Raw genomic sequence first — 55206 nt, 5'->3', positions numbered from 1 at the left:
GACGACGGCAGCGTGCAGCTGCTGGGCAAGACGCCGACCGACAACGGCGACGAGGACCGCATCAGCCTGGACCTGCTCGCCGTCCCCCAGGACGTCGTCCGGATCGTGGTGGCCGCCAGCCAGTACAGCGGGACCCCGTTCGGGGAACTCGACGACCTGCGGATGACGGTCGCGGACCGGTCCGGGGAACCGCTCGTCGGGTTCTCCATCGTGGACGCGAGCGTGGAGACGGCCTTCATCTTCGGAGAGCTCTACCGGCGAGGCGAGGAGTGGAAGTTCCGCGCGGTGGGGCAGGGGTACGAGACCGGCCTGGCCGGGCTCGCCACAGACTTCGGGATCGCCGTCATGGAGGAATCCGACGAGGGCGGCCCCGGCCTCGGAGGGGACACAGCCCAGGACGGAGAGAGCACCGGGGCCGGGGCCGCTGACGAGCCGGAGGCATCGGCCGTGGCCGTCGTACCCGTCACGGCAGCGCCTGTCGCCCCGCCCGCCGCCGAACCGGCCGCGGCGAGCGTGCCCGCCCAGGCCCGGGGGCGCGCCCCGCGGACGACCCGGAAGAAGGTCACGCTGCCCAAGGTGGCCAAGAAGTCCCTCGCCGAGAACGACTCCTGGCGGACGGCGCGGCTCTTCCCCGTTCCCTCGCTCAAGAGCGACCGGGAACGGGAGGTGCGCGCGACGTCCGTACTGCTGTCCGTCATGGCCCAGGTACCGGAGTTCGGCCGCCGCCTCACCGTGGCGTTCGGCGCTCCGGCGGGCCGGATGGAGACCTTCACCGAGGTGTCCCTCCCGCACGGCGACTCCCCGAGGCGGCCCGACGGCGTGATCCGGGTGGAGCGCGCGGGCAAGCTGTGGACGGCGCTCGTGGAGACGAAGACGAACGGCAACCCGCTCAAGGACGAGCAGGTGCAGCAGTACATGGACATCGCCTCGCGCCGCGGCTACGAGAGCGTGATCACGCTCTCCAACGACGTGGAGCTCGAAGGCGCCGCCGTAGTGGACGTCAAGACCGACGGGCGCCGCAAGCACAAGGTGACCCACCGCCACCTGTCGTGGGCGGAAGTGGCCCATCACGCCCAGATGCTGATCCGGCACGAAGGGGTCGGCAACCCGGCACACGCCTGGCTGCTCCAGGAACTGCTGGCGTACCTCCAGCACGAGAACTCGGGCTGTCACGGATTCCAGAACATGGGTGCCGACTGGGTGCCCGTGCGCAAGGGGATCGAGGACGAGACCATCGTCGTCGGCGACCCCCGCGCCGTCAGGGTGCTGGGGAGCTGGGAGAAACTCATCCGCCAGGTGTGCCTGCGCCTCGGCGGGGAGTTGGGTCAGCAGGTGCTGCCGGTGCAGCGGGCCAAGCGCGGCAGTGACCCCCGGTCGCGGCGGATCGCGGCGGCCGAGAAACTGTGCGCGGACGGCAGGCTCACGGCCGAGGTGCGCATCGACGGCACCGGCCGGGTCGTCACGGTCACCGCCGATCTGCGGACGGGGAAGGTCCGCACCTCCGTCGAGGTGCCGGCGCCCACGGGCTCGTACCCGCTGCCCACGGTGAAGCGCCTGGTGCGGCTGCTCGCCGAGGCGCCGGCCGACCTCCACGTGGAGACCCTCGTCGACGGCGGCAACGGGCCGCGCGGCACCCTGGAGCGGCTGCGTCCCGAGCCGGGCGATCTGCTGCCGAAGGACGGCGCGCCGCTCACCGGCTTCCGGCTGTCTCTGATCAAGGGTTTGGGCAACACCCGCGGCGTCGCGGAGTCCGGCTTCATCCGGAGCGTCGACGAGGCCGTGGAGCGCTTCCACCACGCGGTGGTGGCGCATCTGGGCGCCGTCGAGGGCCGGCCCGCCCGCAGGAGCTGAGCGCGTCCGCGGCCGCCGGGGCGGGCGGCCGCGGGCGGGTGGGTCGGGCGGGCGGGCGGGCGGGTCAGACGTCCGTGACGCGGAGGCCCGCGTGGGACTTGTAGCGGCGGTTCGTGGAGATCAGGTTCGCGACGAGGGCTTCGACCTGGTGGGCGTTGCGGAGGCGGCCGGCGAAGACGCCGCGCATGCCCGGGATGCGGGCCGCGAGGGCCTGGACGATGTCGGTGTCCGCGCGGACCTCGCCGAGGACCATCACATCGGTGTCGATCTCCTCGACCGACTCGTCCTGGAGCAGCACGGCCGAGAGGTGGTGGAAGGCCGCGGTGACCCGGGAGTCCGGGAGCAGGGCCGCGGCCTGCTGGGCCGCGCTGCCCTCCTCGACCTGGAGGGCGTACGCGCCCTGCTTGTCGAAGCCGAGCGGGTTGACGCAGTCCACCACGAGCTTGCCCGCGAGGTCCTCGCGCAGCGCTTCGAGCGTCTTGGCGTGCCCTTCCCACGGCACCGCGATGATCACGATGTCGCTGCGGCGCGCGCACTCCGCGTTGTCCGCGCCCTCCACGCCGAGGCCCAGCTCGTCGGCGGCGGTCTGCGCGCGGTCGGCGGCGCGGGAGCCGATGATCACCTTCTGGCCGGCCCGGGCGAGCCGGTAGGCGAGGCCCCGGCCCTGGTCACCGGTGCCGCCGAGGACGCCGACGACGAGGCCGGAGACGTCCGGGAGCTCCCACGGGTCCTTGACCGGCCGCTTCTGCGTCTGCTGTGCCTGTGCCTGTGCCTGTGCCTTTGCCTGCGTGCTGTCTGTGGAAGTCATGCCGGCGAGCGTACTGCCGAGTACGCGAAACCCGAATGGCCCCGGTCGGGCGACGGCAACCGGCCCCCGCATGTCCCTTGCATGGTGCAGGAGCCGTCATGGCGAGCGGCCGACGAAGGTTACGGCGCCCCTTCCTCCTCCTCGCGGGACTTGTCGTTCCACTTGGGGTCGTTCTGCCATTCGAGGTTCCGCTCCTGCGCGGTCTCCATCGCGCGGTTCGCCTCCTCGGGGGTGGAGTACGGCCCGAACCGGTCCTTGGCCGGGCACTCCGGACCTTCCTCGACCTTCTGGTGGACCAGGCAGTAGTACCACTCGCCCGGCTTGCCCACCTGGCGCTTCTTGAACAGGGCCATCGTCTTCAGGCTCCTCTCGTTACCGCTCTCTGCCGCCATGCTGCCCCATCCCCCCTGGATACACTCGCTTGTATGTCTGGCCAGTCGCTGCTCGTACCAGGGGAGCTCTCTCCCGCCCGTCCCGTTCCCGGCAACATCCGCCGGCCCGAGTACGTGGGCAAGCCCGCGCCCACTCCGTACACCGGACCGGAGGTGCAGTCGGCCGAGACCATCGAGGCCATGCGCATCGCCGGCCGGATCGCCGCCCAGGCGATGGAAGAGGCCGCCAAGCTCATCGCGCCGGGGGTGACCACCGATGAGCTGGACCGGGTCGCCCACGCGTTCATGTGCGACCACGGCGCCTACCCCTCGACGCTGGGGTACCGGGGCTACCCGAAGTCCCTGTGTTCCTCGGTCAACGAGGTCATCTGCCACGGCATCCCCGACTCGACCGTCCTGCGGGACGGCGACATCGTGAACCTCGACGTGACCGCGTACATCGGCGGGGTGCACGGCGACAACAACGCCACCTACCTGTGCGGCGAGGTGGACGAGGAGTCCCGGCTGCTGGTGGAGCGCACCCGCGAGGCCCTGAACCGGGCCATCAAGGCCGTGAAGCCGGGCCGCCAGATCAACATCATCGGCCGGGTCATCGAGTCGTACGCGAAGCGCTTCGGTTACGGCGTGGTCCGGGACTTCACCGGCCACGGCATCAACTCGTCCTTCCACTCCGGCCTGATCGTCCCGCACTACGACAGCCCGCACGCCACCACCACGATCGAGCCCGGCATGACCTTCACCATCGAGCCGATGCTGACGCTCGGCACGCACGAGTACGACATGTGGGACGACGGCTGGACGGTGGTCACGAAGGACCGCAAGCGCACCGCGCAGTTCGAGCACACCCTCGTGGTGACCGATTCGGGGGCGGAGATCCTGACCCTGCCGTAGCGGGGGGAGTAGAATTTTTTTACCGACAGGGCGTCGGGAACACATTGACTTAGGTAAGCCTAAGCAGGAGGATCGGGTGTTGGCGACGGGTGTCGCCACGCCTGTCCTTCCTTCCTCGGACTCTCCGGAGGTACGCCTTGGACGCCTTTTCGACGGCCATCCGCGTCGCGTCGCACGAGCAGCACACCGAGGCGGAGACCTCGACGTTCATGAGCGACCTCCTGGGAGGCAGGCTCGGCGTGGACGCCTACACCCGCTACACCGAGCAGCTGTGGTTCGTGTACCGGGCGCTGGAGGACGCGGCCGACTCCCTCAAGGACGACCCGGTGGCCGGCCCCTTCATCCAGCCGGAGCTGATGCGCGTCGCCGAGATCGAGCGGGACCTGGCGCACCTGCGCGGCCCCGGGTGGCGCGAGACGCTGGTGGCGCTGCCGGCCACCGAGGCGTACGCGGCCCGCGTGGCCGAATGCGCGGCGACCTGGCCGGGCGGGTACGTCGCCCACCACTACACCCGGTATCTGGGAGACCTCTCCGGCGGGCAGATCATCCGGGACAAGGCCGAGCGCACCTGGGGCTTCGCGCGCAAGGGCGACGGCGTCCGGTTCTACGTCTTCGCCGGCATCTCCAACCCGGCGGCCTTCAAGCGGACCTACCGCGAGCTGCTGGACGCGATCGCCGCCGACGACCTGGAGAAGCAGCGCATCATCGACGAGTGCAAGCGCGCCTTCGCGTACAACGGCGCGGTCTTCCAGCAGCTCGGCGAGCAGTTCCCGCTGAGCGCGTAGTCCCCGCGGGGGCCGTCAGTCGCCCTGGATCAGCCAGAGGGCGATGACGACGACGCACAGCACCGCCTCGGCGGCCTTGGCGTAGAAGAGGGCGAGGGCGCACCCGAGGCCGCCCAGGGCGATGCGGTTCGCGCGCTGGTCCGGCGTCCGCGGCCGGCGCCAGGTGGCGGCGGCCAGGGCCAGGGGGATCAGGTACGGGACCGACAGCCACAGCGGGGCCTCGGGCAGGTACGAGGCCGAGTAGCTCAGGCCGGCGGCCAGCAGCGTCAGCGCCGTGACGAGCGCGGGCACCAGGAGCCACGGCCGGGTGCCGACGGGCCGCTGGGCGGTCGCGTACGAGGTGCCGGGCGAGGTCGAGGTCGCGGCCGAGGGCGCGGTCGTGTTCATGCCTCCATTGCAGCGCCCGGCGGGGCTCCGGGCGCAGGGCGTTCGTACTCAACCGCGCCTGCGCGCGTACTCAGTTCCCGACGGAGGCGAAGCGGACGCGGCCGCCGATCTCGACCGTGCCGTCCGGGCCGGGGGCGGTGAGGATCTGCGATCCGGCGCCCTGGGTGATGTTGAGGGCGCGGTTCAGCTGCGCCGTCAACAGGATCGCCGCCGAGCCGGTGGCCTCGTCCTCGACGATGACCCCGTCGGCGCGGCGCGGGAAGCCGCGGGCCCGGACGCGGCCGGCGGTCTCGTCCTCCCAGGCCCAGGCGTACAGCCAGCCCTCGCCCGGCGGCGGGGCGGGCAGCGCCTCGACCGCGGCGGCGTTCGGGTACTGCTCGGTGCGCTTGCCCTCGACCCACTCGGGACGGGCGGTGATCCAGGTGAACTCCCCGTCGTCGCGGGCCCACACGGACCCGGCGGGCGGCTGGAGCTCCTCGATGTCCAGCAGCCACGCGACGCCGACGAGCGGGTGCCCCGCGAACGTCATCCGCGTGCCGGGCGTGCGGATGTCGACGACCCCGCGCTCGGGGTCGTCGACGAACACCGTCTCGCTGTAGCCGAGTTCGGCGGCGAGCGCCTGCCGGGAGGCGTCGTCCGGGCAGGTCCGGCCGTCGCGGACGACTCCGAGCAGGTTGCCGTACCGGCCGTCACCCGCGCAGAAGACCTTGATCACGTCGAGATCGTTCACACGGGAAATTCAAACACGGCTCAGTTTCCGGCGGTGCGCCGCCTGCGCGCGAGGTACACCGCGCCGGCCCCGGCGGCGACCACCGCGCCGGAGGTGGCGAGCAGGGCGCCGGCCGGGAGTTCGGCGCCGGTGGCGGCCAGGTTTCCGCCGACGGAGCCGCCACTGCCGCCGCCGACCGTGCCGCCGCCGCCCACGGTGCCGGTCGTTCCGGTGGCCGGGCGCGTCGTCGGCGTGGCGGTCGGCGTGTTGGTCGGCAGGGCCGCGTCCTTCTCCACGGCCACGGCGAGATCGACGTCGTCGACCCGGTCGCCCGCCTTGTACATGGAGCCGGTGGTGTCATTGGCGAAGGCGGCCGCACCCTCGGCCGTCAGGGCGGTCCGGACGCCCTGGAGGGCGAGCAGGCCGGCTTTGGTCTTGTAGTCGGCCTTCGCCAGGTCGAGGGTGGCGAAGGGAATGTCCGCCTTGGTGCCGGCGGCGGTCTTCACGTCCAGGACGAGGGTTCCCTTGGCGCCCTCGGCGTTGATCCGGATGTTGCCGAAGGTCATGTCGATGCCGTGGGCGGCGTACTGGAAGCGCAGATTGCCCTGGAAGGCGGCGTTCAGCTTCTGCTTCTTGACGTCGAGTTCGCCCTTGCCGGTGGCGAAGGAGAAGGAGAAGGTGTCGCCGCTCCCGGCCGCCCCGCCCGCCGGGGTCACGGTGCCGCCGGCGCCCTGGACGTACCTGCGGAAGGATTCCTTGACGCCCCAGGTCAGCCGGCCGCTCTGGATCGGCCGCGGGCCTTCGGCCGCCGGGGAGCCGGTGGTCTTCGACGGCGTCGGGAGGGTGGACGCGGGCGTGGAGGCGGGCGTGGACGGGGACACGGACGCGGACGGGGTGGGGCCGGGCTTCGCGAACTCCAGCACGGCCGTCAGCGGGTCGCCCTCCTTGCCCGCGTAGTGGGGGGCGCCGAGCTGCTCGGCGGCCTCCTTGGTGAGCGTGGTGGCCAGCTTGGTCATCGCCGGGCCGGCGAAGGCCACGCCGGCCAGGGGGACGTCCTTGGTGAGGACGCCGTTCTTGGTGATGTCGGCGGTCAGTTTCTTCGTACCCGTATCGATGCGGACGTGGCCCAGCTTCACCGTGAAGCCGTGCGCGGGCGCGTCGAAGACCACGCTGCCGGTGAAGGCGGCGGTCACGACGTGGCCGCCGTCCTTGTCATAGCCGCCGGTGGCCGAAGTGAAGCGGAAGGTTCCGTCCGCGTTCCTCGTGGCGCCGTCCGTGGTGGTGATCGTGCCCTTGGCGATCTTCTCGACATAGGTGCGGTAGCTCTCCAGCACACCCCAGTCGAGAGTGCCGTTCACGATCGGTATCGGTGCGGCGGCCACGACGGCGGCGGACGCGCCGGAACCCACCGCCGTCGCGGGCACGACGAAGGCGGTGAGGCCGAGCGCGGTGGCGGCGACGGCGGCCGCGGCGGCGGTCTGGCGGCGGTGGGACGACATGGCTGAGGACTCCGGAGGGGTGAGAGCGGAAGGGAGTAAAGGGAGGAGGTGTCAGTGCTGCTGTGCATCGGTGGGTTCGGCCGCCGCTGCGGCCCGGGCGGCCGTACGGCGCCTGCGGACCAGCAGGAACGCGGCGCCGCCGGCCAGGACGAGCGCGGCCACGGCGAGCGCGGCCACGGCGAGGCCGGGACGCGTCCCGGTGTCCGATGGCCCCTCCCCCGCCTCCTGGGCCGGGCGCGGCGCGGCGGACGACGACGACGGCGCCGGCGAGGCCGTGGAGCCCAGGTCCGGCAGGGCCGGGAGCCGTGCGCCGGGGTCCAGGGCGACGGCGAGCGAGACGGGGTCCATCTCGGTGCCGGCTCTGTACATGGAGTTGAAGGCCTGGGAGCCGCCCTCGGTGAGAGTGGCCGGGGCCTCGGTGAGGGTGGCGAGTCCGCCTTCCGTCCTCAGGCCCTCGGCGTCGAACTCGACGAGCGGGACGGCGTTCCTCGTCTCGCCGCCCGTGGTGACGTCGGCGCTCAGCACCCCCTTGCCCTCCTGGACCTTGACGGTCATCCTGGCGAGCTTCAGGTCCAGGTGGGCTCCGGTGAAGTGGACGGCCCCGGCGAAGGCGGCGTCCAGGGTGCCCTTCTCGCCGTCGTACGCGCCCCTGCCCTGGCCGAAGCGGAACAGCGCGCCGCCGTCCTGGGCGCCTTCGGAGAGGGTCCACTTGCCCCGGCCGATGGACCCGGTGACGTACTCGCGGAAGGTGCGCCGTACACCCCAGTCGACGGCGGCGTCGGCGAAGGCCCCCGGGGGCCGTGCGCCCTGCGGGGTACCGGTGCCGGTGCCGGCGCCGGTGCCGGTTCCGGTCCCGCTCCCGGTCCCGGGCGCTTCGCTCGGGAGCGCGCTCGGCGACCCGGCCGGGGCGGAAGTGACGTCGGCGGACAGCGAGATCGGGTCGAGCCGCGCGCCGGCGGTGTAGTACCCGGCGAAGGCCTCGGCCCCCTGGTCGGTGAGGGTGAGCGGGATGCCGGTCAGGACGAGCGGGCTGCCGCCGCCCTTCATATCGATGCCGCCGAGGCCGAGCGAGGCGAACGGCACCTGGGAGCGGGTGCTGACCGCCCCGGTGTCCTTGGCCCTGCTGGACACGTCCACGTACAGGGTGCCGCTGCCGCCGTTGATCCTGACGGTGGGCCGGCTGACGCTGAGGTCCAGCTCGTACGCGCCGTCGGGCTTCTGGTGGCCCTGGAACTGGACTCCGCCGGTGAAGGAGGCCTCGAAGGCGCCGGAGTCGGGATCGTAGGAGCCGGTGGCCGAGTGGAAGCGGAACAGGCTGCCGCCGACCGTGGCGGCCCCGCCTTTCAGCTTGAAACCGCCTTTCGCGACCGGGCCGGTGACATAACTCTGGAAGGACGACTTGATGCCCCAGTCGAGCCGGCCGCCCTGGACGGGCCGGCTCGCCGCATGGGCGGCGGTGGCCGGGACCAGGACCCCCAGCTGGGCCGCCAACAGAGCTGCCCACAGGGCGACTGCGAACGCGCGGGCGGGTCTTGCGGCCATGGCTGTCCCCTCCGAGGGCTGGCGAAGTGAGGTTAGGCTAACCTAAGCTAACCCCCGCCGGAACCCCGCGATTTCAGCCGGACGATCAGGACGGTGCCCTCGTGCCCACACCCGCCGCGCCCCACCGTTTTCCCCGTCTCGCCGTCGCCGTGTCGGCGCTCGCGCTGGCGCTGGCCGTGACGGGCTGCGGAGGCGCGGCCACCACCGCCCCGGAGCCCCCCGCCCGCGCCGCCCCGGCCGGCGCGGCTGTCCCGGACCGGGTGGAACCGCTCTCCCCGGCGCCCCGGCCCGCCCTGCCGGTGACCGTGCCCTCGGCGGACGGCGCCACGGTGACCGTCACGTCCGCCGATCGCGTCGTCCCGCTCACCGGCAGCCTGAACGAGATCGTCCACACCCTCGGCCTCGGCCCGCGGGTCGTCGCCCGCGACATCACCGCCACCTTCGAACAGGCCGCGCCGCTACCGGTGGTGACGCGGGGACACGAGGTGTCCGCCGAGAGCGTGTTGTCGCTCCGCCCGACGCTCGTGCTCGCCGAGACCACCTCCGGTCCCGCCGAGGCGATCCGGCAGATCCGCGACGCGGGCATACCGCTGCTGATCGTGGCCCCCGCCAAGTCGCTGGACGACGTACCGAAGCGGATCGACGCCGTCGCCGGAGCGCTGGGCGTCGAGGACGCCGGGACGCGGCTGAACCAGCGCACGGCCGAGCGGATCGCCGCCGCCCGCAAGGGCATTCCGGCCGCCGCCGCCGCAGCGAAGAAGCCCCGGGTGGCCTTCCTCTACCTGCGCGGCACCGCCTCCGTGTACCTGATGGGCGGCTCCGACTCGGGCGCGGCCTCGCTGCTCGAAGCGGCGGGCGCCGTCGACACCGGCACGGAGTCCGGGCTCGGCAAGGACTTCACACCGATCACCAGCGAGGCCCTGGCCGCCGCCGCGCCCGACGCCCTCCTCGTCATGTCCAAGGGCCTGGACTCCGTCGGCGGCGTGAGCGGCCTGGTGAAGATCCCGGGCGTGGCCCAGACCCCGGCCGGCATGGACCGCCGGGTGGTCACGGTGGACGACGGCGTCCTCCTCAACTACGGCCCGCGCACGGACCAGGTGCTGGCCTCCCTGATCACCCAGCTCTACGGCAAGGGCTGACGTGCCCCTCTCCTACGAGCCCGACCGCACCGCCCCGGCCGCCCCGGACACCCCAGCCGCCCCGCCCGCCTCGGTACGCAGCCCCGAGGCGAGGCGGCGTACCGCCCTGCCGCTCACCGTCGGTCTCGTCGCCGCCCTGGCCGTCCTCGCCCTGGCCTCCGCCGGGGTGGGCGCGTACACCATCCCCGCAGGGGACGTACTCGCCTCCGTCCAGCACCGCATGGGCCTCGGCGGGGCCGCCCTCGACCGGGTCGGGGAGAGCGTGCTGTGGAACGTACGGCTGCCGCGCGTGGTGCTCGCGCTGCTCGTCGGGGCGAGCCTCGGCTGCGCGGGCGCCCTGATGCAGGGGGTGTTCGGAAATCCACTCGCCGAGCCGGGAGTCATCGGCATCTCGGCGGGCGCGGCCGTCGGCGCCGTCGCCGCCATCGCGTTCGGCCTCGGCTTCCTCGGCAACTGGACCGTCACCGCCTGCGCGTTCGTCTCCGGCCTGGTCACGGTCGGGTCCGTCTACCTCCTCTCCCGCAGCGGCGGCAGGACGGAGGTCGTCACCCTCATCCTCACCGGCATCGCCGTGAACGCCTTCGCCGGCGCCCTGATCGGCCTGTTCGTGTTCTTCGCGGACAGCGGCCAGGTCAACCAGATCACCTTCTGGCAGCTCGGCTCCCTCGCCCAGGCCACGTGGCCCAAGGTCCTCGCCGTCCTGCCCTGCGCCCTCGCGGGGCTGCTGGTCGCGCCCTTCCACGCCCGCCGGCTCGACCTCCTGTCCCTGGGCGAGCGCCCCGCCCGCCATCTCGGAATCGACGTCGAGCGGCTGCGGCTCGCCCTGATCCTCGTCGTCGCGCTGCTCACCGCCGCCGCCGTCGCCGTGGCCGGGGTGATCACCTTCGTCGGGCTGCTCGTCCCGCACCTGCTGCGGATGGCCAACGGCCCCGGGCACCGCTTCCTGGTGCCCGGCAGCGCCCTCGCCGGCGCTCTCGTCCTGCTCGCGGGCGATCTGGCCGCCCGGACGATCGCCCGGCCGGCCGAGCTGCCGCTGGGGGTGCTGACCGCCCTGATCGGCAGTCCCTTCTTCTTCTGGCTGCTGCGCCGGACCCGCCGCAAACAAGGAGGCTGGGCGTGAGCGTCCTGTTCAGGCGGCACAAGCGGACGGTCCCGGCCCGCCCCGCCCCCGGCGCGCCCTTCGCGCAGGCCGCGGATCTCCACGTACGGCTCGGCGGGCGCGAGGTCCTGGCCGGGGTCGAACTGACCGCCCGGGCGGGCGAGGTGCTGGCCCTGGTCGGGCCGAACGGCGCGGGCAAGTCCACCCTGCTGGCCGCGCTCGCGGCGGATCTTCCGGCGGCCTCCGGGGTCGTACGGATCGACGGGCGCCCGGTCGGCGACTGGCCGGCCCCCGATCTCGCCCTGCGCCGTTCGGTGCTTCCGCAGTCGGCCGCGCTGTCGTTCCCCTTTCCCGTGGAGGAGGTCGTACGGATGGGCCGCGCGCCCTGGGCGGGCACCCCGCTCGCCGGTTCCGACGAGGCGGCGGTTGCCGCCGCGATGGCCGCGACCGAGGTGACAGGCTTCTCCGGCCGCCCGTTCTCCGCGCTCTCCGGCGGCGAGCGGGCCCGAGTCGCACTGGCCCGGGTCCTCGCCCAGGGGGCCCCGCTGCTGCTGCTCGACGAGCCCACCGCCGCGCTCGACCTGCGTCACCAGGAACTCGTCCTGCGTATCTGCCGGGAGCGGGCGGCGGCCGGGGACGCGGTGGTCGTCGTCCTCCACGACCTGGGTCTCGCGGCCGCGTACGCGGACCGGGCCGCCGTCCTGCACGACGGACGGATCGCGGCGGACGGCCCGCCGGCCGAGGTGTTCGAGGACGGGCTGCTGAGCCGGGTGTACCGGCAGCCGGTGGAGGTGCTCGCGCACCCCCGGACGGGCGCACCGCTGGTGGTGCCGGTCCGGGCGCGCACGGAGGAGTCACCGGGGTTTGACCCTCTCTTGACCGTGCCGAGAGGTCGCCATGGGGGCTCCGTGACGGCGTCGTGTCCGCCGCCCACGGGTGTGCGCCAAATCACTGGACGGGTGGGTATAGGTCAGGTAAGCCTCGGTTAAGTTAGGTCCGCCTCACCGGCCTCTCCCCACCGGGACGGCCCTCCGTCCGAAGCCCAGGAGCCCCTATGCGCCCCGCCCGACTTTCCGTCCTCACCGCGGCTGCCGTGGCGGCCGCGCTCACCGCCGTCACCGGGTGCGCCGAGAAGGGCGACTCCGCCGGCGGCGACGGCGCGATCCACGTGACCGCCACGGACACCGCGTGCGAGGTCTCCAAGAAGGAGTTCCCGGCGGGCAAGGCGACGATCGAGGTCGAGAACAAGGGCTCCAAGGTCACCGAGGTCTACGTCCTGTTCCCGGACGGCCGCATCGTCACCGAGCGCGAGAACATCGGCCCCGGCACCAAGGCCTCCATCACCGCCGAGATCAAGGCGGGCGACTACGAGATCGCCTGCAAGCCCGGCATGAAGGGCGACGGCATCAAGCAGCAGGTCAAGGCCAGCGGCCAGGGCGCCACCGAGAAGCGCAGCCCCGAGCTGGACGCCGCGGTCGCCGCCTACCGCCAGTACGTGAACGCGCAGGCCGAGGAGACCCTCCCCAAGGCGCAGGCCTTCGTGGACGCGGTCAAGGCCGGCGACGTCGAGGCCGCCAAGAAGGCGTACGCCCCCTCCCGCATCGGCTGGGAGCGCACCGAGCCGGTCGCCGAGTCCTTCGGTGACATCGACCCGAAGGTGGACGTCCGCGAGGACGGCCTTGAGGCCGGCCAGGACCCGGCGAAGGACTGGACCGGCTGGCACCGCCTGGAGAAGGCCCTGTGGGCCGACAACAAGATCGGCGACGAGGAGAAGAAGCTCGCCGACACCCTGATGGCCGACCTCACCGACTGGCAGAAGAAGGTCGGCCAGGCGGAGATCACCCCCACCTCGATGGCGAACGGCGCCAAGGAGCTCCTCGACGAGGTGGCCAGCGGCAAGGTCACCGGTGAGGAAGAGCGCTACAGCCACACCGACCTGGTCGACTTCAAGGCCAACGTCGAGGGCGCGCAGAAGGCGTACGAGCTGCTCAAGCCGGTCGCCGCGAAGAACGACCCGACTCTGGCCACCGAGCTGGACAAGCAGTTCGCGGCGATGGACGCGCTGCTCGACAAGTACCGCGCCGACAAGTCCGGCTACGAGTTCCAGTCGTACGAGTCGGTCGGCCAGGAACAGCGCAAGGAGCTCTCCGACGCCGTGAGCGCCCTCGGGGAGCCGCTGTCCAAGCTCGCCGCCGCCGTCGTCAAGTAAGCCGTCGTCAAGTAACACGTAACAGGGGGGGAACAGGGTGTCCGCCATGCCTGAGGAAACCAGCGGCACGACCGCCGCCGCCGCCGATGACGCCGACGCCGTCGGCGGCGGCGAGGCCGGCTCCGGCGCGCCGTCCCGCCGGTCCGTGCTCGGCTGGGGTGGTGCCGGGCTCGCGCTCGGCGCCGCCGCGGCGGGCGGCACCGTCGCCGCGCTCACCAGTACCCACGACGCCGTTCCGGCCGCGCTGACCGGCGCCGCGGTGCCGTTCCACGGCAAGTACCAGGCCGGTATCGCCAGCGCCGTCCAGGACCGGCTGCACTTCGCGGCGTTCGACGTGAAGACGAAGGACCGCGCCGAACTCGTCCAGCTCCTCAAGGAGTGGACCCGGGCGGCCGAGCGGATGACCGCCGGCCTCCCGGTCGGCGAGGGCGCAGTCGGCGGCCTCCCCGAGGCCCCGCCGGACGACACCGGCGAGGCCCTCGGCCTCAAGCCCAGCCGGCTCACGCTGACCATCGGCTTCGGCGCCTCGCTCTTCGCCAAGGGCCGGTTCGGCCTGGAGGACAAGCGCCCCGAGGCCCTGATCGACCTGGAGCTGTTCCCCGGCGACAACCTGGACGCGGCGCGCAGCGGCGGCGACATCTGTGTGCAGGCCTGCGCGGACGACCCGCAGGTCGCGGTGCACGCGATCCGCCAGCTCGCCCGGATCGGCTTCGGCAAGACGGCGGTGCGCTGGTCGCAGCTGGGCTTCGGCAAGACCTCCTCGACCACCCCCGAGGAACAGACCCCGCGCAACATGATGGGCTTCAAGGACGGCACCCGGAACATCTCGGGCACCGACACCGCCGCCCTGGAGAAGCACGTGTGGGTGTCCGCCAAGGACGCCCCGGGCGCCTCGTCGTGGCTGGTGGACGGCTCGTACCTGGTCGCCCGCCGGATCCGCATGAACATCGAGATCTGGGACCGCACTCCGCTCCAGGAGCAGGAGGACATCTTCGGCCGGGACAAGGCCGAGGGCGCGCCGGTCGGCAAGTCCAAGGAGCGCGACGAGCCGTTCCTGAAGGCGATGAAGCCGGAGGCGCACGTCCGCCTCGCGCACCCGGACACCAACGACGGCGCCACGATCCTGCGCCGCGGCTACTCCTTCACGGACGGTACGGACGGACTGGGGCGGCTCGACGCGGGCCTGTTCTTCCTCGCCTACCAGCGTGACGTCCGCAAGGGCTTCGTGCCGATCCAGCGCAGCCTGGCGAAGTCCGACGTACTCAACGAATACATCCAGCACGTGGGTTCGGCCGTCTTCGCCGTCCCGCCGGGCGTCCGCGACAAGGACGACTGGTGGGGCCGGGCGCTGTTCTCGTAGCACTCGTAGCACTCGTAGCAGCGGACAAGGGACAAGGGGACAAGGGGAACCACGTGTTCAGCAACTATCTGATCGGTCTGCGAGAGGGACTGGAGGCCAGCCTCGTCGTCTGCATCCTCGTCGCGTACCTGGTCAAGACCGGGCACAAGGACAAGCTGGCCCCGCTGTGGGTCGGTGTGGGCCTGGCGGCGGCGGTGAGCCTGGGCTTCGGCGCGGCGCTCGAATTCGGCACGCAGGAGCTCACGTTCCAGGCGCAGGAGGCGATCGGCGGCTCGCTGTCGATCATCGCCGTGGGCCTGGTGACCTGGATGGTCTTCTGGATGAAGCGCACGGCGCGGCATCTGAAGGCCGAACTGCACGGGAAGCTGGACGCGGCGCTCGCGATGGGCACGGGCGCGCTGGTCACCACCGCGTTCCTGGCCGTCGGCCGGGAGGGGTTGGAGACCTCGCTGTTCGTGTGGCGCTCGGTGAAGGCGGCCGGTGACGGGGCGGGACCGCTGACGGGTGTGCTGCTGGGCATCGCCTCGTCGGTCCTGCTGGGCTGGCTGTTCTACCGCGGCGCGTTGAAGATCAACCTGGCCGAGTTCTTCAAGTGGACCGGTGGCATGCTGGTCGTGGTCGCGGCGGGCGTGCTCGCGTACGGGGTCCACGACCTCCAGGAGGCGGACTTCGTGCCCGGGCTGGGGTCCAGGGCGTTCGACATCAGCTCCACGATTCCGCCGGACAGCTGGTACGGAACCCTGCTGAAGGGGACGTTCAACTTCCAGCCGGATCCGACCTGGCTCCAGGTCGCGGTGTGGGCGGCCTACCTGATCCCCACGCTGTTCCTCTTCTTCGGCCCGCGGCTGACGGGGCGCGCGCCGGCCCCGACGGCCGCCCCGGCCGGTGTCGCCGTGGAGGCGGAGAACCAGGCGTAGGCCGTCTCTTTCGGTTACGCCGACGGGGCCCGGATCTTCGCGATCCGGGCCCCGTCGGCGTATCCGGTGGTACGGACGCGCCCGTCACCACAGGCGGTCGATGAGCCCCGAATACAGCGCGATCCGCGTCCCCGCGAAGGCCGCCGCGCCGGGCTCGACGGCCTGGCCGAGGAAGTCCGCCAGGACCTCCTTGTCGAACCCGGGCTCGTCCGTGGACAGCGGTTCCTCGGGCGTCCCGCCCACGAGCACGGCCCCCGGCAGCCGGGTGAAGCCGGCGCTCTCGTAGAACGGCGCCAGCGGCCGGTCGCAGCTGAACAGCACCAGGTCCAGCCCCGGTACGGCGGCCAGCTCGCGGCGCGCGGCCGCGACGAGCCGCGCCCCGCACCCCCGGCCCCGCGACGCGGTCCGGGTCACGACCGCACTGAGCCCGGCCGCGCGGTACGTGCGCCCCTGGTGCCGGATGTCTTTGAACAGCAGCGCCAGCGAGGCGGCCACCGCGCCGTCCCCGTCCAGGAGCAGCAAGGCCCGCGGGCTGAGCGCCGGGTCGTGCCCCGGGCTGGCACCGGGCCAGGCCTCAGCCTCCAACGCCGCGACCTGCTCGGCGAGCGCCGCCGGCAGCTCGGCCTCGGCGTATCCCACAACCCTCACCGGAGCCGCCCTTCCCCGGCCGCGCCGCTCCTCGGCGCCGGGCTCGGGGTCATGCGATGCTCGTGCCCGCGCCGGCTACGCGGACTCGGGGGTCTCCGGGCCGGAGTTCCACGGTCAGGATCCCGGGGCGGCCCATGTCCTCGCCCTGGTGGAGGGTGAGCACCGCGTCCGCCGGGACCAGGCCGGCCTCCCGGGCGTACGCCCCGAAGGCGGCCGCGGCGGCCCCGGTGGCGGGGTCCTCGACGACGCCGCCGACCGGGAAGGGGTCCCGTACGTGGAAGAGCGCCGGGCCCTCCCGGTACACCAGCTGGACGGTGGTCAGGTCCAGGCGCCGCATCAGCGCCTCCAGCCGGGTGAAGTCGTACGCGAGGTCCGCGAGCCGGGCCCGGGTGCCGGCGCCGATGATCAGGTGGCGGGCTCCGGCATAGGCGATCCGGGGCTGGATCGCCGGGTCCAGGTCGGCCGCCGGCCAGTCCAGCGCGGCCAGCGCCTCGGCGAGGTCCTGCGGGGAGACCTCCTCGACGTGCGGCTCCACGCTGGTCAGCGTGGCCCGCGGCGAACCGCCGGCCGTCTCGACCGATACCGGCACCGTCCCCGCCCGGGTCTCGAAGAGCAGCTCGCCCGGACCGATCCGCTCGGCCAGCGCCACGGCGGCGGCCACGGTGGCGTGCCCGCAGAACGGGACCTCGGCCTGCGGGCTGAAGTACCGCACGGTGAAGGCCCGTCCCGACTCCCCCGCCAGGCCTTCCGGCGGCGCGGTCAGGAACGCCGTCTCGCTGTAGCCCAGCTCGGCGGCGATCCCGAGCATGGCGGCCTCGTCCAACCCGCTCGCGTCGAGCACGACCCCGGCGGGGTTGCCGCCCTCCGGGTCGTCGGAGAAGGCGGTGTATCGCAGTACCTCAGTCGTCATGATCGCCTCAACTTGACCACGCCTCCCGGCATTCCCGGCCGGCCCGGGCGCCCGCCCAGCCTGCGCCCAGCCCGCCCGCCCAGCCCGCACCCGGCCCGCGCCTAGCCCCGCCCGATGTACGGCATCGCCGTCGCCATCACCGTCGCGAACTGCACGTTCGCCTCCAGCGGCAGCTCCGCCATGTGCAGCACCATCCGCGCCACGTCGGCCGCGTCCATCACCGGCTCCACCGCCAGCTGTCCGTTGGCCTGGAGGATGCCGGTCCGCATCTGCTCGGTCATCTCGGTCGCCGCGTTGCCGATGTCGATCTGCCCGCACGCGATCCGGTACGGCCGCCCGTCCAGCGACAGCGACTTCGTCAGGCCCGTCATCGCGTGCTTGGTCGCCGTGTAGGCGATCGAGTGCGGGCGCGGCACGTGCGCCGAGATCGAACCGTTGTTGATGATGCGGCCGCCCTGCGGATCCTGCGCCTTCATCACCCGGAAGGCCGCCTGGGCGCAGAGGAATGCCCCGGTCAGGTTGACGTCCACGACCGAGCGCCACGCCTCGTACGTGATGTCCTCCAGCGGGACTCCCGCCGGACCGAAGGTGCCCGCGTTGTTGAAGAGCAGGTCGAGCCGCCCGTACCGCTCCCGCACCGCCCCGAAGAGCGCGGCCACGTCCTGCGGATCGCTCACGTCCGCCCGTACGCACAGCAGGTCCGCGCCGTCGCCGGCCGCCTCGGCGGTCTCCTCCAGCGGCTCCGTCCGGCGGCCGGCCACGGCCACCGCCCAGCCCGCGGCGGCCAGGGTCAGGGCTACGGAGCGCCCGATTCCGGAGCCTGCCCCGGTGACTACGGCGATCTTCTTCCCACGTTCGTCCATGGGGCCGCAGGGTACGTCACACCGGGCAGCCGGCCCGGAACGTTCCGCCAGCTGAGAGCATGGGTCGGTCAGGGGTGCGCAAAGACGACGAGAGTGGAGTGCCGTATGTCGGAGAGAGCCCCCGCGCCGGCGTCACCGCCGCCGTCGCCCGAGACGCCCTCTGCCCCCATATCCGCCACCGCCACCGCCCCTCTCGCGAAGGCGCGCCGCACCGGGCTGCTCGTCACCTTCGTGCTCGGCGGGCTCAGCGCCCTCCCCCCGCTGTCCATGGACATGTACCTGCCGGCCCTGCCGGAGGTCACCACGGTCCTGCGCAGCCCGGCCGCGACCGTCCAGCTCACCCTCACCGCCTGCCTGGCCGGCATGGCGCTGGGCCAGCTGGTCATCGGCCCCATGAGCGACAAGTGGGGCCGCCGCAGGCCGCTGCTGACCGGCATGGTCCTCTACGTCCTCGCCACCGCCCTCTGCGCCCTCGCTCCGACCGCCGAGCTGCTGATCGCGTTCCGGCTGCTCCAGGGCCTGGCGGGGGCGGCCGCGATCGTCATAGCCCGGGCCGTCGTACGCGACCTGTACGACGGGGTCGAGATGGCCCGGTTCTTCTCCACACTGATGCTCATATCCGGGGCCGCCCCGATCATCGCCCCCCTCATCGGCGGCCAGGTGCTCCGCTTCTCCGACTGGCGCGGGGTCTTCGCAGTCCTCACCGCCGTCGGCCTCGCGCTCACCCTGCTGGTGTGGCGCGGGCTCGGCGAGACCCTGCCGGCCGAGCGCCGCCAGACCGGCGGCGTGGGGGCCGCGCTGCGCACCATGCGCGGGCTGCTCGCCGACCGGGTGTTCGCCGGGTACATGCTGGCCGGCGGCTTCGCGTTCGCGGTGCTCTTCTCGTACATCTCCGCCTCCCCCTTCGTGGTGCAGGAGATCTACGGTGCGTCCCCGCAGGCGTTCAGCCTGCTGTTCGGCCTCAACTCGGTCGGCCTGATCACCGTCGGCCAGATCAACGGCAAGCTGCTGGTCGGCCGGGTCAGCCTGGACAAGGCCCTGGCCACCGGGCTCGGCGTCATCACGGTCGCCTCGGTGGCGCTGCTGCTGATGTCCACCGGGGTGTTCGGCGAGGTCGGGCTGGTGCCGATCGCCGCCGCGCTGTTCGTCCTGATGTCGGCGATGGGCCTGGTGCTGCCGAACACCAACGCGCAGGCGCTGATGCGCACCCCGCACGCGGCCGGGTCGGCCTCGGCGCTGCTGGGCACCTCGTCGTTCCTGGTCGGGGCGGTCGCCTCGCCGCTCGTCGGGATCGCCGGTGAGGACACGGCCGTGCCCATGGCCGTGGTCCAGCTGGCCTGCTCGCTGCTGTCCGTGGGCTGCTTCCTCGGGATGTGCAGGCCGTGGCGGCAGCACCATCAGGACCAGTCGGGCCAGGATCGGGACCAGGATCGGCGCGGGCAGCGGCCGGACGTGGAATCCGGCGCGCCGCTCGCGCCGTAAACTTTCGAGGTGAACGCCGCCGACTACGCTTCCCCCTCCGCCACCACCGCCGAGACCCTCCGCAGCGCGCTGGGCGGACTGCTCGACGGGCTTCCGCCGAAGCAGGCCTCGGCCGCCGTCGAGCGGCTCATCGCGAACTACCGGGGCACCACCCCGACCGACGCGCCCGTGCTGCGCGACCACTCCGACGTGGCGGCTTACGCGGCGTACCGGATGCCGGCCACCTTCGAGGCCGTACGGTCCGCCCTGGCCGGGCTGGCCGAGGCGGCCCCGCGATGGGCGCCCCGCTCGCACGTGGACGTCGGCGGCGGCACCGGTGCCGCGACCTGGGCGGTCGACGCCACCTGGGACGGGCCGCGCGAGACCACCGTGCTGGACTGGGCGGAGCCGGCCCTGGCCCTGGGCAGGGAACTCGCGGCGGCCTCCGCCTCGCGGGTACTGCGCGGCGCCGAGTGGCGGCGGGCCGTCATCGGCTCCGGCCTGGTGCTCCCCGAGGCCGAGCTGGTGACCGTGTCGTACGTACTGGGCGAGCTGACGCCGGAGGCCCGCCGGGCCGTGGTCGCCGAGGCGGCGCGCGCCGGGCAGGCGGTGGTGCTGATCGAGCCGGGCACGCCCGAGGGGTACCTGCGGATCCGCGAGGCCCGCGACCAGCTGATCGAGGCCGGGTTGCGGGTCGCCGCGCCCTGCCCGCACGACGGGACCTGCCCGATCGAGGTCGGGCAGGACTGGTGCCACTTCTCGGCCCGGGTCAGCCGGTCGTCGCTGCACCGGCAGGTCAAGGGCGGCTCCCTCCCGTACGAGGACGAGAAGTTCAGCTACGTGGCCGCGACCCGCTTCCCGGTGGAGCCGGTCGCCTTCCGGGTCACGCGGAGGCCGCAGATCCGCAAGGGGCTCGTCCTGCTGGACCTGTGCGGTCCCGAGGAAGGACCGTCGGCGGGGCTGACCCGGGCCACCGTGACCAAGCGCCACGGTGGCCTGTACAAGGCGGCGAGGAACGCCGACTGGGGCCAGGAATGGCCCCCGGCCGGCTCCGAGACCGCTTAGGGCCGCAGCTCCTGGGTGCAGCACTTCACGCTGCCGCCGCCCTTGAGGAGTTCCCCGAGGTCCATGGGGATCGGCTCGAACCCCCGGTCCCGCAACGGCGCCAGCAGTCCCGTCGCCGCCTGCGGGAGCAGGACGTGCCGGCCGTCCGAGACGGCGTTGAGCCCGAGGGCGGCCGCGTCCTTGCCCTCGGCGATGAGGGCGTCGGGGAAGAGCCGTCGGAGCACGGCCCGGCTGCCGTGCGAGAAGGCCGGCGGGTAGTACATGAGGTCGTCGCCGTCGAGGACGCAGAGCGCCGTGTCGAGGTGGTAGTAGCGCGGGTCCACCAGGTCGAGCCCGATGACCGGCCGGCCGAAGAACTCCTGGGCCTCGTCGTGCGAGAGCGGGCTGGAGCGGAAGCCCCGGCCGGCCAGGATGTAGCTGGCGGTGACGGCGAAATCGCCCTCGCCCTCGTTGACGTGGGACGGCTCGTGGATGTCCTGGAAGCCGTGGCTACGGAACCAGTCGAGGTGGATCTCCGCCTCGGCGGCGCGCTCCGGGTAGGCGAACCGGGCGCCGAGCACCCGGCCGTCGACGACGAGGGCGCCGTTCGCGGCGAAGACCATGTCCGGCAGCCCGGGGTCGGGTGTGAGGGTCTCGACGGTGTGGCCGAGGGAGCGGTAGCGGTCCCTCAGTTCCTCCCACTGGGCGTTCGCGAGGGGCAGGTCCACCGGTTTCGTGGGATCCATCCACGGGTTGATGGAGTACGTGACCTTGAAATGTGCGGGTGAGCACATCAGGTAGCGCCGGGGTGTGGCGTCTCTGCGCAAAGAAGGCTCCTCACGACTCGCGAAGATGTGAACAGAATCGTCTCTCCTCAAGGGGGGCGGCGCAGTGAACTATCCGGGTGTTTTAAGGAATGGCTCAGAGACGAGACGTCTCGGGTTGGTAGTAGCTTGGTGGGATGAGCACCAAGCCGACGAGCGCCAAGCCTCCGAGCGCCAAGCCCGCGAGCACCAAGTCCTCGCCCGCGAAGATCCCCGACGCCAGCCGCCGCAGCGACCGCTCCCGGCGCGCGATCCTCGACGCGGCGCTCGCGCTGGTCGGGGAGGTCGGCTACAACAAGCTGACGATCGAGGCCATCGCGGCCCGCGCGGGGGTCGGGAAGCAGACCATCTACCGCTGGTGGCCCTCGAAGGCGGCGGTCCTGCTGGACGCCTCGCTGGCGCTCGCCGGGGACGCGGAGACCGAGGGCGGCTGGGCCGGCTTCCCCGACACCGGTGATCTGGCGGCCGACCTGAAGTTCGTCCTGCGGGCGACGGTGGACGAGTTCAACGACGAGAAGTACGAGGCCCCTACGCGCGCCCTGACAGCGGCCGGGGCCACGGATCCCGACCTCGGAGCGCGGTTCAACGAGCAGCTGCTCGAACCCCAGCTCGCCCTCTACGAGGCCCGGTTGCGCTCGGCCCGGGAGGCCGGGCAGCTCGCGAAGGACACGGATCTGCGGCTGACGGTCGAGATGCTGCTCGGGCCGCTGACGTACCGTTGGCTGCTGCGGACGGCGCCGCTCACGCACGCCTTCACGGACGCGCTGGTGGACCGGGTGCTGGGCGGCGTGGGGAAAGTCACCGACTGACGGTTGGCGCGCATGGCCGAGAAAATATGGCCGGTTCATGGCGCTTTGCGGGGATTGCGGGGCGGCGGTCCGCGGGCCCCCGGTGGAGGAGTGCGGTCATCCGGGGCTCAGGATGGTGGGACGATGTCAGGGTCTGCCGGGGCCAACGTTCAGGTGAGGGGATAGATGGGGTCTGAGTCGGGCCGCGTCAAACGCGGCGAGCAGAGCAGGATTTCGCAGTGGCTGCGCCGACGGTCGAAGCCCCAGGCTGCCGAAGACCCCGGACGAGAGCGCGAGGCGCTCCTCCTGGCCGTGGCCGCCGCGGGACTACCACTCGCCCCCGCCGCACATCCGGCCGGCTACCGATGTTCGTGCGACCGCATCGGCTGCCCCACTCCCGCGCGGCACCCCGTCTCCTTCGCCTGGCAGACCCAGTCGACGACCGACCGCGCGCAGGTCGAACGCTGGGCCCGCAACCAGCCGCAGGCCAACTTCATCACCGCGACCGGCATGGTCCACGACGTCCTCGACGTCCCGCTGGAGGCCGGCCGCAGCGCGCTGGACCGCCTGCTGGCCGCCGGCGTCGAGGTGGGACCCGTCGCCGAGTCCGCCGGTACGGGCGACCAGGCCCGGATGCTCTTCTTCACCGCGACGCGCGGAACCCCCGAGGACGAGGACGAGTGGTGGCCGTGTGCGCTGGACTGCCACCCCGAGACCATGGACGAGCACCCCGGCCTGCGCTGGCACTGCCGCGGCAGCTACGTCCTGGTGCCCCCGGCCGCCCTCCCGGGTGACCACGCGGTGACCTGGATCCGCGGCATGGAGCACCCCCTCCCGGACCCGCTGACCCTCCTGGAAACCCTCACCGACGCCTGCGCCACGTACGCCGGCTCCGCCGACCAGACCCCGGCCACCGTCGCCTGGCCCCTGGGCCGTTAGCCCGGCCGGCTGTCGAACCGGGGCCGGGGCAGGGCCGCCGGGCGGCGGGCGGCAGGCAGCGGAGAAGGCAAGGGCGCGGGGATCCCCCGGACCGGGTCCGGGTCCGGGGCCGCGCCGACACCGGCGCCGGGATCGGCCGACGGTCCGAGCCCGGGGCCCATGCCCACCGCGTGCGGCGCGGGCCGTCAGTGGATCTGGGTCACGACCACGTCCAGGGACCACGCCTTGGCCGGCTTCGCGGGGGCCTCGGCCTCCACCGCGTACCCCAGGTCCCGCAGCGCCGTCACCAGCTCCGCCGGCGAGGCGGGAACGGCCCCGGCCACCAGCAGGTCCCGTACCAGCCGGCCCTTCGTCGCCTTGTTGAAGTGGCTCACCACCGAACGCTTCTCCACCCCGTCCACCATCTGGGAGTGCAGCACCCGCACGGTGGCGGTGCGCCCGGCCGGCTCCCCCTTGGGCTTCCACGCCGACGCGTACGCCGACGACCGCAGGTCCAGCACCAGCCCGTCCCCCGACGCCTCCGGCAGCACCGAAGCCATCGGGCCCCGCCAGTACGCGCCCAGCGCCCCCAGCGCCGGCAGCTTGACGCCCATCGAGCACCGGTACGAAGGAATCCGGTCAGTCACCCGCACCGCGCCCCACAGCCCGGAGAACACCAGCAGCGACTCCTCGGCCAGGGCGCGGGCCGCCGCGGGAAGGGAAGCCAGGCCGAGCGCGTCGTAGAGCACGCCCGTGTAGACCTCCCCCGCCGGCCGCGCCACCGCGTCCCGCAGCCCGGCGTTCTTGGCGACCTCGCCGCGCAGCCCCTCGCTCAGCCCCAGCACCTCACGCGCCTTGAGCTCGTCGCCCGCGCACAGCTCGACCAGCTCCTCCAGCACCGCCGCCCGCGCCCCGGCCAGCCCCGGCAGCGACAGGGACTCCGGCTTCAGCGGCGCGCCGGAACCGCCGGCGGCCTTTCCCTCGGAAGGCGGCAGCAGCACGAGCACAATCGTTCTCCTTCAACTCCAAACACAGCGCGGGGGATGCGGCCCCCGAGCCAGGGTAGACGCCCCCGCGTGCCCCGCTCACCGTGCCGCCCGGCCCTTGCCGACCTACGCTCGACCCATGCCACGCCGTCCTATGCACATGACCGGCGCAGACGGGGCTGCCCTGCGGGCCGCGCTGCGTGATCTGCGGACGAAGCTGCACGTGCCGGGGGAGTTCCCGGCCGCCGTACTCGCCGAGGCCGAGCAGGCGGTCCGGGAGCCGCGGCTCCCGGACGTCGACGCCACCGACATCCCCCTGTTCACCATCGACCCGCCGGCCTCCCGCGACCTCGACCAGGCCATGCACCTGGCGAAGCGCCCGGCCGGCGGCTACCGGGTGCACTACGCCATCGCCGACGTCGCCGCCTTCGTCACCCCCGGCGGCGCCCTCGACGCCGAGGCCCGCCGCCGCGTCACCACCCTCTACTTCCCCGACGTGAAGGTCCCCGTCCATCCGGCCGTGCTCTCCGAGGGCGCGGCCAGCCTGCTGCCCGGCCAGACCTGCCCGGCGCTGCTGTGGCGGTTCGATCTGGACTCCGCCGGCCGGGTGGAGAGCACCGAGGTCCGCCGGGCCCTGGTCCGCAGCCGGGCCAAGCTCGACTACGAGGGCGTCCAGCAGGCCATCGACTCCGGGACCGCCGAGGAGTCCCTCGCCCTCCTCAAGGACATCGGCCGGCTGCGCGAAGCCCTGGAACGGGAACGCGGCGGCGTCTCCCTGAACGTCCCCGACCAGGAGATCGTCGCGCGGAACGGCTCGTTCACCCTCGTGTACCGGGCGCCGCTCCCGGTGGACGGCTGGAACGCCCAGATCTCCCTCATGACCGGCATGGCCGCCGCCGAGCTGATGCTCGCCTCCGGTACGGGCATCCTGCGCACCCTCCCCAGCGCCCCCGACGGGGCGGTCGCCCGGCTCCGGCTCACCGCGAAGGCCCTACGGATCGACTGGCCGCACCACATGGCGTACGCCGAGCTCGTGCGCTCCCTCGACCCGCACCTCCCCGCCCACGCGGCGTTCCTCCAGGAGTGCACCACCCTGCTGCGCAACGCCACGTACACGGTCTTCACCGGCGGCCACCTCCCCTCCCCCGCCGTCCACGCCGCGGTGGCGGCCCCGTACACGCACTGCACCGCCCCGCTGCGCAGGCTCGTCGACCGGTACACCGGCGAGCTGTGCGTGGCGGCGGTGGCGAACGCCGAGCCCCCGCAGTGGGTGGTGTCGGCGCTGGAGACGGTCCGGGGCCGGATGGCGGAAGGGAGCAGGCTGGCCAACAAGGCCGAGCGGGAATGCGTGGACCTCGTGGAGGCGGCGCTGCTCAAGGACCGCGTCGGGGAGACCTTCGACGCGACGGTGATCGACATCGAGGACAACGCGCCGCTGGTCGGCACGGTCCACCTGGAGGAGCCGGCGGTGGTCGGCCGCGTGACGTCGCGGTCCGAGAAGCTGCCGCTGGGCGAGCGGATCCCGGTCCGGCTGACGGCGGCGAACCCGGGCGTCGCGAAGGTCCTCTTCGCCCGGGCCTGACCCCCCGTCACGGGGAGGCGGGTTGCCGCAGTGCGGCGACCAGGGCGCGCGGGTCGTCGGCGTGGAAGCGGACGGTACGGGCCGCCGCGCGGGCGCCGAGCGGCCGGGTGAAGGGGAGTGGGTGGGTCAGCTCCAGGGTCACCGTCGTCTGGCTGCCCACGATCAGGTCGAGCACCCCGTCGTCGGACAGGGTCACGAGCCGGCCCTCCGGATAGCGGCGGTCGACCCGGGCCGAGGCCACCGCCTCCGGCGGGACGGTGAGGTCGAACAGCGCCCCGTACCGGATGCGCAGGGAGCCGTCCGGCCCGACGACATGCGGCCGGGTGACGCAGGCGGCGTGCATCGCCAGCACGATCAGGATCCCGTACACGTCGAGGACCAGGACCACCCGGTGCACGGCGGGCCAGGGGATCAGCACGGCCAGCGCGGCGGTCTCGATCACGGACACGAAGAGCAGCCCGTACATCATGGCGGTCTGCGGTCCGGTGTACCCGGCGGCGAGATCCCCGGCGCGGACCCCGTGCGGCGGCCTGCGCAGGAGCCACCGCCCCAGGGCGGCGCAGGCCCGCAGCTCGTGCAGCACCAGCCGGCGCACGGGCGCGGGCACCGTCTGCCGGACCGCCGCCCGCCAGGCCTCCCCCGGCCGCGCACCCCGGGCGCGGGCGGCGGCGTACAGCGAGCGCAGCACCCACGCCTCCAGCAGCAGCACGCCGAGCACCAGCGCCTCGACGAGGGCGAGCGCCCAGCCGGGCGGCCGCACCCCGGCCGCCCCGCAGACGACCAGCGCCAGTTCCGCCGGGATGACGGAGACCACCGCCGCGCGGGCCACCCGTACACCGTTCGCCCTCTTCATCCCCGGCTTCATCCCCGACCCCTCTCCATGAACGCCGCCATGACCCGGCGGACGACCTCCGCCTGCGCGGGGGCGTACTCCGCGAGCAGGGCCTCCTTGAACCCCTCGACGACCGTCCCGCCCGCCGGGATCGCCGCGAACACCTCGTCGGGGACGGCCGCCACCAGCTCGGCGGCGAGCGCCGGGATCCGGGGGTCGTCCACCGGGGCGTCGGCGAGCGCGTCGAGGCGCTCGTACAGCGCGAGGACGGCCGGATCGGCGGCCAGCGGGCCGAGGGCGGCGTAGACCGCCTCGCCGCCCGCGCCGGTCGCGTCGAGCAGCGTCAGGTGCTCGCGGTCCATCGCGGCGGCCGGCGAGGCCGTGTGCGGCGCCTTCGCCAGGAGCGCGGCGAGCGCGGGGGACAGTGGTTCGGTCTCTCCCGGCTCGGCGGCCAGCAGCACGGCGAGCCGGCGCCTGCGCTCCCCGATCTCCGCCTCCTGGCGGGCGAGGTCGGCGTCCAGTTCCTCCAGTACGTCGGCCAGGTCGCGCCCGGCGTCGTCGGCGAGGACGTCGCGCACCTCGTCCAGACTCAGCCCGAGCTCGGTGAGCCGGCGCACCCGGGCGAGCAGGACGGCGTCGCGCACGGTGTAGGCCCGATAGCCGTTGGGTCGCCGCTCCGGTTCCGGGAGCAGTCCGACATGGTGGTAGTGCCGGATGGCCCGGGTGGTGACCCCGACCAGCGCGGCGATCTCTCCGATCCGCATGTCCCCCAGTAGAAACCCTGCCGCTGCGTCAAGGTCAAGCGGCAAGGTCAAGTGGCGACGGCACAGCCGGTAGCATGGTCGCCACGGCAGACGAGTCGGCCGGGCGGCCGCGTCGGGATCGCGAGATCCCGCCGAGGAACGTCCGGGCTCCACAGGGCAGGGTGGTGGGTAACGCCCACCCGGGGTGACCCGCGGGACAGTGCCACAGAAAACAGACCGCCGGGGGCTTCGGCCCTCGGTAAGGGTGAAACGGTGGTGTAAGAGACCACCAGCGCCTGAGGTGACTCAGGCGGCTAGGTAAACCCCACCCGGAGCAAGGTCAAGAGGGGTTGGTCGTCTTCGGACGCCGGCCCTGCGCGAACGCTTGAGGGCTGCCCGCCCGAGTTCGCGGGTAGACCGCACGAGGCCGGTGGCAACACCGGTCCTAGATGGATGGCCGTCTCCCCGGCGACCGCGAGGTCTCCGGGCGACAGAACCCGGCGTACAGGCCGGCTCGTCTGCCACACCCCTCCTGACCTGGGAAACCCCGGGCCGGGGCGGGTTTCCCCATGCCGGGCGGTCGGCCGGTCCACTATCGACAAGGCCAAGCAGAGGGCCAAGGCCGCCGCCAAGACGGCGAAGGATTGACCTTCCCCTCCCAACGCAACAGCGCCCCACAGTCGTGTTGCCGGGGCTCAGCGGCTGTTGTGCCAGGTGCGGGCTGCGGTGAGCATGTCGAGTGTCCAGGGCTCGGGGTCGTGCTGGGTGATCTCTTCCCAGACGCTGACGGTGGCAGCGGCGAAGGCGTCGACTGCCGGTCGGGGGGCGCTCGTCCATGCGGGGACGCGGGCCGCCCACTGCTCGGCCTGCGCGGGGGTGTGGCCGGAGCGGATGAGCCACACCGTCCATAGGGCAGCGTCGATCCAGGCCGCGCCCCGGGACGCCCACGCCCAGTCAACGACTCGAACGCGGTCCTCGTGGATCAGGACGTTCGTCGGGAACCAGTCCGTATGCAGCAGGGCCGCGCCGTCGAACAGGTCAGGGTCGGGGGTGTGGTTGCGCATCCGGTCCGGCATCGTCCGCACGGTGACGTCCTCGGGGGCGGTGATGGTGGACAGGTGGGCGAGGGTGTCGGCGATCAGGGGCAGGTCCGGAGATCCGGGGGTGTAGTCGGCGTGGCGGCCGTCGGCGTCCTCGAAGGCGATCAGGTCCCAGCCGCCGGCTTCGGCGCGCCACAGCAGGGCGGGGGCGATGCCGCGCACGTGCGGGTTGATGTCCGCTTCGCGCTTCTGCGTCCATGCCCGCGGGTGGCCGCTGCGCAGGCCCTTGACGAAGGCCGTGGTGTCGGCGGTGTGGATGCGTGCGGCGATCTCCGAGTTCAGGCCGCCGCCGACGGTCTCGTACTTGATGACGGGCCCGGTGCGTTCGGTGATGAGGGCGAGGGCATCGGCGGGGAGTTCGGTGAGGCGCTCGGTCGGCATGGGTTCAGGCTTCCAGATGGATGGGGGCCCTGGCGCAGTTTCGCGCCAGGGCCCCCGGATCGGACGACAGCTAGTTGTAGGGGTTGTCGTCGCCGCAGCCCTGCGCGGTCGGGGCGGTGTAGGCGTCGATGTTGTCGATGATCTGAATGTCCTCGCCGTCCTGGGGCTCGATGGTGCGGGTGGGGGCGAGTTCGAGCATGACCGGGCTGGTCTCCTTCGGTTGTCCGTGCTGGCAGTAGTTGATCAGTGGTGCCTTCGCCTCCTGGAAGAGTCGTGCCATCGGGCGGCAGACCCGGCAGGTGCCGGAGAGCGTGCAGCCCTCGCATCCTCCGGTGCGAAGCATGAGGGAATCGGCGATGGAGCCGAGTCGGGCCAGACCTTCGACGCCTTCGGCGACCAGGTCCACGGACGGGTCACGGCCCACCTTGCAGATGGAGGCTTTGCCGTGGGGGTCGACGTGGAAGAAGGTGTGACCGGCGGGGCAGCCGGTGAAGGGTGCCCGCTGGGTGAGGTGCTCGGGGGACTGTGACGGCAGGGTCTCGGCGCCGCCGTGGATCGTGGGCGACATGTTGGCGTACTCGCGCCACGGCAGGCCGTGACGCTCGGCGAAGGCCCGCATGGCGGTCTGCTCGTGGGCGTTGCGGCGGGTGATGATCAGGCTGACGTCGATGTTCAGCCCGGCCTCGATTGCGCCGTCCAGGCCGCGGACGAACTTGTTGAACCCTCCGCGTCGGCCGGTGAGCCCGTCGTACGTCTCGGCGGTCGCCCCGTACAGGGACAGCGTCAGCTTCGCCGGCCGCCACGTCGTGAACAATTCGAGGATCCCGGGGTGCCAAAGGCGGGAGCCGTTGGAAAGGATCTCCACCACCATGCCCAGCTCGTTCGCGAGGCGGTAGGCGGCCGGGAAATCGGGGTCGATCAGCGGCTCACCGCCGGTGATCTGAAACCAGATCACCCCGGCGTCGCGGACCTGGTGCAGAAGCCGTTCCTTACCCGCCCAGTCCAGGCCCTCGAACCGCTTCTCGCCGAGGTAGCACATCTCGCAGTCGTAGTCACAGCCCAGATTGATCTCCCAGGTGCCCCGGTTGTACCGGAAGCGGCTCCGGGGCCGTACGAGGACGGCCCCGGCGACGGGGCGGCCGGTCAGGTCGAATCCCCACGCCCGGCGGGCGACGTCGGCCAGCCATCCGGGCACCGGATCGGCGGCCGCCATCGCACGCTGAAGCTCGGCGTACTTGGCATAGGGGATCTTCACCGCGCGGGGGCTGTCCGGCCGTAAGAGCAGGTGCTCGTCCTCGTAGGGGGCTGCGATCAGATCGTGCACGTCATCCTCCGAAGGGTCAGGGGTGCTCGGCGCGGAGCTGCGCCCTGGTCTTGATCACGCGCAGGTCGTCGGGGTGCTCGGCGGCCTTCTCGTAGGTGCCGGCGCCGTACACGGGGCGCAGGATGGGCACCCCCTGGCGCCGGTCGGTGTAGATCCAGCGGCCGCCGCCGGGGCCGTCCTCCACGAGGTCGCCGATCTGGGCGGCGCTCACTGGGCACCGCCGACGGGGCTGATGTTGGAGGCGGCGGTGGTCCACTCGATTCCTCCGCCGGTGGAGCGGATGTGGGCGATCTCCAGCAGACGGCCGGCGTGGTGCTCTGCGGTGACGCAGGTCAGGGTGCCGGTGAGGCCGTTGGCGATGTCGCGGACGTGCTCGCCGGTCAGGGGGTGGTCGATGGTGTGCCACTCGCCGCCGGCCATCGGGCCGGGTACGGGGCGGCCGGTCACCGGGTCCACTCCTGGATGCGTGCGGCGCTGATCTCCATGGGGTGCGCCAGTCTCAGGTATTCCGGGGTGGCGATCCACTCGCGGCCGCCGCCGAGGGGGCGGACGTAGCCGTAGCCGGGGAAGGCGTCGGTGAGGATGCCGTATCGGGCGAGGACGCCTACGGCCAGGTGCTCGGGGGCTTCCATGGCGCGGACGATCGTGCCGGGCGCCGGCCAGAGGCGGCGGGGCAGTGTGATGGCGCGCGGGAGGTGGCGCTGGTGGTCCTGTAGCTGCGTCGTCATCGCCGCCGCCTCGGTCGTAGTCGGTAGTGGTGGCGGGTGGCCGTCTCTGGGCTGTGGCAAAAGGGGAGAGACGGCCGCCGCGCACCGGGGCCGGGAAGGGGGAAAGTGCGGCCCTTGGAGGGGGTGGTGCTGATGACCAGTCAACGCGGAACGGCGCCCCACAACTGGCACAGGTTGTGACAGTTGCAGGACGCCGTGTGACAGTTGTGGCGGGTGTGGCTGGTGGGGCTACAGGTTGGCGCCGCACCAGGACGCGTACCCGATCAATGTGTCCGGGGTGCGGCGTGCTGCGTGCACGAGGCCGCTGACGGTCTCCCGCACGCTCGGGTGGTATTTGGCCTGTTGAGGGGCGATGGATCGTGCCTTGAGGAGGGAGGACAGGGCGGCGTCGGTCTTCCCGGTCGACAGTTGTGCGCGGGCGGTGTCGATCCAGAAGTGCCCGAGTCGGTCCGGGAAGTAGTCGGCGGGCGGCCGTACTTCCTTCGCGAGTTGCAATGCCCGGCTGTGGTTGCCCAGCTCCATCTCCACGGCGGAGGCGTGGATGGATACGTTGGTCGGTCCGAAGCTCTGGACGTGGGGGCCGTCACCGCCGGCTCCGGTGACCTCGCGTCCCAGCCGGTCGGCCAGCCGACGCGCTTCGGACAGCTCGCCCCGGGCTGTGTCTTCGTCGCCCCGGCGGCAGGCGAGCATGGCGGCTCGCAGGCGAAGGTTCCCCGCCGAGCACAGGGCGGGTACATCGCCGTTTCGTACGCCGTCGTCCACGACCGTCAGGGCCCGGCTGATGATCACCTGCCCTACCTCCAGGCGGCCGGTGGAGAATGTCGCGTACGCCCTCATGTAGTGGTGGAGGGCCATCAGGTAGGGGTCGCTCCCGCGGCCGGCAGAGTAGTCCATCCGGGAGAGCAGCAGCGCCACCAGGTCGGACAGGCCCAGGTTGTAGGCGACGTCGTACGCGGACCGGTAGACGTGGACGAGCATCCGGTGTGCCTGCTCTTCGGTGTGGCCGGTCGCGGTCTGTGAGACCTGCACGAGTTCATCGATGAGCGGCGGAGCCATCGCGGTGATCTTGGCGTAGTTGGATGCACGCCGGGCATCGAGGACCAGGTGGACATCGGCGGCGATCTCGGAGATGCCGCGCACGGCGATTTCGTCCAGGGGCAGGTCCCAGTTGTCCAGGGAGGCCCGCAGGTCGGCCAAGGGCCCGTCGAGACGGTCATGGGTGTGGTCGGTGGCATAGGGCTGACCGGTGAAGGTGGTGAGGGGGACACCCATGGCGCGGGCGACGGCGGCGATCAGGGAGCTGGAGGCGGGACGCCGCCCCTGCTCGACCTTCACGAGGAGGCTGTACGAGATGTTGGCTTTGGTAGCGAGCTGCGCCTGAGTGATCCGGCACAGCCTTCTGTACGCGGCGATGCGCGCACCCGTGCCAGCGGCAGTGTTGTGGGGCATCCTGTCTGTGCTCCGTCCTGCGTAGTGGTCCTATTGGGACGGTACCCGCCGCCGGGTGGCGGGAGAACGGGAAAGGACCCCAGCCGGTTTCCGGTTTGGGGTCCTTGTTCGTGGGAGGCCCGCCGTTGTCAGCGGGGCTTTCCCATACCGCTCGCCCCCTGAGTGATCAAGGTGGGGTGATCTGTGTCTGAAGACGTTTATGACCGCTGGCACGTTGCGCGGCTGGATGCGTACGTCAGGAAGCTGCGGGCGAAGGGCGAGCCGATACCCGAGACGTGCAGCCGCAAGCCGGGCGGCCTCCTTCCGCTGGACTGAACCCGGCGTACAGGCCGGCTCGTCTGCCCTTCCACTCCGTTCGAGGTGCTGCGAACACGGGCGGCTGCCCGAATCCCGGCAGCTGACGCAAACGCCCCTCGGAGGGGCACCCGATGCGGCACGCTCACCCTCATGACCGATCACCCTGCCCTCGCGGCCTCCGCCGCCGCGCACATACGTGACTTAGCCGAAGCGACCAAGGACGCCCACGAGGCCTATGGAAGCCCCGCCGACATCGCTTCCGTGACCGAGAGCCTGCGCGACCTCGCCCGCCACCTCGAAAAGGCACTGGACCACCTGGCGCGGCACATAGACCGCCGTGACGGCTGGGACACCACGGACGGAGAGCAGCCCCGCCGGTATTCGCGCGAGGCGAGCGGCCAGATCCGATCCGCCAACGCCGACGCCCACAACATGGTCCGCGCCCTGGGCCGGTCCGTGGAAGCCCTCGTCCACCTCAAGTCCGCACCCTGATGCCGACCCGGTGAGGAGATGCCGGCCCCCGCCGCCGGGCTGCCGGCGGCGGGGGGGCCTGTTCGCGCGAGCGGCTACCGCAGGTGCGAGGTGTCGTTCAGCAGCCGTACCGAGGCGTTGCCGTCCGCGTAGTAGGCCACCGCCGAGAGGGAGGCCGCGGAGAGCTCCATGCGGAACAGCGACTCCGGCGGGGCGCCCAGTGCGAGCCGTACGAGGATCTTGACCGGGGTCACGTGGGTGACCAGCAGCACCGTACGGCCGGCGTGCGCGGCCAGCAGCCGGTCGCGGGTGGCGGAGATCCGGCGGGTCGCCGCCATGAAGCTCTCGCCGCCGCCGGTGGGGGCGGCCTTCGGGGAGTCCAGCCAGGCCTGGAGGTCGTCCGGGAAGCGCTCCTGCACCTCGGCGAAGGTCAGGCCCTCCCAGGCGCCGAAGTCCACCTCGCGCAGGCCGTCTTCGACGGTCACGCCGAGGCCGAGGCGGTCGGCGACGGCCTGCGCGGTTTCGCGGCAGCGGCGCAGCGGGGAGCTGATGACCGTCTGCACGGTCCCGCGTGCAGCGAGCGCCTCGGCGACGGCCGCCGCCTGACGGCGTCCCGCCGGGGACAGCTCGGGGTCGGAACCCCCGCTCCCGGAGAACCGCTTCTGCGGGGTGAGCGCCGTCTCGCCGTGCCGCAGCAGCACGAACGTCGCGGGCGCCCCCATGTCGGGGCCCCAGCCGGTCCCGTGGGCGGGGGCCGTCGCGGTTGCGGCGGCCTGGCCGCGCCCCTCCGCCGGGGGCGGGATGTGTCCCGCCGCGGCGGGCTCGGGCTCCGCGAGCGCCGACGCCGTGGCCGACGTACGGGATGAAGAGGCGAGCGCCGCTCGGACGGCCGCGGCACCCGCCACCGCATCCCCCGGAGGGCCCGCCGGAGGGGTCGACAGGGAACGGGCCGCGCCGTGGTCGAGGGCCGCCGTGGAGGCGGACGGCTCCCACTGCTGGCCGCGCTTGCCCGCGTCCATCGCCTCGTTGGCCAGCCGGTCCGCGTGCTTGTTCCGCTCGCGCGGGATCCACTCGTACGTCACCTGGGACCGGGGCAGGATCGCCGCCGCCTCCGCCGCCAGGGGCTTCATGTCCGGGTGCTTGATCTTCCAGCGGCCCGACATCTGCTCGACGACGAGCTTGGAGTCCATGCGGACGAGGACCTGCGCGTCCGGGGCCAGCTCACGGGCGGCCCTGAGGCCCGCGACCAGGCCCTTGTACTCCGCCACGTTGTTCGTCGCGATGCCGATGTACTCGGCGCGCTCGGCCAGCGTCTCCCCCGTCGCCGGGTCGAGGACGACCGCGCCGTAGCCGGCGGGCCCCGGGTTGCCCCGGGAGCCGCCGTCCGCCTCCACGACCAAGCGCGGCATCAGATGCCCGAGTCCGCCGTACGGACCAGGATGCGGCCGCAGTTGTCGTGGCGCACGACCTGGTTGGGAGCCGCCGCCTTGATCTCGTTGACCTCGGCCATGTCGAGCTCCAGCCGGCAGCCCTCGCAGCGGCGCTGGTACAGGCGCGCGGCGCCGACCCCGCCCTGCTTGACGCGGATCTTCTCGTACAGGGCGATCAGGGCGTCCGGGATGGACGCCACGATCAGCTCACGGTCCTTGGCGATCTTGGTGGCGTCGGCGTCGATCTCGGCCGTGGCCGCGTCACGGCGCGCGGTGGCGTCCGTCAGCTTGGCCTCCAGGGCGGAGACCCGCTCGGTGAGCTCGGTGACCCGCTCCTGCGCGGCCTCCAGGCGCTCCATGACCTCCAGGACCACGTCCTCCAGGTCGCCCTGCCGCTTGGCCAGCGAGACGACCTCGCTCTGGAGGTTGGCCAGGTCGCGGGCCGAGATACCCACGCCGGAGTCGAGCCGCTGCTGGTCGCGGGCCGCGCGCTGGCGCACCTGGTCGACGTCCTGCTCGGCCTTGGTCTGCTCGCGGGCGGCGTCGCTCGCCTGGGTCTGGGCGGCGACGAGCAGGTCGCGCTGCTGGGTGAGGTCCTTGGTCAGGGAGTCGACCTCGGCGTGCTCGGGCAGCGACTTGCGCTTGTGGGCGAGCTGAGACAGCCGGACGTCCAGGGCCTGGACATCGAGGAGTCGGATCTGGTCGGCGGGCTCGGCGTTCAGTTGGGGGCTCCAGAGATAGAAGAGAAAGAGGACTGCGGCAAGGCTGCGGACGGCGCGTGCACCGTCCACGGGTCGGTGACCGCGCGCGAGACATGGGTACGCAGACCCCAGCCGTGGCGCTCGGAGATCGCGTCGAGCTGCGCGGCGGCCTGCTCGCACCAGGGCCACTCGGTGGCCCAGTGGGCGGCGTCGACGAGGGCGAGCGGACTCTGCTCGCGCGCCTCGGACACCGGGTGGTGGCGCAGGTCCGCGGTGAGGAACGCGTCCACGCCGGCGGCCCGCACCTGCTCGAAGAGGCTGTCGCCGGAGCCGCCGCTGACGGCGACGGTGCGGATCGGCGCGTCCGGGTCGCCGGCCACGCGGATGCCCTGAGCGGTGCGCGGCAGCCGGGCGGCGGCGCGGGCGGCGAACTCGCGCAGGGTCTCGGGGTGGTCCAGCTCGCAGATCCGGCCGAGGCCGCGGCGGCCGGCGGGGTCGCTCGGGTCGGGCACGAGCGGGCCGGTGACGCGCAGGTCGAGTGCGCCGGCGAGGGCGTCGGAGACACCGGGGTCGGCGGTGTCGGCGTTGGTGTGGGCCACGTGCAGCGCGATGTCGTTCTTGATCAGCGTGTGCACGACGCGGCCCTTGAAGGTGCCGGCCTCGACGGTGGTGGTCCCGCGCAGATAGAGGGGATGGTGGGTGACGATCAGGTCGGCGCCCAGCTTCACCGCCTCGTCGGCGATCTCCTGGACGGGGTCCACGGCGAAGAGGACCCGGGAGATCTCGGCGTCGGGATCTCCGCAGACGGTTCCGACGGCGTCCCACTGCTCGGCCCGCGAGGGGGGCCAGAGCGCGTCCAGCGCGGCGATGACTTCAGAGAGACGGGGCACGGGCCAAGGCTACCGTCCGTGGCGACTGGCCCGGCGCCCCCGGCCGGGGGGACGAACGGGCGACGGCGCAGGGCCGCCCGGGCCCCGCTCGGGCGATCCCTGTCCCCGCGCGAGGGCGGGCGCCCGCGCCGGCGGGACCCGTCCCGGCCCTTCCCCCGGTACGCCCCGATATCGCACAGCACAATCGCCCCGCCGCTCACGGGCGAACCGGCGGGTGGCCACCCGTATGTGTGAAGCAGGGTGGCTCGTGTTGTTCGGCGTGACGTGCGAAAACTAGCTTCCTCATCCGGAGGTGACGCACGGATGACTGTCTGTGCCATCGAGACGACGACGACGGCCCCGTTCACCATCGCCGCGGACGGGTCGTACGCGGCCCGGCTGGCCGGGGACGGCGAGGCGCGCTACCCGGAGCGCTGGACCCTGGCCGGACCCGAACCGTACGCGGTGCCGCTGCCGCTCGCGCAGCCCGAGGAGGCCGACAGCGAGGTGCTGCCGCTGGCCGACGGGCGGGTGCTGATCCACCGCCGCGTGGCGGAGCGGCACGCGTTCGCCCTGCTGTATCCGACGGGCGGCGGCTCCGCCGCCACCGGTCCGCGCACCGGGGAACTCCCGCTGGGCGCGATCGAGCCCGAGGACGCGCGGACCCGGGTCCGCCTGCTGCCGCCGTCCCCCGACGGGTGCGGGGCCTTCGCGCTGGCCGCCGGGCCGGCGGGCACCACCGTCTGGCGGATCGCCGGAGGCGCCTTCGGGCCCGAACGCGTCGCCCACGTCCCCGGCCGCTGCTCCGGCGGCGTCTGGCTGGACCGGGCGGGCCGGCTGCTGGCCCTGGACCGGGAACTCGACGGCCGCACCAAGGCCGTGGCGGTGGACCTGGGCCGGGGCGGCGCGGTCTCCCCGCTCCTCCAGATCGCGGAGACCAGCGACGACCGGCTGCTGCTGGCCGACCCGGACAGCGGGCTGCTGCTGATCCGCTCGGACGCCCCGGGCGAGGCGCGGCTCGGCTGGGGGGTCCTGGGCAGCTCGCTCCCGGTCCGCTTCCCCGAGTGCCTGCGGGGCGAGGGGGCGACTCCGTTCGCCGTGCAGCCGGGGCAGGCCCTGATGCCGGAGACCTGCGCGGTCGCGCTGCGGCTGGAGGACGGTGCGGGTGCCTCCGGCGGTGGCTGGGGGAGCATCGGCCTATGGCGCCCCGCCGACCGGCACGTCTTCCGCCTCCCCGCGCCCGCCGGCTGGCTCGGCGGCACCGGCCTGTGGAGCCGCGAGGGCCGCCTGCACCTCCCGTACGCCACCCCGGACGTCCCCTGCGGCATCGTGACCCTGGGGATCCCGGTCGCCCCGCCGCCCCCGGTCCGTCTCGACCCGCCGCCGGCGCCCGCGCCCCGGCCGATCCCGCTGCAGCAGGCCCCGCTGCGCTGACGCGGCGCGCCGCATCCGCCGCCTCCCGGCCGGGCGGCGGGCGGCGGACGGCGGTCTCCCGTCAGCCGTGCTTGAGGCCGAGGACCTCCGCCGCGGCGAAGGTCTCGTCCGCCGGGCGGGCCGCGTAGTGCGGGGTGAGGAGCTCGTCCAGCTCCTCGTAGGAGAAGGCCTCCTTGCCCGTGTCGAACTTCGCGGCCACCTTGGGGCGTTCCATCACGGCCACGATCCCGCCGTGCACGACGAACAGCTGTCCGTTGGCCCGGGCCGAGGCCGGCGAGGCCAGGTAGCCGACCAGCGGGGAGACGTGCTCGGGGGCGAGGGCGTCCAGCTTGCCCTCCTCCGGGACCTGGAAGCCCGCGAAGACGTCCTCCGTCATCCGGGTACGGGCGCGCGGGCAGATGGCGTTGGCCGTCACCCCGTACTTGGCCAGGGCGAGGGCCGTCGAGGTGGTGAGCCCGACGATGCCGCCCTTGGCCGCCGCGTAGTTCGGCTGGCCGGCCGATCCGCCGAGGAAGGCCTCGGACGAGGTGTTGACGATGCGGCCGTAGACCGGGCCGCCCGCCGCCTTGGATCGCTCCCGCCAGTGCGCGGCGGCGAAGTGCGTGGTGTTGAAGTGGCCCTTGAGGTGGACCCGGATGACCGAGTCCCACTCCGCCTCCGACATGGAGAAGATCATCCGGTCGCGCAGGATGCCCGCGTTGTTGACCAGGACGTCCAGCTTGCCGAAGCTCGCGACCGCCAGCTCCACCAGCTCCCGCGCCTGCTCGAAGTCGGCCACGTCACCGAGGTGCGCCACCGCCTGCCCGCCCGCGGCGCGGATCTCCGCGGCCACCTCCTCGGCCGGGGCGGCCGAGGCCTCCCCGGAGCCGTCGCGGCCGGGCTGTCCGAAGTCGTTGACGACGACGCTCGCGCCGAGCCGCGCGAGCTCGATCGCCTCGGCCCGGCCGAGCCCGCGGCCCGCGCCCGTCACGATGGCGCTGAGCCCCTCAAGTGGCAGTGACATCTACCGGATTCCTCTCATCGCTCTCAGAGTTCGATGCAGGTGCGCAGGGCCACGCCCGTACGCATCTGGTCGAGGGCGTCGTTGATCTCTCCGAGGTGCACCCGGTGGGTGATCAGGCCCGCCAGGTCCACCCGGCCGGCCCGCCACAGCGCGATGGTGCGCTCGTAGGAGCGGAGCACGTCCCCGCCCCCGTACATCGACGGCAGGATCTTCTTCTCGTCGAAGAAGAGCGAGAACATGTCGATCTGGAAGGTGTCGTCCATGGCGCCCGCGCCGACGATGACCACGCTGCCGCCGCGCCGGGTCATCTTGTACGCGGTCTGCGCGGTGGCGGACTTGCCGACGACCTCGAAGACGTAGTCGAAGCCCTCGCCGCCGGTGATCCGGTTCTTGGCATCGTCGAAGGCGTCCGGGGCGACCGCCTCGGAGGCGCCGAACCGCAGGGCGGCCTCGCGCCGCGACTCCACCGGATCGACGGCGATGATCTGCGCCGCGCCCTGGACCTTGGCGCCCTGGATGACGGATATGCCGACGCCGCCGCAGCCGATGACGGCGACCGAGGACCCGGCCTCCACCTTCGCGGTGTTGACGGCCGCGCCGAGGCCGGTGGTGACGCCGCAGCCGATGAGCGCGGCGATGTCGAAGGGCAGGTCGTCGGGGATCGGGACGGCGCACTTGGCGTCGACCACGAGTTCCTCGGCGAAGGTGCCGGTGGCGGCGAAGCCGAAGATGTCGCCGCCCGCGCGGCGGAAGTTGGGGGTGCCCGCGTTGACCAGGCTCTCCAGACACAGGTGGCCCTGGCCGCGCTTGCAGGACGGACAATGACCGCACGGCGGCAGCCAGCAGACGAGGACGCGGTCGCCCGGCTTGTGGCTGGTCACCCCGTCGCCGACGTCGGAGATCACTCCGGAGCCCTCGTGGCCCGGGACGAAGGGGGCGGGCTGCGGCAGGACGCCGCTCATCGCGGAGAGATCCGAGTGGCACAGCCCCGTGGCCTTGATCCGGATCTTCACCTTGCCGGGGCCGAGGCCCACGGCCTCCATGTCGTCGACCACTTCGAGCTTGTCCTGGCCGATCTCGCTCTGCAGTGCTGCGCGCACGGTGCGGCTCCTTCTGTGGATTTACGCGTGTTCGACGACGGTCTCGACGACGGTTTCGACGACGGTGTCGGCGAGGACCGGCGCGTCGTCCCGGTCGGCGGCGGTCACCGACACCAGGACGCGGCCGGGCTCCTGCCACATCCGGATGCGCAGGGTCTCGCCGGGGAAGACGATCCCGGTGAAGCGCGTGCGGTAGGCGCGGACCCGGGACACGTCCCCGCCGAGGACGGTGTCGACGACGGCCTTGAGGGTCATCCCGTACGAGCACAGGCCGTGCAGGATCGGCCGGTCGAAGCCGGCCAGCTTCGCGAACTCGGGGTCGGCGTGCAGGGGGTTCCAGTCGCCGGAGAGGCGGTAGAGGAGCGCCTGCTCCTCGCGGATGAGGCGCTCCACGGTGCGGTCGGGAGCCCGCTCGGGCTGCTCGGTCCTGACGGAGGGCCCGCGGTCCCCGCCGAACCCGCCCTCTCCCCGTACGAAGAGCTGCGCGTCGCTGGTCCAGAGCGGCCCGTCGGCGTCGGCGACCGCGGAGCGCAGCACGATCACGGCCGCCTTCCCCTTGTCGTGGACGGCGGCGACCTTGGAGCTGGAGGTGGCCAGGCCCTTGACCGGGATCGGCCGGTGCAGCTCGATGGAGTGGCCGCCGTGCAGGACGGCGGCGAGGTTGACGTCGATTCCGGGCGCGGAGAGGCCGCCCAGCATGGCCATTCCGGCGCCGGCGACGGTCGCGAAGCTGGGCAGGACGTGGAGCTTGGACTCCAGGGTGTAGCGCAGCTCGTCGGGGTCGGTGGCGGGCAGGCCCGCGCCGAGGCCGAGGTGGTAGAGCTGGATGTCCTTGTGGTCCCAGGCGATGTCCCCCGTGCGGGGGGCGGCGGCGAGGGCCTTGGCGGCATCGATCGGCATTGAGGATGCTGCTCCTTTTGATCTTTGGAAGACCTCGGCACGGCCGTCCGCACCGTCGGCCGCACCGAGGTCGCATGCGGGACCGGCCGCCGCCCACGCGCCGTTCTAGAACGCGTTCTAGATGGGACCGGTGAAGGAATGTATAACGCACGCCCCAGCACTTGGGAAGACTCCTGACTTCACGTCAGATTTACTTTCGCTGAGGCGTGTTGTACGTCGTCCGGCGCGCGGGACCCTACCCTGACGGGGTGGACGAAATGCCCGTTGCGCACCGGACCGAACGATCCCTGCGGGTGCTGCTGGACCCGCCGAACCCGCCGCTGGCGGTCCGTCTCGGGCTCCAGCCGGACCTGGAGGTGGTGGCCTCCGCGATGGGCCGGCCGGCGGTGGCGCTGGTCGAGGAGGTCACGGCGGTGGCGGGGCTGCTGGCGGAGGATCCGGAGTGCCGGGTGCTGGTCCTGACGGGGTCGGCGCACCCGGGCCTGCCGGAGGCGGCCCTCGCCGCGGGCGCGGCGGGGCTGATCCTCCGGGACGGCCCGATCGAAGAGCTCGCGGACTCCATCCGCCGCGCGGCCCGCGGCGAAACGGTCATCGACCCCGCCCTCACCCGCCCGTAGCCGGGTGGAGCCCCGGCGGCGGCGCCGCACCCGGCCGTTACTTCCGCAGCAGGGTGACCACCGCCGCGCCGCCCAGGCCGATGTTGTGCGCCAGGCCGACCCGGGCGCCGGGAACCTGGCGGGGGCCGGCCTCGCCCCGCAGCTGCCACGCCAGCTCCGCCGCCTGCGCGAGCCCCGTCGCGCCCAGCGGGTGCCCCTTCGAGATCAGGCCCCCCGAGGGGTTGACCACCCACCGGCCGCCGTACGTGGTGGCCCCGCTCTCCACCAGCTTCCCGGCGGCGCCCTCCCCGCACATGCCCAGCGCCTCGTACGTCAGCAGCTCGTTGATCGAGAAGCAGTCGTGGAGCTCGACCACGTCCACGTCCTCGATGCCGAGCCCCGACGCCTCGTAGACCTGCCGGGCCGCCGCCGCCGTCATCGGCTTGCCGACCACGTCGATGCACGAGCCCGACGAGAACGACTCCTCCGTGTCCGTCGTCATCGACTGCGCGACGATCTCGACCGCCTTGTCGTGCAGCCCGTGCCGCACCACGAACCGCTCCGACACCACCAGCGCCGCCGCGGCCCCGTCCGAGGTCGGCGAGCACTGGAGTTTCGTCAGCGGGTCGTGGATCGGCTTCGCCGCGAGGATCTCCTCCACCGTGTACACGTCCTGGAACTGCGCGTTCGGGTTGTTCGCCGAGTGCCGGTGGTTCTTCGCTCCCACCGCCGCCAGCTGCGCGGCCGTGGTCCCGTACCGCTCCATGTGCTCCCGCGCCGCGTTCCCGAAGATCTGCGCGGTCGGCGGGGACATCTCGAAGCCGTGCCCGGCGGCCATGACCGCGTAGTGCCGGGCCACCGGCGACGTCTTAAAGGATTCATCAGCGGCTCCGCCGCGGGCACCGCCGTCGGCCCCACCGCCCAGCGCGCCCCGCTTCATCTTCTCGAAGCCCAGCGCGAGCACGCAGTCGCTGATCCCGCCCGCCACGAACTGCCGCGCCATCATCAGCGCCGTCGAACCCGTCGCGCAGTTGTTGTTCACGTTGTAGACCGGGACCCCGCTCAGCCCCAGCTCGTACACCGCCCGCTGCCCGGCCGTGGAGGCCTGGAAGCAGTACCCCACCGGAACCTGCTCGACCATCCCGTACGCCACGCCCGCGTCGGCGAGCGCCGCGGAACCGGCCTCCTTCGCCATGTCCCAGTACTGCCAGTCCCTCGACTCCGGCTTCTCGAACTTCGTCATGCCGACGCCCACGATGTACGACTTCATGTCCGTGTACCCCTTCAGTCCCTGGGAAGGCCGAGAATCCGCTCGGCGACGACATTGAGCTGGACCTGTGTGGTGCCCCCGGCGATGGTCAGGCAGCGGGACATGAGCATCCCGTGCACCGCCCGCTCCCCCACCCCCTCCCGCACCGCGCCCGCCGGCCCCAGCAGTTCGAGCGCGAGCTCCGCGGTCCGCTGCTGGTGCGGGGTCTGCACGAGCTTGCGTACGGACGCACCCGCGCCCGGCTCCAGTCCCGACACCTGCGAGAGCGTGGTGCGCAGCCCGATGCAGGCCAGCGCGTGCGCCTCGGCGGCCAGCGCCCCGATCCGCGCCCGGGCGGCCCCGTCCAGGCCGGCGGAGCGGGCGATCAGCGCCTCCAGGCCGGAGCTGAAGGTCATCTGGTCGGCCATGTGGACCCGCTCGTTCCCGAGCGTGTTCCGGGCGACCCGCCAGCCGCCGTCGGCCGCCCCCACCAAGGCGTCGGCCGGAAGGTCGGCGTCGTCGAAGTAGACCTCGTTGAACAGGGCCTCGCCGGTGATCTCCTTCAGCGGCCGGATGTCGATGCCCGGGGTCCGTTTCATGTCGACGACGAAGTAACCGAGCCCCTTGTGCTTCGGCGCGGCCGGATCCGTCCGCGCGAGCAGGATCCCGAAGTCGGCGGTGTGCGCGGAACTCGTCCACACCTTCTGTCCGTTGATCCTCCAGCCGCCCGCCGCGGTCCGCTCGGCCCTGGTCCGCAGCGAGGCCAGGTCGGAGCCCGCGCCCGGCTCCGAGAAGAGCTGGCACCAGGTCAGCTCCCCGCGCAGGGTGGGGAGTACGTACGCCTCCCGCTGGGCCGGCGTCCCGTAGGCGAGCAGCGAGGGGACCACCCAGGTGGCGATCCCGAGGTCGGCGATCCTGACCCCGGCGTCCCGCAGCTCCTGCTGGACCACGAGCTGCTCGACCGGTCCGGCCCCGAGGCCGTACGGGGGCGGGAGGTAGGGGGCCGCGTACCCGGTGGGGGCCAGGACCCGCCGCGCGGCGGCGGGGTCGAGGCCGCGGGCGTCCTCGATGGCGGCGCGGGCCTTCGCCCGGTACTCCTCGGCCCGCTCGGGGAGTACCGTCCTCAGCTCCCGGCGGGCGCCGGCCGCCGCGAGCCGGACGGCCCGCAGGCGGTGCCCGTCGCCGGATCCGAGGAGCTGGCGGGCCACGAGGGCCCGGCGCAGGTGGATGTGGGCGTCGTGCTCCCAGGTGAAGCCGATGCCGCCGAGGATCTGGATGCAGTCCTTGGCGCAGGAGTAGGCGGCGTCGAGCGCGGTTCCCGCGGCCAGCGCGGCCACGAGCGACCGCACCTCCGGGGCCTCGTCCATGCTGTTCGCCGCGTCCCAGGCGAGCGCCCGGGCCTGCTCCAGCCGGACGAGCATGTCGGCGCAGAGGTGTTTGACGCCCTGGAACCGCCCGATGGGCCGGCCGAACTGCTCGCGCACCTTGGCGTACTCGGCGGCGGTGTGCAGGGCCCGGGCCGCGGTGCCGCAGGCGTCGGCGGCGAAGAGGGCGCAGGCCAGGTCGCGGACCAGGGCCGCGTCCAGTTCCAGGAGCCGCCCTGGCGCGACCGCGACCCCGCGGGCCCGCACCTCGGCGGTGGGCCGCGTCGGGTCGGCGCTCTCGTGCGTACGGATGGCCAGGGCGGCGGCGTCGACGGCGAACCAGCGGGTGCCGTGCGCGGCCTCGGCGGCGAGGAGTACGAGATCGGCCTCGCCGGCGCCGAGCACCGGCGGCGCGTCGCCGTCGAGCAGGTGTCCGCCGCCCTCGACGGCGACGGCCGTCATGCTCCCGGGGCCGAGGGCGACCGCCCCGACCCGCCCGCCGAGCGGCTCGGCGCCGGCCCGCTCCAGCAGTACGGAGGCCAGCACGCTCGGCAGGTACGCCCCGGGCAGCGCCGCCCGGGCGGCCTCCTCGACCACCACGGCCAGGTCGAGCAGGGTCCCGCCCTCCAGGTGCGGGGCGAGCAGGCCGGACTCGGTGAGCGCGTCCCAGTAGGCGGGCCGCGCCCCGGTCCGCGGCGGCGTGTCGAGCAGCTTGCGCACTTCCTCGGGCGGGACGGCCCGCGCCACCCAGCCGCGCACGGCCTCGGCGAGCTCCCGCTGTTCCCGCGTGATTCCGATGCCCATACGGATCCCTGCCGCCTTCTCCGCCGCGCCCGGCTGCCGCTGGGCGGTGCCCCCCTGGTCGCCGGTCAGACTAGAACACGTTCCATTCTGACGGAAGGTCAGATCCCTCACCATCCCTCGCCACCGGGAGGCGGAATCAAGACATGGCCGAAAATCGCTCTAGATCACCTTCATGCAGAATGATCGAATCGGTGACGCACCGTCGCCGCCAATTCACTCTCAGAATGGAGTCGACACGTGAGTGGCCTGACATTTGTGGACGTTCACCGGCAAGTCGCCATGGATATCGACGCGGAGATGGAAGTCGCTCTCGATCGGCTCGGCCCGGCGTCGGAAGCGGTCAAAACCGCGGTCGTCAAACTCCTGCGGCATCAGAAATTGAAGCATCCGCTGTCCGTACTGCCCATGCTGGTGCACGCGGTCGAGACGGGCGACCCCCGGCCCGCGACCCCCATATCGGCCCTGCACGTGCTGTGGTGGACGTCGGCCTGCTTTCTCGACGACCTGGCCGACGGGCACGGCACTTCGCTTTCCCCCGGACTCAGCGAAAACGAGGCCATGCTCGCGTCCGTCATCAGCGGAACGATTCTCCCCCTCCAGATCATCCAGTCCCTCCCGGCCCCGGCGCCCGTCCACAGCGCCCTGACGGCCGAGATCGCCACCGGCTGGATCGTCGGCACCGAAGGCCAGCTGAGCGATATCGACGGAAACGCCGAAGGAGCCACGCGGAGTTCGGTGACCACCGCTTACCGCGGCAAGTCCGGCGGGCCGTTCTCAATGATCACCGCAATGGCGGCGATATTGTCCGGGGCGCGGGGCGAGAGAATAACGAAATGGCGCGAGTTCGGTTATGTCTTCGGCATCCTGTGGCAGATGTTCAACGATCAGGAGGACATCCTGTCCGGCCGGGGCGAGGACCTCCTGAACGGCACGGTCACCTATCTGCTCACCTGCGCGCTCGATGACGCCTCACCCGATTCCCGGGAGCACATCCTCACCCTGCACACCGCCGCACGGAATTCCGCGCGGGCGAGGTCGGAGCTCACCCGCGTACTGCTCTCGCCGGAAGTTCTCCACCGGTTCCGTGAGGACCTCCGCGAGTTCCGCGGCGAAGCGTCTCGGATTCTGGATGAACTGGGGGGCGACGGAACGTACTCGGGCGTACTGCGCCGCCTCGTGGACCACTCGGCCCGGATGCTCCTGACGGCCCACCCCGCCCCCGCGGTGGCGGTTTCCGCGTAGAACGGCCCAACGGACGGCCCAACGGACGGCCCTCGGCAGGAGAGCGGGGCCCATCGGGACCCGGACGTGGCGCCCTACCGGACGGTAAGGCAGCATGGGCCCCCACCCGCTGCCCAGGAGGAACCCCCATGGCCCCCGCCACCCCCAAGCCGGAGACCCTCGCCGCCTTCGAGGCCGCCAAGGGCTTCATGCCGGTACGCGAGGGCCTCGCCCTGTACGCGGCCGCCGCCGAGGCGGCGGCCCTCGGGCTGCCCCTCCTGGAGGTCGGCACCTACTGCGGGCGCTCCACCCTGCTGCTCGCCGACGCCGCCCGCGAGGCCGGCGTCGCCGCGATCACCGTCGACCACCACCGCGGCAGCGAGGAGCAGCAGCCGGGCTGGGAGTACCACGACCCCACCGTCGTGGACCCGGAGATCGGCCTGATGGACACCCTCCCGACCTTCCGCCGCACCCTCCACAAGGCGGGCCTGGAGGACCACGTCATCGCGATCGTGGGCCGCTCCCCGCAGGTCGCCGCCACCTGGGGCGGCCCGCTCGGCTTCGTCTTCATCGACGGCGGCCACACCGACGAGCACGCCACCGGAGACTACGAGGGCTGGGCTCCGCACCTCGCCGAGGGCGCCACCCTCGTCATCCACGACGTGTTCCCGGACCCGGCCGACGGCGGCCAGGCCCCGTACCGGATCTACCTCCGCGCCCTGGCCTCCGGCGCCTTCGAGGAGATCTCCGTCACCGACTCGCTCCGCGTGCTGCGCCGCACCGGCTCCGGCATCTGACCGTCGGGGGGCGGGCCCACACCGCAGACACGTGATCCGATAAACACACCACGCCCTCGGATGGCCCACGGTCCGGGCGCCCGGCGGGCAGCCGGTCTAGCATCGCGACGTGCCCTACGACGACAGCCCCCCGCCTCCCGAATCCGCCTCCGCGGTCAGCCCGGACCGCCCCTGGTTCACCCGGCGCCCCACCCTCGCCGTCGCGGTGGCCGCCCTCGCCCCGACCTGTCTGGCCGGGTGGGTGCTCACCCAGGTGCTGACCGGGGCCGGGCCCGACGAGCCCGAGCCGCGGCCGATCGCACTGCCCGCCTCCCACAGCGCCGGCTCCCACACGGCCGGCTCCCACGGCGCCGCGGACGCGAAGCCCAGTACGACCACGCCCTCGCCCGCCTCCCCCGGCACGTCGGCGTCCGCGTCGGCGTCCGCGTCGGCGCCCGCCACGGCGGCCCCGCCCGCCAAGGGCCCGCTGACCGGCCGGACCGTCGTCATCGACCCCGGCCACAACACCGGCAACTTCAAGCACACCTCCGAGATCAACCGGCAGGTGGACATCGGCACCAACCGCAAGGAGTGCGACACCACCGGCACCACCACCAACTCCGGTTACATGGAAGCGGAGTTCACCCTCGACGTGTCCCGCCGGACGCGCACCCTCCTGGAAGCCAAGGGCGCCAAGGTGGTGTTCACCCACGACGCCGACCGCCCCTGGGGCCCCTGCATCGACGAACGGGCCCGGATCGGCAACGAGGCGAACGCGGACGCGGTGGTCTCCGTCCACGCGGACGGCGTCTCCGCCGGAAACCGCGGCTTCCACCTCATCCTCCCGGCCACGGTCAAGGGCGGGGCCGCGGACACCGCGAAGATCGTCGGCCCCTCCCGGACGCTGGGCGAGCGGATCGCCGGGAACTTCGCCCGCAGCACCGGCTCCTCCCCCGCCAACTACCTCGGTGGCGGTACCGGTTTGGTGGTCCGGGACGATCTCGGCGGTCTCAATCTCTCGACCCGCCCCAAGGTGTTCATCGAATGCGGCAACATGCGTGACGCCAAGGACGCGGCGCTGCTGACGAGTCCGGAGTGGCGACAGAAGGCAGCGGAAGGCATCGCGAACGGCATCGTCGGCTTCCTCGGCGGGTAGTCCCACCGGGACCGCCCGCCGCCCCGATCCTCAAGGTCGCGGCAGACGTCCGTACCATGGTGCCGCCCGCCCCGCTCCAGACATGACGCGTGACTGCGGCACCACGAGACGACCGAGACCGAGAAGGACACCGACCAAGTGAATATCCGCTCCCTCACTCGAGGCGACGGCGTGGTGATCGGAGCAGCGGCGCTGCTGTTCATCGCCTCGCTGCTCGACTTCTATTCCGCCGACGGCGTCGACCTGCCCAGCGTGTGGGACACCGACGTCTACCACCTGTCTCTCCCCACGATCTTCCTGACCGCGTTCATCGCGGCCGGCCTGATCGTCGGCTCCCGCTTCCTCCCGGAGGGCCGCAAGCTCGCGGGCCTGCCGCTGTCGGCGTGGGGCACCGTGCTCGCCGTCTCGGCCGTGTGGGCCTCGCTGTGGTCCCTGATCACCTGCCCCAGCACCTTCGACCTGGGCGCCGGCGCGGTCATCTCCTTCCTCGCCACCCTGGCGATGGCCGGTGTGGCGGTCGCGGGTGCGAAGGTTCCCGCGCTCGCCGGCCAGCTGATCCCGGACGCGGCGCCCGCCGCCGTCCCGGCCTACGGCGCCCAGCCGCAGCCCGGCGCCGGCTACGGCTACCCGGGCGGCCAGCAGCCGCAGCCGTACGGGGCCACCCCGCAGCCGGTCCCGCCGTACGGCGGCCAGGCCGCCCCGGAGCCGACCCCGGCCCCGGCCCCGGCGGCCCACGAGGCCCCGGCGGCCGACTTCACCCCGTTCTGGTTCGCGGTCCCGGTGGCCCGCCCCCTCTTCGCGGAGGACGGCTCCCCCACCCCGATCGCCGAACTCGCCCCGGGCACCTGGTACCTGGCGGTGGAACAGCGCGGCCCGGCCACGCTCATCGCCCAGACCCAGGACGGCCGCCGTGGCGTCCTGAACGACACCTCGGGCATCCAGCGCGGCTGACCCCGGCCGACACGGAGCTCCACGGCCCCCCGCCCTTCCGGATGCCGTTGGTTAATTCGGGGGTCTACTTCGCCCCGTCGAGCTTCGGCTCGGCGGGGCGAAGTGCTGCGAAGTGGCTGGTGCGGGTTCGGGCCCTGCGTGTGTCGGTGAGGTGGGCGTCGAGGCGGGCGAGATTGATCGCGGCGCCGGTCAGCTGGTGCTGGAGGCTCGTCTTCGCGAGACCGCGGTAGCGGGATCTGCGCAGGCCGCAGCGCTGGGCGGCCTGGGAGATGGTGCCCTCGACTCCGGCGCGGGTCTTGTATCGCTCCTTCCAGGTGTCGATGTCCTGGTCGGCGCGGGCCTGGCGGAGGGCTTCGTGTTCCTCGCGGGGCCGCAGGGTCAGGCGCCGGCCGACGCTGGAGGTGGTGCACTGCTCGCGGACCGGGCAGGGCCGGCAGTCCCCGCTGTTGAACCGGACCCGGATGACCGGGGTGCCGGCCTGGGAGCGGTCGGGGTTCCAGCGGGTGGTGGCCTTGCCGCCGGGGCAGGTGACCCGTTCGCCCGCCCAGTCGATGGTGAAGTCGTCGCCGGTGAAAGCGCCACCCGAGGCTGCCTGGTGGCTGATGACGGCGGCGGCCGGGCCAGTGAGCGTGATGCCGTACTGGCGGCGGGTACTGACCAGCAGATGCGCGTCGACATATCCGGCGTCGACCAGATGCTCACCGGGCAGACGGCCCGCTTCGGCGAGCCGGGCGTGCACCGTCTCGGTCATCGACATGTCGGAAACCGTCGCCACGGTGGTGGCCACGTTCGTGATCAGGTTCGGGGTGTCCGGCTCACACGTTTCGGTGAGGTGGACCTTGTATCCGTCCCACATGGTGTCCCTTTTGACGCCGACGCGTGCTTCGGTGTCATAGGGCGTGACCAGGCGTGATGCGCCTGGCGGGCGGTCTTTTGGGTCCCGTCGCCTCACCTCGCCCTCCACCAGGTGGAAGTGCTGAACCCACACCTGGCGCAGGATTTCCACCTGCTCAAGCGTCCACAGCCCTTCTGGTGCCGCAGGTGACCGGACGGCCTCAAGTAGCCGCATCCCGTCAGCCCCGATCCGCAGACCGACCTCGTCCCGCTTGGTGCGGGACTTGGGAAACCGGGAGTCCTCGGCCCTGGTCGCGTAGTGCTTGAACCAGTCCGGCTCCGCAGCCTCGCCCAGCCAGTCGGGAGCCGCCTGCGCGAGCGCGTTCAACGCTGAGCGCAGGGTCTCCGCGACCAGCTCCAGCCAGCCCAGCTCACGTGCCGCGGACTGCACGTGCGTGGAGTCGGTCCTTGCCCTGCCCGCCGTCTTGAGCAGCCCGTTCTCCTGGGCCCTGGCCAGGATGCCGTCCATCACCCGCCGCCCGGCATCCGCCTCAACCAGACGGTCCCGGAACTCCGAGAGCACCGAGAAGTCGAACCCCGGATCGCCCAGCTCCAGCGCGAGTGCGTACTTGAAGTCGATCCTGGCCCGGACCGCCTCGGCGGCCTGCCGGTCGGTGAGCCCCTCCACGAACTGCAACACCAGCACGAGCGCCAGCCGGCCCGGCGACCAGGCGGGCTTCCCCCGCGCTGGGAACAGATCCGCGAACTGACCGTCACTGAACAGGCCCCCCAGCTCGTCCCGGATCCGGATCGCCAGACTGCCCTTCGGAAAGGCTGCCCGCGCCACCCGCACTGTCTCTACCGGGACCTCACCAAGATCCCCCGGACGCATCGACACCTGCACCCTCCCCATACGACAACGTCGGTTCCCAAGACCACAACCAGGTCTTGGGAACCGACGTCACGCCAGGCCCCGAATTAACCAACGGCATCCTTCCGGGCGGGGGGCCGTTGCCCTACAGTCACCTGACGCATCGTCAGACATGGCTTCGCGGAGGGGACCGTACATGCGCCTCGGACTCGCACTCGGCTACTGGGGCCGCGGCCCCGACCCGGCCCATCTCGACCTCGCCGCCGAGGCCGAGAGCCTCGGCTACGACTCGGTGTGGACCGCCGAGGCCTGGGGCTCGGACGCCTTCACCCCGCTGACCTGGATCGCCGCGCACACCTCGCGGATCCGCCTCGGCACCGCCATCGCGCAGATGGCCGCCCGCACCCCGACCGCCACCGCCATGCACGCCCTCACCCTCGACCACCTCTCCGGCGGCCGGATGATGCTGGGCCTGGGCCTGTCCGGCCCCCAGGTGGTCGAGGGCTGGTACGGGCGCCCGTTCCCCGCGAGCCCGCTCACCGCGACGCGCGAGTACGTGGACGTCATCCGCCAAGTGCTGCGCCGCGAGGCCCCGGTCGCCCTGGACGGCCGCTTCCACACCCACCCGTACCGCGGCGAGGACGGCACCGGCATCGGCAAGCCGCTCAAGCCGATCACCCACCCGCTGCGGGCGGACCTCCCGCTCCTGCTGGGCGCCGAGGGCCCGAGGAACATCGCCCAGACGACCCGGATCGCGGACGGCTGGCTCCCCCTCTACTGGTCGCCGACCCGCACCGACGTCTACCGGGCCTCGCTGACCGACCTCCCCAAGGGCTTCATGATCGCGCCGATGGCCCGCGCCAAGGTCTGCGACGACGTCGCGGAGGGACTGCTCCCGGTCAAGGCGATGCTCGGCTTCTACATCGGCGGCATGGGCCACGCGGCCCGCAACTTCCACGCCGACCTGATGGCCCGGATGGGCTACGAGGACGAGGCCCGCCGCGTCCAGGAGCTGTTCCTCGCCGGCCGCAGGGAGGAGGCGGTGCTCGCGGTCCCGGACGCGTTCGCCGACGAGATCTCCCTGATCGGACCGCGCGAACGGATCGCCGAGCGCCTGGAGCTGTGGCGCGAGGGCCCGGTCACCGACCTCCTTCTGACCGCCCCGGACCCGCACACCCTGCGCGTCCTGGCCGAGCTCAACAGCTAAGTGGTCTCGGGGGCGTCCTGCGCCGACCGCGGTACGGCGTCCAGCAGCTCCCGCAGGTCCAGGGCCATGACGGCGATCTCCATCGTCGCGCCGTCCGGGTGCGCGAAGGCGACGATGCGGGAGCCGGGGTTGATGGACATGCCCTCCCGCACGGAGGGCGGCCGCACCCCGGTCGCTCGGGCGTCGCTCAGGGCCACCGGCTCACCCCGGTTCGGCACCCAACGGGCCGCGCCCGGCTCGACGTACACTCGGCCGATCCGCCAGCGTCCCTCGCCGGCCGGCCGCCGGGCCATCCCGGGAATCCCGGGCACCGGCGGAGGCGTAGGTACCCGCCGACGGTGTTTGCGGCGCAGCAGCCACCCGGCTCCGGCGGCCGCCACGGCCACGGCCATGACAGCCACGGTCTCGATCTCGATCACGCGACCATTGAAACAGGCCGCCCGGGCTATCCGCCCAGCTGGGAGACGCTCGGGACCTTGTCGGTCACCTCGGCGCCCGCGCTCTTGCCCGCCTCCTTGACGCCGGTGATGACGTCTTGCAGGGAGGAGACGTCGGCATCGCCGGCATCGCCCTTGCGGAGCTTGGTGCCGAGACCCTTGAGGGACTCGATGCCCGCCGTCAGCGGGGCGACCGCCTTCGACAGCAACGGGTCGCCCTTGGCGTTCTCCGCCGCCGCCTTCAGCCGGTTGTACGCGAAGGCGCCCGCCAGGCCCGCCTTGATCAGGGCGAAGGTGCGGCCCTTGGCGCCCTTCTTGAACTTGCCCTCGCGGTACGGCTTGATGATCCACTGGTACGTCGCCCCGGCCGCGAGGCCCGCGTTGGCGACGAAGCGCGTCTTGGCGAACTTCTGCTTCTCGGCGGAGGTGGTCGGTGTGGGCGCGGCCGCGGCCAGTTCATCGGCCTCGGCGGCGGCCGGCTCCGCGGCCGCCAGAGCGGCCAGGTCCGCGACCGCGGCCGTGGAGAGCTCCTCGCCCTGGCCCTGGCTCTGGGCGCCCTGGGTCTGGCCGCTGCCACCGCCGCCACACGCGGTGGCACCGGCGAGCAGCGCGGTGGACAGGACCACCGCCGTCAGCGCGCGGCGGAATCGAAGAGTCGTGGGCATGGGCATGGGCATGGACACGGTTTCCTCCGAGGACTGAGGGATCACCCGCAGCCTCTCCCGGGCCCCCCGGCTGCGCCACGTGGGGGACCCGTTCGGGTTTACTCGGCTTTGCTCAGCCGCAGCAGTCGGGTTCCAGCCCGGCCGGAAGCGAAGTCCCGCCGAACACCTCGGCGGTGGCCTCGTCGCCGCCCAGCGCCGCCACGGCCAGCAGCAGCGACCCGGCCGTCCACGTCGTCTGCTCCACCGGCCACACCGCCTTGTCCTGGAACACGTAGCCGGTCCAGTACATGCCGTTCTCGGCGCGCAGGTGCCCGATCGACCGCAGGATCTCCAGCGCCCGGTCCGACTCCCCCATCGCCCACAGCGCGAGGGCCAGTTCGCAGGACTCCCCGCCCGTCACCCACGGGTTCGGCAGCACGCACCGCACCCCGAGGTCCGGGACGACGAACTCCTCCCACCGCTCCTCGATCCTCGCCTTCGCCTCCGGCCCCGTCAGCGCCCCGCCGAGGACCGGGTAGTACCAGTCCATCGAGTAGCGCGACTTGTCGAGGAAGCGCTCCGGGTGCCGGCGTATCGCATGCCCCAGCGCGCCCGCCGCCAGCTCCCAGTCCGGCTGCGGCTCCTCCCGGTGCTCGGCGATGGCCAGCGCGCAGCGCAGCGCCTGGTGGATGGACGAGGACCCGGTGAGCAGCGCGTCCGTCACGGCCGCCCCGTCCACCTCCCGCTTCCAGCCGATCTCGCCGCCCGGCTGCTGGAGCGCCAGGACGAATTCCACGGCCGCGTACACGGCCGGCCACATCCGGTCCAGGAAGGTGTCGTCGCCGGTGGCGAGGTAGTGGTGCCAGACCCCGACCGCGATGTACGCGACGAAGTTGGTCTCCCGGCCGGCGTCCTGCGGCTCGGCGGTGTCCACCCCGTCCGGCCGGTCGGCGTAGGCCGCGTACCAGGAGCCGTCCTCGTTCTGGTGCCGCGCGAGCCACTCGTACGCCCGCCCGGCCGCCTCGTGTTCGCCCGCCACGTCGAGCGCCATCGCGGCCTCGGTGTGGTCCCACGGGTCCAGGTGGTGCCCGCGGAACCACGGGATGGCCCCGTCCGACCGCTGCGCGGCGAGGATCCCCGCCACCGTCCGGGCCGCCTGCTCCGCGGTCAGTACGCCGTCCAGGACCAGGTGGTCCGTACGCCCGGGCGAGGTCACTGGGCCGCGCTCACGGGGAGATGCGGCTTGGTCGCGTACGCCACGAAGCTCTTGCCGATGACCGGGTTGAGCGCCTGCTCCGCGAGCCGCGTGGCCAGCGGCTTCTTCATGATGTCCCAGACCAGGAGCTTGTGGTACGCCTTCACCGGCAGCACCTTGTCGTTGTCCACGCCGAAGGCGCACTTGAGCCACCAGTACGGGGAGTGCAGCCCGTGCGCGTGGTGCGTGCCGTACGGCTTGAGGCCCGCGGCCTCCATCTTGCCCAGCAGCTCGTCCGCCTTGTAGATGCGGATGTGGCCGCCCTCGACTTCGTGGTACGCGTCGCTGAGCGCCCAGCAGATCTTCTCCGGGCCGTAGCGCGGCACGGTGATGGCGATCCGCCCGCCGGGCTTGAGCACGCGGACCATCTCGGCGAGCACGCCCTTGTCGTCGGGGATGTGCTCCATCACCTCGGAGATGATGACGACGTCGAAGGACTCGTCGGGGAACGGCAGCGCCAGCGCGTCGCCCTCCATGGCGGTGGCCGTGGCGCCGGCCGGGGCCTCGCCGGCCTCCTTCATGGCGGCGAACCACTTGGCGACCTCGCGGATCTCCTCGCCGTTGCGGTCGACGGCGACCACGTGGGCGCCTCTCCGGTAGCACTCGAAGGCGTGACGGCCGGCGCCACAGCCCAGATCGAGCACACGGTCGCCGGCGGCGAGCGGGAACCGGGAGAAATCGACGGTCAGCACGGGGTCCTGCCTTCGCTGTCGCGGGGGGTGAACGGGGTGGCGCTCGGAACGGAGGGGCTTGGAGCGGAGTGGCTTGGAGCGGAGGGACTTGTAGCGGAAGGGCTTGGAACGGAAGGGCTCGGAACGGAGGGCCACATGGGGCGGCAGGTCACCGGCCGGGGCGGGTACGCACGGCCGACTCGACGGCGGCCCGGTAGTGCGCGGCGGTGCCCTCGGCCGCCCGGGCCCAGGTGAAGCGGGCCAGCACCCGCTCGCGACCGGCGGCGCCGAGACGGGCCCGCAGCAGCGGATCGCCGAGCAGCCGGCCCAGGGCCGCGGCGAGCGCGCCCGCGTCGCCGGTCGGCACGGCCAGACAGGTCTCCCCGTCGGGCCCGGCGACCTCGGGGATCGCGCCGCCGGTGGTGGCGACCAGCGGGGTGCCGGTGGCCATGGCCTCGGCCGCCGGCAGCGAGAAACCTTCGTAGAGGGAGGGCACGCAGGCGACCTGCGCGCCGCGGACCAGGTCGACGAGCTGGGCGTCGGTGATGCCCTTGACGAACCGCACCGCGTCCTGGAGGCCGTACGTCTCGATGGCGCGGGCGACCGGTCCGTCCTCGGCGCGCTTGCCGACGACGACGAGGTGGGCGTCGGGCCGCTCGGTGCGCAGCTTCGCGAGCGCCTCGACGAGGTACACGAGGCCCTTGAGCGGCACGTCGGCGCTGGAGGTCGTCACGATCCGCCCCGGCACCTCGGCCACGGACGGATCGGGCGACCACAGATCGGTGTCGGCGCCGAT

At 72.7% G+C, this 55206-nt stretch carries 56 protein-coding genes and 1 other RNA gene (2 of these 57 cut by a window edge); 24 read left to right on the top strand and 33 right to left on the bottom strand.

The features are described 5' to 3' along the window. Positions 1–1851: the 3' portion of a TerD family protein gene (locus tag MTF65_RS09730; RefSeq protein ID WP_243628098.1), read on the top strand. 195 nt of this gene lie to the left of the window's left edge; only the last 1851 of its 2046 coding nucleotides appear in the window; its start codon lies beyond the left edge, outside the window; its stop codon occupies positions 1849–1851. Positions 1852–1915: 64 nt separating this feature from the next. Here the strand turns inward: MTF65_RS09730 and npdG are convergent, their stop codons facing one another. Further along, positions 1916–2659 (bottom strand): NADPH-dependent F420 reductase, encoded by a 744-nt coding sequence (gene npdG / locus MTF65_RS09725; RefSeq protein WP_243628097.1) that lies wholly within the window; start codon positions 2657–2659, stop codon positions 1916–1918. Between the two features lie 119 nt (positions 2660–2778). Further along, positions 2779–3012, bottom strand: a complete 234-nt coding sequence (locus MTF65_RS09720) for a hypothetical protein (protein ID WP_243628637.1) — start codon at positions 3010–3012, stop codon at positions 2779–2781. 72 nt (positions 3013–3084) lie between these two features. On the opposite strand from MTF65_RS09720, the gene map reads away from it, so the two are divergent. Further along, positions 3085–3942 carry a type I methionyl aminopeptidase gene (gene map, locus MTF65_RS09715; protein WP_243628095.1) on the top strand — a complete coding sequence of 286 codons (858 nt, stop codon included), beginning with the start codon at positions 3085–3087 and terminating at the stop codon, positions 3940–3942. 137 nt (positions 3943–4079) lie between these two features. After that, the gene (locus MTF65_RS09710; RefSeq protein WP_243628094.1) at positions 4080–4727 is read left to right on the top strand and encodes a heme oxygenase (biliverdin-producing); all 648 of its coding nucleotides are present in this window, start codon (positions 4080–4082) and stop codon (positions 4725–4727) included. A 15-nt stretch (positions 4728–4742) separates the two neighbouring features. Here MTF65_RS09710 and MTF65_RS09705 read toward each other — a convergent pair whose 3' ends face one another. From MTF65_RS09705 to MTF65_RS09690, 4 genes are all read right to left on the bottom strand, one after another. Then, positions 4743–5114 carry a hypothetical protein gene (locus MTF65_RS09705; protein WP_243628093.1) on the bottom strand — a complete coding sequence of 124 codons (372 nt, stop codon included), beginning with the start codon at positions 5112–5114 and terminating at the stop codon, positions 4743–4745. 70 nt (positions 5115–5184) lie between these two features. Next, positions 5185–5844 (bottom strand): PhzF family phenazine biosynthesis protein, encoded by a 660-nt coding sequence (locus MTF65_RS09700; RefSeq protein ID WP_243628091.1) that lies wholly within the window; start codon positions 5842–5844, stop codon positions 5185–5187. Positions 5845–5864: 20 nt separating this feature from the next. Continuing rightward, positions 5865–7322, bottom strand: a complete 1458-nt coding sequence (locus tag MTF65_RS09695) for an HtaA domain-containing protein (RefSeq protein WP_243628089.1) — start codon at positions 7320–7322, stop codon at positions 5865–5867. 51 nt (positions 7323–7373) lie between these two features. Then, a complete protein-coding gene (locus tag MTF65_RS09690) occupies positions 7374–8864 on the bottom strand; it encodes an HtaA domain-containing protein (RefSeq protein ID WP_243628087.1) in 1491 nt (496 codons plus the stop codon). 101 nt (positions 8865–8965) lie between these two features. On the opposite strand from MTF65_RS09690, the gene MTF65_RS09685 reads away from it, so the two are divergent. The 6 genes from MTF65_RS09685 (at position 8966) to efeU (ending at position 15588) form a co-directional block, all read left to right on the top strand. Next, positions 8966–10003: an ABC transporter substrate-binding protein gene (locus MTF65_RS09685; protein ID WP_243628086.1), complete on the top strand. Its 1038-nt coding sequence runs from the start codon at positions 8966–8968 to the stop codon at positions 10001–10003. 1 nt (position 10004) lies between these two features. Beyond that, a complete protein-coding gene (locus MTF65_RS09680; RefSeq protein WP_243628084.1) occupies positions 10005–11123 on the top strand; it encodes an iron ABC transporter permease in 1119 nt (372 codons plus the stop codon). Further along, positions 11114–12091, top strand: a complete 978-nt coding sequence (locus tag MTF65_RS09675) for a heme ABC transporter ATP-binding protein (RefSeq protein WP_374207215.1) — start codon at positions 11114–11116, stop codon at positions 12089–12091. Before MTF65_RS09680 ends, MTF65_RS09675 begins: the two co-directional genes overlap by 10 nt. 65 nt (positions 12092–12156) lie before the next feature. Continuing rightward, a complete protein-coding gene (efeO, locus tag MTF65_RS09670) occupies positions 12157–13311 on the top strand; it encodes an iron uptake system protein EfeO (RefSeq protein WP_243628081.1) in 1155 nt (384 codons plus the stop codon). 46 nt (positions 13312–13357) lie between these two features. After that, the gene (gene efeB / locus MTF65_RS09665) at positions 13358–14671 is read left to right on the top strand and encodes an iron uptake transporter deferrochelatase/peroxidase subunit (protein ID WP_243628080.1); all 1314 of its coding nucleotides are present in this window, start codon (positions 13358–13360) and stop codon (positions 14669–14671) included. A gap of 53 nt (positions 14672–14724) precedes the next feature. Further along, positions 14725–15588 carry an iron uptake transporter permease EfeU gene (gene efeU / locus MTF65_RS09660; RefSeq protein WP_243628078.1) on the top strand — a complete coding sequence of 288 codons (864 nt, stop codon included), beginning with the start codon at positions 14725–14727 and terminating at the stop codon, positions 15586–15588. An 84-nt stretch (positions 15589–15672) separates the two neighbouring features. Here efeU and MTF65_RS09655 read toward each other — a convergent pair whose 3' ends face one another. The 3 genes from MTF65_RS09655 to MTF65_RS09645 all read right to left on the bottom strand — a co-directional run bounded on the left by MTF65_RS09655 (position 15673) and on the right by MTF65_RS09645 (position 18009). Further along, the gene (locus MTF65_RS09655) at positions 15673–16236 is read right to left on the bottom strand and encodes a GNAT family N-acetyltransferase (protein ID WP_243628076.1); all 564 of its coding nucleotides are present in this window, start codon (positions 16234–16236) and stop codon (positions 15673–15675) included. Between the two features lie 49 nt (positions 16237–16285). Further along, positions 16286–17146, bottom strand: coding sequence for a PhzF family phenazine biosynthesis protein (locus MTF65_RS09650; protein WP_243628075.1), 861 nt, complete (start codon positions 17144–17146; stop codon positions 16286–16288). A 101-nt stretch (positions 17147–17247) separates the two neighbouring features. After that, entirely contained in the window at positions 17248–18009 is a 762-nt protein-coding gene (locus MTF65_RS09645) for an SDR family oxidoreductase (RefSeq protein WP_243628073.1), read from the bottom strand. Positions 18010–18114: 105 nt separating this feature from the next. Between MTF65_RS09645 and MTF65_RS09640 the strand changes: the two genes are divergently transcribed. Together MTF65_RS09640 and MTF65_RS09635 are read left to right on the top strand one after the other, a co-directional pair. Further along, a complete protein-coding gene (locus tag MTF65_RS09640) occupies positions 18115–19491 on the top strand; it encodes a Bcr/CflA family multidrug efflux MFS transporter (RefSeq protein WP_243628072.1) in 1377 nt (458 codons plus the stop codon). A gap of 9 nt (positions 19492–19500) precedes the next feature. Continuing rightward, on the top strand, positions 19501–20535 hold the full coding sequence (locus MTF65_RS09635; RefSeq protein ID WP_243628071.1) for a small ribosomal subunit Rsm22 family protein: 1035 nt from the start codon (positions 19501–19503) through the stop codon (positions 20533–20535). Here the strand turns inward: MTF65_RS09635 and ddaH are convergent. Then, entirely contained in the window at positions 20532–21341 is an 810-nt protein-coding gene (gene ddaH / locus MTF65_RS09630; RefSeq protein ID WP_243628069.1) for a dimethylargininase, read from the bottom strand. The two genes, MTF65_RS09635 and ddaH, sit on opposite strands and share 4 nt — an antisense overlap. Before the next feature lie 134 nt (positions 21342–21475). Between ddaH and MTF65_RS09625 the strand changes: the two genes are divergently transcribed. Continuing rightward, a complete protein-coding gene (locus MTF65_RS09625) occupies positions 21476–22147 on the top strand; it encodes a TetR/AcrR family transcriptional regulator (RefSeq protein WP_243628068.1) in 672 nt (223 codons plus the stop codon). A 165-nt stretch (positions 22148–22312) separates the two neighbouring features. Further along, on the top strand, positions 22313–23065 hold the full coding sequence (locus MTF65_RS09620) for a bifunctional DNA primase/polymerase (protein WP_243628066.1): 753 nt from the start codon (positions 22313–22315) through the stop codon (positions 23063–23065). 185 nt (positions 23066–23250) lie between these two features. On the opposite strand, the gene yaaA is transcribed toward MTF65_RS09620, so the two are convergent. Next, complete coding sequence (yaaA, locus tag MTF65_RS09615; protein ID WP_243628064.1) at positions 23251–24051, bottom strand: peroxide stress protein YaaA; 801 nt, start codon at positions 24049–24051, stop codon at positions 23251–23253. A 118-nt stretch (positions 24052–24169) separates the two neighbouring features. On the opposite strand from yaaA, the gene MTF65_RS09610 reads away from it, so the two are divergent. Beyond that, positions 24170–25612, top strand: a complete 1443-nt coding sequence (locus MTF65_RS09610; protein ID WP_243628063.1) for an RNB domain-containing ribonuclease — start codon at positions 24170–24172, stop codon at positions 25610–25612. A 7-nt stretch (positions 25613–25619) separates the two neighbouring features. On the opposite strand, the gene MTF65_RS09605 is transcribed toward MTF65_RS09610, so the two are convergent. Both MTF65_RS09605 and MTF65_RS09600 read right to left on the bottom strand, forming a co-directional pair. Further along, positions 25620–26465 carry a hypothetical protein gene (locus MTF65_RS09605; RefSeq protein ID WP_243628062.1) on the bottom strand — a complete coding sequence of 282 codons (846 nt, stop codon included), beginning with the start codon at positions 26463–26465 and terminating at the stop codon, positions 25620–25622. Between the two features lie 8 nt (positions 26466–26473). Next, complete coding sequence (locus MTF65_RS09600) at positions 26474–27208, bottom strand: MerR family transcriptional regulator (RefSeq protein WP_243628061.1); 735 nt, start codon at positions 27206–27208, stop codon at positions 26474–26476. Between the two features lie 91 nt (positions 27209–27299). Here MTF65_RS09600 and rnpB point away from each other — a divergent pair. After that, positions 27300–27708: RNase P RNA component class A (rnpB, locus tag MTF65_RS09595), an RNA gene on the top strand. Positions 27709–27882: 174 nt separating this feature from the next. Here rnpB and MTF65_RS09590 read toward each other — a convergent pair. The 6 genes from MTF65_RS09590 to MTF65_RS09565 all read right to left on the bottom strand — a co-directional run bounded on the left by MTF65_RS09590 (position 27883) and on the right by MTF65_RS09565 (position 32169). Next, entirely contained in the window at positions 27883–28668 is a 786-nt protein-coding gene (locus MTF65_RS09590) for an aminoglycoside phosphotransferase (protein ID WP_243628060.1), read from the bottom strand. 70 nt (positions 28669–28738) lie between these two features. Beyond that, positions 28739–29992, bottom strand: coding sequence for a radical SAM protein (locus MTF65_RS09585; protein WP_243628058.1), 1254 nt, complete (start codon positions 29990–29992; stop codon positions 28739–28741). A gap of 16 nt (positions 29993–30008) precedes the next feature. Further along, positions 30009–30203 carry a hypothetical protein gene (locus tag MTF65_RS09580; protein ID WP_243628057.1) on the bottom strand — a complete coding sequence of 65 codons (195 nt, stop codon included), beginning with the start codon at positions 30201–30203 and terminating at the stop codon, positions 30009–30011. Then, positions 30200–30439, bottom strand: coding sequence for a hypothetical protein (locus tag MTF65_RS09575; RefSeq protein ID WP_243628055.1), 240 nt, complete (start codon positions 30437–30439; stop codon positions 30200–30202). Before MTF65_RS09575 ends, MTF65_RS09580 begins: the two co-directional genes overlap by 4 nt. Further along, positions 30436–30720, bottom strand: a complete 285-nt coding sequence (locus MTF65_RS09570) for a hypothetical protein (RefSeq protein WP_243628053.1) — start codon at positions 30718–30720, stop codon at positions 30436–30438. The genes MTF65_RS09575 and MTF65_RS09570 overlap by 4 nt, the downstream gene beginning before the upstream one ends. A gap of 228 nt (positions 30721–30948) precedes the next feature. Further along, a complete protein-coding gene (locus MTF65_RS09565; RefSeq protein ID WP_243628052.1) occupies positions 30949–32169 on the bottom strand; it encodes a helix-turn-helix domain-containing protein in 1221 nt (406 codons plus the stop codon). A 183-nt stretch (positions 32170–32352) separates the two neighbouring features. Here MTF65_RS09565 and MTF65_RS30200 point away from each other — a divergent pair, with 183 nt between their 5' ends. Further along, positions 32353–32484, top strand: a complete 132-nt coding sequence (locus MTF65_RS30200) for a hypothetical protein (RefSeq protein WP_279398796.1) — start codon at positions 32353–32355, stop codon at positions 32482–32484. A 132-nt stretch (positions 32485–32616) separates the two neighbouring features. Further along, entirely contained in the window at positions 32617–32958 is a 342-nt protein-coding gene (locus MTF65_RS09560) for a hypothetical protein (protein WP_243628051.1), read from the top strand. A gap of 74 nt (positions 32959–33032) precedes the next feature. On the opposite strand, the gene MTF65_RS09555 is transcribed toward MTF65_RS09560, so the two are convergent. From MTF65_RS09555 to MTF65_RS09545, 3 genes are read right to left on the bottom strand one after another with little or no spacing between them, the layout of a single operon-like run. After that, positions 33033–34346, bottom strand: a complete 1314-nt coding sequence (locus tag MTF65_RS09555) for a bifunctional RNase H/acid phosphatase (protein ID WP_243628050.1) — start codon at positions 34344–34346, stop codon at positions 33033–33035. Continuing rightward, positions 34346–35089, bottom strand: coding sequence for a zinc ribbon domain-containing protein (locus MTF65_RS09550; RefSeq protein ID WP_243628635.1), 744 nt, complete (start codon positions 35087–35089; stop codon positions 34346–34348). Before MTF65_RS09550 ends, MTF65_RS09555 begins: the two co-directional genes overlap by 1 nt. Continuing rightward, positions 35086–35958 carry a Nif3-like dinuclear metal center hexameric protein gene (locus MTF65_RS09545; protein ID WP_243628049.1) on the bottom strand — a complete coding sequence of 291 codons (873 nt, stop codon included), beginning with the start codon at positions 35956–35958 and terminating at the stop codon, positions 35086–35088. The genes MTF65_RS09550 and MTF65_RS09545 overlap by 4 nt, the downstream gene beginning before the upstream one ends. A 303-nt stretch (positions 35959–36261) precedes the next feature. Here MTF65_RS09545 and MTF65_RS09540 point away from each other — a divergent pair, with 303 nt between their 5' ends. After that, positions 36262–37371, top strand: coding sequence for a hypothetical protein (locus MTF65_RS09540; protein WP_243628046.1), 1110 nt, complete (start codon positions 36262–36264; stop codon positions 37369–37371). A 61-nt stretch (positions 37372–37432) separates the two neighbouring features. Here the strand turns inward: MTF65_RS09540 and MTF65_RS09535 are convergent, their stop codons facing one another. Genes MTF65_RS09535 through MTF65_RS09525 form a run of 3 tightly spaced genes read right to left on the bottom strand, consistent with a single transcriptional unit; the run spans position 37433 to position 40374 of the window. Beyond that, entirely contained in the window at positions 37433–38374 is a 942-nt protein-coding gene (locus MTF65_RS09535) for a 3-oxoacyl-ACP reductase (RefSeq protein WP_243628045.1), read from the bottom strand. A 23-nt stretch (positions 38375–38397) separates the two neighbouring features. Beyond that, complete coding sequence (locus MTF65_RS09530) at positions 38398–39474, bottom strand: Zn-dependent alcohol dehydrogenase (protein ID WP_243628044.1); 1077 nt, start codon at positions 39472–39474, stop codon at positions 38398–38400. Between the two features lie 21 nt (positions 39475–39495). Further along, the gene (locus MTF65_RS09525) at positions 39496–40374 is read right to left on the bottom strand and encodes a MaoC/PaaZ C-terminal domain-containing protein (RefSeq protein ID WP_243628042.1); all 879 of its coding nucleotides are present in this window, start codon (positions 40372–40374) and stop codon (positions 39496–39498) included. A gap of 257 nt (positions 40375–40631) precedes the next feature. On the opposite strand from MTF65_RS09525, the gene MTF65_RS09520 reads away from it, so the two are divergent. Further along, positions 40632–40991 carry a DNA-binding response regulator gene (locus MTF65_RS09520; protein ID WP_243628634.1) on the top strand — a complete coding sequence of 120 codons (360 nt, stop codon included), beginning with the start codon at positions 40632–40634 and terminating at the stop codon, positions 40989–40991. A 37-nt stretch (positions 40992–41028) separates the two neighbouring features. Here MTF65_RS09520 and MTF65_RS09515 read toward each other — a convergent pair whose 3' ends face one another. Together MTF65_RS09515 and MTF65_RS09510 are read right to left on the bottom strand one after the other, a co-directional pair. Beyond that, the gene (locus MTF65_RS09515) at positions 41029–42240 is read right to left on the bottom strand and encodes a lipid-transfer protein (protein ID WP_243628041.1); all 1212 of its coding nucleotides are present in this window, start codon (positions 42238–42240) and stop codon (positions 41029–41031) included. Between the two features lie 14 nt (positions 42241–42254). Continuing rightward, positions 42255–44387 (bottom strand): acyl-CoA dehydrogenase, encoded by a 2133-nt coding sequence (locus MTF65_RS09510; protein WP_243628039.1) that lies wholly within the window; start codon positions 44385–44387, stop codon positions 42255–42257. Positions 44388–44624: 237 nt separating this feature from the next. Between MTF65_RS09510 and MTF65_RS09505 the strand changes: the two genes are divergently transcribed. From MTF65_RS09505 to MTF65_RS09490, 4 genes are all read left to right on the top strand, one after another. Beyond that, positions 44625–45629 carry a polyprenyl synthetase family protein gene (locus MTF65_RS09505; protein ID WP_243628038.1) on the top strand — a complete coding sequence of 335 codons (1005 nt, stop codon included), beginning with the start codon at positions 44625–44627 and terminating at the stop codon, positions 45627–45629. Between the two features lie 128 nt (positions 45630–45757). Beyond that, positions 45758–46405 (top strand): class I SAM-dependent methyltransferase, encoded by a 648-nt coding sequence (locus MTF65_RS09500; RefSeq protein WP_243628036.1) that lies wholly within the window; start codon positions 45758–45760, stop codon positions 46403–46405. A 109-nt stretch (positions 46406–46514) separates the two neighbouring features. Then, a complete protein-coding gene (locus tag MTF65_RS09495) occupies positions 46515–47540 on the top strand; it encodes an N-acetylmuramoyl-L-alanine amidase (protein WP_243628034.1) in 1026 nt (341 codons plus the stop codon). A gap of 138 nt (positions 47541–47678) precedes the next feature. Continuing rightward, positions 47679–48491, top strand: coding sequence for a DUF5336 domain-containing protein (locus tag MTF65_RS09490; protein ID WP_243628033.1), 813 nt, complete (start codon positions 47679–47681; stop codon positions 48489–48491). 64 nt (positions 48492–48555) lie between these two features. On the opposite strand, the gene MTF65_RS09485 is transcribed toward MTF65_RS09490, so the two are convergent. Continuing rightward, positions 48556–50223 (bottom strand): IS1182 family transposase, encoded by a 1668-nt coding sequence (locus MTF65_RS09485; protein ID WP_243628032.1) that lies wholly within the window; start codon positions 50221–50223, stop codon positions 48556–48558. A gap of 169 nt (positions 50224–50392) precedes the next feature. Here MTF65_RS09485 and MTF65_RS09480 point away from each other — a divergent pair, with 169 nt between their 5' ends. Beyond that, entirely contained in the window at positions 50393–51403 is a 1011-nt protein-coding gene (locus MTF65_RS09480) for an LLM class F420-dependent oxidoreductase (protein ID WP_243628030.1), read from the top strand. On the opposite strand, the gene MTF65_RS09475 is transcribed toward MTF65_RS09480, so the two are convergent. The 5 genes from MTF65_RS09475 to MTF65_RS09455 form a co-directional block, all read right to left on the bottom strand. After that, entirely contained in the window at positions 51400–51822 is a 423-nt protein-coding gene (locus MTF65_RS09475) for a hypothetical protein (protein ID WP_243628028.1), read from the bottom strand. The two genes, MTF65_RS09480 and MTF65_RS09475, sit on opposite strands and share 4 nt — an antisense overlap. A 26-nt stretch (positions 51823–51848) precedes the next feature. Continuing rightward, positions 51849–52505 carry a hypothetical protein gene (locus tag MTF65_RS09470; RefSeq protein ID WP_243628027.1) on the bottom strand — a complete coding sequence of 219 codons (657 nt, stop codon included), beginning with the start codon at positions 52503–52505 and terminating at the stop codon, positions 51849–51851. Between the two features lie 112 nt (positions 52506–52617). Further along, a complete protein-coding gene (locus MTF65_RS09465) occupies positions 52618–53700 on the bottom strand; it encodes a prenyltransferase/squalene oxidase repeat-containing protein (RefSeq protein WP_243628026.1) in 1083 nt (360 codons plus the stop codon). Beyond that, positions 53697–54431, bottom strand: coding sequence for a class I SAM-dependent methyltransferase (locus tag MTF65_RS09460; RefSeq protein WP_243628025.1), 735 nt, complete (start codon positions 54429–54431; stop codon positions 53697–53699). The genes MTF65_RS09465 and MTF65_RS09460 overlap by 4 nt, the downstream gene beginning before the upstream one ends. Before the next feature lie 148 nt (positions 54432–54579). Then, on the bottom strand, positions 54580–55206 hold the final stretch of the coding sequence (locus tag MTF65_RS09455; protein ID WP_243628024.1) for a glycosyltransferase family 4 protein. It continues 687 nt past the right edge of the window; 627 of the gene's 1314 nt are visible here — the last part of the coding sequence; its start codon lies off the right edge, out of view — the gene reads right to left on this strand; it ends in the stop codon at positions 54580–54582.

Source organism: Streptomyces sp. APSN-46.1 (assembly GCF_022815725.1).
In the GTDB taxonomy this organism is placed as follows: domain Bacteria; phylum Actinomycetota; class Actinomycetes; order Streptomycetales; family Streptomycetaceae; genus Streptomyces.
This window is presented reverse-complemented; position numbering and strand designations above follow the sequence as displayed.

What these genes read in the sequence shown, in the direction of transcription:
- npdG (WP_243628097.1), bottom strand. Translation starts at nt 2,659, where the DNA reads ATGACTTCCACAGACAGCACGCAGGCAAAGGCACAGGCACAGGCACAG.
- MTF65_RS09720 (WP_243628637.1), bottom strand. Translation starts at nt 3,012, where the DNA reads ATGGCCCTGTTCAAGAAGCGCCAGGTGGGCAAGCCGGGCGAGTGGTAC.
- map (WP_243628095.1), top strand. Translation starts at nt 3,085, where the DNA reads ATGTCTGGCCAGTCGCTGCTCGTACCAGGGGAGCTCTCTCCCGCCCGT.
- MTF65_RS09705 (WP_243628093.1), bottom strand. Translation starts at nt 5,114, where the DNA reads ATGAACACGACCGCGCCCTCGGCCGCGACCTCGACCTCGCCCGGCACC.
- MTF65_RS09695 (WP_243628089.1), bottom strand. Translation starts at nt 7,322, where the DNA reads ATGTCGTCCCACCGCCGCCAGACCGCCGCCGCGGCCGCCGTCGCCGCC.
- MTF65_RS09690 (WP_243628087.1), bottom strand. Translation starts at nt 8,864, where the DNA reads ATGGCCGCAAGACCCGCCCGCGCGTTCGCAGTCGCCCTGTGGGCAGCT.
- efeO (WP_243628081.1), top strand. Translation starts at nt 12,157, where the DNA reads ATGCGCCCCGCCCGACTTTCCGTCCTCACCGCGGCTGCCGTGGCGGCC.
- efeB (WP_243628080.1), top strand. Translation starts at nt 13,358, where the DNA reads ATGCCTGAGGAAACCAGCGGCACGACCGCCGCCGCCGCCGATGACGCC.
- MTF65_RS09650 (WP_243628075.1), bottom strand. Translation starts at nt 17,146, where the DNA reads ATGACGACTGAGGTACTGCGATACACCGCCTTCTCCGACGACCCGGAG.
- MTF65_RS09645 (WP_243628073.1), bottom strand. Translation starts at nt 18,009, where the DNA reads ATGGACGAACGTGGGAAGAAGATCGCCGTAGTCACCGGGGCAGGCTCC.
- MTF65_RS09640 (WP_243628072.1), top strand. Translation starts at nt 18,115, where the DNA reads ATGTCGGAGAGAGCCCCCGCGCCGGCGTCACCGCCGCCGTCGCCCGAG.
- MTF65_RS09625 (WP_243628068.1), top strand. Translation starts at nt 21,476, where the DNA reads ATGAGCACCAAGCCGACGAGCGCCAAGCCTCCGAGCGCCAAGCCCGCG.
- MTF65_RS09620 (WP_243628066.1), top strand. Translation starts at nt 22,313, where the DNA reads ATGGGGTCTGAGTCGGGCCGCGTCAAACGCGGCGAGCAGAGCAGGATT.
- MTF65_RS09610 (WP_243628063.1), top strand. Translation starts at nt 24,170, where the DNA reads ATGCCACGCCGTCCTATGCACATGACCGGCGCAGACGGGGCTGCCCTG.
- MTF65_RS09605 (WP_243628062.1), bottom strand. Translation starts at nt 26,465, where the DNA reads ATGAAGAGGGCGAACGGTGTACGGGTGGCCCGCGCGGCGGTGGTCTCC.
- MTF65_RS09600 (WP_243628061.1), bottom strand. Translation starts at nt 27,208, where the DNA reads ATGCGGATCGGAGAGATCGCCGCGCTGGTCGGGGTCACCACCCGGGCC.
- MTF65_RS09590 (WP_243628060.1), bottom strand. Translation starts at nt 28,668, where the DNA reads ATGCCGACCGAGCGCCTCACCGAACTCCCCGCCGATGCCCTCGCCCTC.
- MTF65_RS09570 (WP_243628053.1), bottom strand. Translation starts at nt 30,720, where the DNA reads ATGACGACGCAGCTACAGGACCACCAGCGCCACCTCCCGCGCGCCATC.
- MTF65_RS09565 (WP_243628052.1), bottom strand. Translation starts at nt 32,169, where the DNA reads ATGCCCCACAACACTGCCGCTGGCACGGGTGCGCGCATCGCCGCGTAC.
- MTF65_RS09560 (WP_243628051.1), top strand. Translation starts at nt 32,617, where the DNA reads ATGACCGATCACCCTGCCCTCGCGGCCTCCGCCGCCGCGCACATACGT.
- MTF65_RS09555 (WP_243628050.1), bottom strand. Translation starts at nt 34,346, where the DNA reads ATGCCGCGCTTGGTCGTGGAGGCGGACGGCGGCTCCCGGGGCAACCCG.
- MTF65_RS09540 (WP_243628046.1), top strand. Translation starts at nt 36,262, where the DNA reads ATGACTGTCTGTGCCATCGAGACGACGACGACGGCCCCGTTCACCATC.
- MTF65_RS09535 (WP_243628045.1), bottom strand. Translation starts at nt 38,374, where the DNA reads ATGTCACTGCCACTTGAGGGGCTCAGCGCCATCGTGACGGGCGCGGGC.
- MTF65_RS09525 (WP_243628042.1), bottom strand. Translation starts at nt 40,374, where the DNA reads ATGCCGATCGATGCCGCCAAGGCCCTCGCCGCCGCCCCCCGCACGGGG.
- MTF65_RS09520 (WP_243628634.1), top strand. Translation starts at nt 40,632, where the DNA reads ATGCCCGTTGCGCACCGGACCGAACGATCCCTGCGGGTGCTGCTGGAC.
- MTF65_RS09515 (WP_243628041.1), bottom strand. Translation starts at nt 42,240, where the DNA reads ATGAAGTCGTACATCGTGGGCGTCGGCATGACGAAGTTCGAGAAGCCG.
- MTF65_RS09510 (WP_243628039.1), bottom strand. Translation starts at nt 44,387, where the DNA reads ATGGGCATCGGAATCACGCGGGAACAGCGGGAGCTCGCCGAGGCCGTG.
- MTF65_RS09500 (WP_243628036.1), top strand. Translation starts at nt 45,758, where the DNA reads ATGGCCCCCGCCACCCCCAAGCCGGAGACCCTCGCCGCCTTCGAGGCC.
- MTF65_RS09480 (WP_243628030.1), top strand. Translation starts at nt 50,393, where the DNA reads ATGCGCCTCGGACTCGCACTCGGCTACTGGGGCCGCGGCCCCGACCCG.
- MTF65_RS09470 (WP_243628027.1), bottom strand. Translation starts at nt 52,505, where the DNA reads ATGCCCACGACTCTTCGATTCCGCCGCGCGCTGACGGCGGTGGTCCTG.